We start from the raw sequence: 43,229 nt of genomic DNA, 5'->3' as shown, positions 1-43,229 counted from the left end.
TGAATTTTCCAATTGACTACTTCGTCGAAATTCGCGAACTTTGCAAAATATGACGAACAATTACAGTTAATCACATCTGACCACGTCAGAAGGTGCAGAACAAGCGATTCCATGCGTATCGCCGATTCAACTTTAGCGGACAAGGACGACTGAAATGGCAGAGACCAACTATTCAGACAGCTCTCAGATCCTGGGGCTTGGGAAAACGCCCGCGCAATGGGTCGAAGTCATGGCCGGAATGGGGATCGATATTTCAGAGCGCACTTTGCGCGAGCGGGCAAATGAGACCGGAGCTTTTTATCGTCTTGGGCGGACCATGCTCATCACGCCCGCGCAGATTGATACGATTTTTGAAGGAGGCCAATCATGCCGCTCCAAATTTACAAGAGGGGCCGTGTCTACTGGGCCAAGGGGTGGATTGAATACAACGGCAGGCCAATCGCCGGCCCATACCGGCGAAGCACTAAGGCATCTACAGAAGAGGGCGCACGGGACTGGATAAACCATGAGACCGAACGGCAAATCCGCCGTTATGTCGTGGGCGACGAACCGAGCAAGACGTTCTCTGATGCAATCATGCTCTACAACGCGTCCCCAAAAGCAGCGAAGCAGTTGATCCCTATTGTCGAGGCAATCGGCGACCTATCGCTCAGCGCGATTTCTGGTGCGTTACTGAAGAGCCTTGGGCCCAAGCTGAAGCCCAAAGCATCAACCGACACCTGGTGGCGTGAAATCGTGACGCCTGCGAGCGCGGTGATCAACAACGCGCACGAGCTGGAAGGCACGCCGCTCATCCGCGTGAAGCCTTACGACAAGTTTGAACGGATCGCCCAGGACAAGCGGCGGGGGAAGCTTAGCCGCGTAGAGCGCACGCCAGCTGACAAGGAATGGATCGAGGCATTTTGCCGTGCCGCTGATCCCTACAACGCCGCGCTGGTCCGGTTCATGTTTGAGACGGCGGCACGGATCGATCAGGCCGTGTCATTGGAGCCTGATGACCTTCGACCGCACGAAAACAAAGTTCGCGTGAAAGCGCAGAAGGGACATCCGGAAAGCTGGATCACCGTCTCGCCTCAGATGATGGACGAGCTTCTTGCGCTGCCGCCGAAGCGACCCAAGAACCGCAAGACCGGCAAGTTCATGAAAGCCCGTGTTTTCGGCTATGGCAGCTCAACCGGCTACAACACGCGCTGGAAGACGATCTGCAAGCGCGCGGGCATCCCGTACCTTTCTGCGCACCCAGCTGGACGGCACGGGTTCTTCACTGAATTAGTCGTCCGGCAGGGCGTCGATCCCGTCACGGCGGCCAAGGCTGGACGCTGGTCAGACCCCAATTTGCCCATGCGCATCTATGCCCACGCCGAGACCGATGAGGCCGACATCAGAGCCCGTTTTCGTACAAACCACGTACAGGATGACGCTGTACAAACGCCCAACATTAAGAAATCACGAAAGGAATAGCGCTATGAACGCATCCCTCCTAAGGGGCAGGATGCAGGTTCGAATCCTGCCGGGGTCACCATTCCTGCCTGAGAGCGTGGCTTATTTGCGGGGAAAGCCGAACGCGTGGGGGTAAGGGGGCGGCCTGGCTGTATTGGCCAGCAGGACGTATTCGAAACGGCGTGCAGCGATTGCGCATTTAATGATGGCAGAATGCGAGACATTCTCACGGTCCGCGCGAAACCGGACCTCGACGCCATCAGCGGCGAAGGTCCGGAGCGATACTTGTGAGCAGGCCGTGCCTTATGCAGGCTGTAACCTGTGCCTCGTGNNTNTCAGTCTGCGATTGTCACGCCGATNTTGCCCATATGCGACTTTTCCAGAAATGCCTTCTGCGCCGCNTGCAAGTCAGCCAAGGGATAGGTTTCGGCGACCACGGGCTTGATCTCGCCTGCTTCGATGTAGCTGACCAAATCAGTGANTACGCGTGGGTCTTGCCGGGTGCTCCCGATGAGGGTCAGNTCCTTGAGGTAGAGCGTCCTCAGATCAAGTTCGANGATCGGACCGGCAATCGCGCCNGACGTGACGTAGCGCCCCCGTGGCACCAAAGCATCAAGCAGTTCGGGCCAGNGCGGCCCCCCTACAAGGTCGAGCNCGACGTCGAAGGNNTCNTTNGGATAAGGCTCATTGCGGTCGATCACCGCATCCGCGCCGAGGGCTTTCAGCGCNTCCATTTTCGCCGGGCTGGTAGAGGCNGTGACATGGGCNCCGCGCCGCTTGGCCAGTTGCACCGCCGCCGATCCGACGCCGCCGGATGCGCCTGTGATGAGCACACGCTCGTCCCCCAATCCGGCGCGTTGGATCATGCCTTCGGCGGTGGAGAATGCGCAAGGGAAGGACGCGAGTTCGACATCCGAAAGCGGGCTTTCGATCCGTAATGCGTNTTCNTCGCCCACGGTGGTGTATTCCGCAAAGCCGCCATTGCGCTCNGAGCCGAAGGTCACCAGCGCATCTGGTCCGGCACCGGCCGGNCGATNCATCGGCCGCACCAGCACGCGCTGACCNATCCGCGCNGCGTCCACTCCGTCACCGACCGCAACGATCTCTCCGCAGCAGTCCGCGCCTTGGATGCGCGGAAAGCTGAGCGCACCGGACCATCCGCCGTCAGCATCAGACGCCCCCGCGTAGCCCTCGGTTGCGGCGGACCCTGTGTCGCCCCGCACCGCNTTCGAATACCAGCCGGTTCGGGTGTTGACGTCGGTATTGTTCACCGCCGATGCGCCCACACGGATCAAGACCTCGCCANCNTCNGGTTGCGGNANCGGAACGTCGTCACACCATTCAAGCTTGTCCAGCCCGCCATGGCCGGTGAGGCGTACAGCTTTCATCGTTTCAGGAAGCGTCATAGGGGAAAACTCCGATGTAGAATGATTGCTCTACTTGCGTAGGTAGAGGGATCGTTCTACATCGTCAAGNATGACCGATATGATGAGCAAGATATCCGCAGGGCTTGAACGCGCCTTTGCCAATCGGGGCTTTGCCGAGCCNAGCGTCGAAGACCTGCGGGATNCTNCGGGCGTGAGCCTTCGCACGCTTTACAAATACACGCCGTCCCGGGCGGAAATGGTGCTTGCTGCGTTGGAGAACCGGCATCAGCGCTATCTCGCCCGCGTNTTTGATGACNTGCCAGAGGANCCGAGCGAGGCGCTTGATACGATACTGACNCGCGTTGGAAACTGGATGGCGACCGAGAGCGCGCATGGCTGCCTCTTTCATGCTGCAGTGGCCGCTGAACCGGGCAGTCAGCCGCTGCGCGACTTACTGGAACGTCACAAGGCAGAGGTCGCGGAAAGGGCCGCAGCGGCGACCGCGTTGAAGGGGGCCGATACCGCGCTGTTGTTGATCATCGAAGGGCTGACGCAAGCNTGGCCCCTGCATCATGAGGCCGCNCTGGATGCGGCCAAGCGATTAGGNCTGTCGCTGCTGNCACCGGATCNTTNACGGCCCCACAGCCGGATNTCGNGGNGGTACCACGTTCCGGCCCGCTTGTGCTTTTGCGGGGGCTGNCNNTAGCTCTGGTGTAAACCTGAATGGCTGGCACCGCTGTNGTCGAGCGACTGTTTTATTCTGCACAACAGATTGGCACATGCGTCTTTTCTGCTCGCTGTTTGGGCTAAGCGTGTCGTAAGCCGCTGGCGCACGAGGGATGCCAGATTGAAGTTGCNCCGATGATCGNNGATCAAAATGCATGAATGCAGATCTGCGTATCCTGGTTGTAGAGCCAAACCCCGAGCGCGTGCGTGACATCGTGGATGCNNTGCGCGAAGCGGGTTGGTCTGACGTNAAGGCTTTGCTGCAGATGTCGGANCTGAACCAGACGGTGNGGGAATTTTCACCGGANATCGTTCTTATCGACCTGACAAANCCGGACCGCGATACNCTTGAACATATCTCTCACGCGACCGAGACGACCAAGCGGGCGGTCGCGCTGTTTGTGGACCAGACCGATGAGAACCTGACGCAGGCGGCGCTGAATGCCGGGGTCAGCGCNTATGTGGTGGATGGTCTTCAGATGGACCGGATCAAACCCGTGCTGCAAACNGCCATCGNGCGCTTCAAAATGATGCGTCAATTCCACTTCGAACTGAATGCTGCCAAGCAAGCGCTGGAGGATCGCAAGACGATCGACCGCGCAAAGGGGATCNTGATGCGNCAACGCGGCATGTCCGAGGATGACGCCTATAAGCTNCTGCGCACCACCGCGATGAGCCAGAATCGCAAGGTCATCGATGTGGCACAAGCATTGGTGACGGCAGCGGATCTNTTGTCATGAGCGAGGTTGTTCTGAACTGTGGCTATGTNCCNTTGGTTGATTGCGCCCCGCTGGTCATCGCGAAAGAGCTGGGATTTGCTGCCGANCAGGGGCTCGCGCTTAATCTTTTGCGTCAGCCTTCGTGGTCCGCGCTGCGCGATATGCTGGCACTGGGGCATCTGGATGCCGCGCATATGCTGTCGCCAATGCCGGTGGCCATGTCCATCGGGATGGGCGGATTNCCCGCGCGGGTAGATGCGCTGATGGTCTTATCCGTGAACGGCACGGTGTTCGGCGTCTCTAACGCTGTTGCTTCCGCATTGGAGGATGTGCGCTTTGGGGACACGACTGCATTGCTGTCGGGGCTCAGCGCGCGCGGTGCCAAACCGCTGCGTGTGGGTATCCCCTTCCACTATTCCATGCACCGGTTGCTGCTGTCNTATTGGGCCGCGCAAGCGCCNGACCTGCAGATCGAGGAAGTCACCGTGCCGCCGATGCGTATGGCGGATGCCGTCTCGGACGGGTTTGTCGACGCCTTCTGGGTGGGCGAGCCCTGGGGCGGTGTGGCCGTGCAGAATAATGTGGCCAAGCTGATGATGGCGGGCCGCGATGTCTGGCAGTTCGCGCCGGAAAAGGTGCTTGCCGCGCGCCATGAGTGGGCCTCGCAGAACGAAGACAGCGTGCGTCGCCTGATGCGGGCGGTATACCAAGCGTCGGCCTGGCTTGATGCGCCGGGAAACAAGCCGCTGGCGGTCGAGATTTTGGGGCGCAGTGAACACCTGAGCATGTCGCCCGATTTGATCGATCCGGCGCTGACCGGGCATATCGTCCCCCGAACGGGGGCCTCTCCGATCACGGTGGANCGNTTCTTGCAGTTCCACAGCCATGCCGCNACTTTCCCGTGGCGCAGTCAGGCGGCGTGGATCGCGCATCACCTNGGTGCNGANGCCGCGGGAATCGAGAAAGCCAAAACCTGTTTTCGNGCCGATCTTTTCCGCCAGAATCTGTCTGATATCGGCGCTGATATGCCCCAATCCTCCGAGAAAACCGAAGGGGCGATGACGTTGCCAACATCTGTAGCATCCGCGCGGGGAGAGATGATTCTTTCGCCNGACGCCTTTTTTGACGGCAGAANGTTTGATTTCACCGCAGCTGTGCGATGAATTCTTAAGCGGCTTCTGCATGGGCCTCTGAAAAGCTGCCGCAATGCAGAAAATTCGTTGCGTGAAGCTGCGTCTATGAGCCACCCTTGATGCCAAGGGACAACGTTGTCCGACCTATACCGCTGACCAATGCTGGTCGCACATCACTCAGAGCAATGCCGCTCGTACGGAGCACGGATTTCTTCCCCGTGAACCATACGTGCGGCTTTTTTCGTTTCTGCCCTNCGGGGCCATGAAAGGACATGACCCATGAAAAATACATTCGCACTCCTGCTCGCCTCGACAAGTCTGNTGGCGACNGCGGCGTCGGCCGAAATGCTGGCGCTTGAGAAAGAGGAGCTGACCTTTGGCTTTATCAAGCTGACCGATATGGCACCTTTGGCCGTGGCCTACGAGCTGGGATANTTNGAGGACGAGGGGCTTTTTGTCAGACTTGAGGCGCAGGCCAACTGGAAAGTGCTGCTGGACGGCGTGATCGACGGCCANCTGGACGGNGCGCATATGCTGGCGGGCCAACCGCTGGCGGCAACGATCGGCTATGGCACCAAAGCGCATATCATCACGCCCTTCTCGATGGACCTGAACGGCAATGCGATCACNGTTTCNAATGACATCTGGGACGAGATGAAGCCGAACGTGCCCACGATGGACGATGGNCGGCCGCAGCATCCCATNAGCGCCAGTGCTTTGGCTCCGGTGGNCGAAGGCTACAAGGACCGCGGCGAGCCGTTCAATATGGGCATGGTCTTTCCCGTTTCGACCCACAACTACGAGATCCGGTACTGGCTTGCGGCGGGCGGACTGAANCCCGGCTACTATAGCGCGCANGATATTTCCGGNCAGATTGATGCGGATGTGCTGCTGTCCGTGACGCCGCCACCGCAGATGCCTGCGACAATGGAAGCGGGGACGATATCGGGCTACGCCGTGGGTGAGCCTTGGAACCAGCAGGCGGTTTTCAAAGGGATCGGCGTGCCGGTGATCACCGACTACGACATGTGGAAAAACAACCCCGAGAAGGTCTTTGGCATTACCGCCGAATTTGCCGAGGAAAACCCCAACACCACGCTGGCCCTGACCAAGGCACTGATCCGCGCGGCAATGTGGCTTGATGCCAACGACAACGCCAACCGCGAGGAAGCGGTGGAAATGTTGTCGCGCTCTGAATATGTGGGCGCGGATGCGGATGTGATCGCCAACTCCATGACCGGCTTTTTCGAGTTCGAGAAAGGGGATGTGCGCCCCGCCCCCGACTTCAACGTCTTCTTCCGCTACAATGCGACCTATCCGTTCTATTCAGACGCGATCTGGTATNTGACCCAGATGCGTCGCTGGGGCCAGATCGANGAGACAAAGCCGGATGAATGGTATTTCGAGACNGCNGCAGACGTGTATCGCCCNGACATCTACCTNCAGGCCGCAAGGCTGCTGGTGGACGAGGGTATGGCCGACGAAGCGGCGTTNCCTTGGGATAGNGACGGCTTCAAAGCACCGACACCGGCTGCCGATATCATCGACGGGATCAGCTACGACGGACGCGCGCCGAACGCCTATATCGACAGCCTGCCCATCGGTCTGAAGTCCGGTCAAACGGTCNTCGACAGCAAGGTCGAAGGCTAAACCCCGCCCCCGCGCTTTGCCACACCGCAAAGCGGAAGGGGGNGGGAGCCACTTTCATCAAAAGCAGCAATTGGACAGCCGATATGACCGCGATTGACACAAACACACTCGATATCGAAGCCCGCCGCGCGCGGCGCTTTGCCCGGATCAACAAGGCCGACGCATGGTTCAGCGTCTTTGGCCTGTCTTGGATGACACCGATCCTGAAGGCCGCCGCGGGGGATAATCCGCGCGCGCAGGCGGGCGAGATCTGGCGGCTTCTAGGCGTGCCGCTCTTGGCGATTGCGATCTTCCTGACCCTCTGGGCAAGCCTGGCCCCCAAGGTTCAAACCTCGCTCGGGGCTGTGCCCGGCCCTGCCCAAGTCTGGGAGCAGGTGGGCGAGTTGCATCAGGACGCCATCCGCGAGGGCGAACGCGAAGCCGCCTTCTACGAGCGGCAAGAGGCGCGCAACGCCAAGCATATCGCAAGTGGCAACACAGATCGTGTGCGTGATCGCGCTTATACAGGCAAGCCAACCTACTACGACCAGATCTGGACCTCGATCAAAACCGTGCTTTTCGGTTTTCTCATTGCGTCGATCGTTGCGATCCCACTGGGCATCGCTGCGGGCCTGTCTGTAACGGCGAATGCGGCGCTGAATCCGCTGATACAGATCTTCAAACCGGTCTCGCCACTGGCATGGCTGCCCATCGTGACCATGATCGTATCAGCCGTCTATAGCACCAATGACGGTATGTTCTCCAAGTCGTTCCTCATCTCGGCGATCACCGTTACGCTCTGCTCGCTCTGGCCCACGCTGATCAACACATCCCTTGGCGTCGCCAGCATCGACAAGGATCTTGTCAGCGTCAGTCGCGTGCTGAAAATGAATACCTATACCAAGATCACCAAACTGGTGCTGCCCTCGGCGCTGCCATTGATCTTTACCGGGCTGCGGCTGTCGCTTGGTGTGGGCTGGATGGTTTTGATCGCGGCGGAAATGCTGGCGCAGAACCCCGGGCTTGGAAAATTCGTCTGGGATGAATTTCAGAACGGCAGCTCGCAAAGTCTGGCGCGGATCATGGTCGCGGTGCTGACCATCGGCATCATCGGCTTCCTTCTGGACCGTGTGATGTATGCGCTCCAGTCCATGTTCACCTTCTCGAATAACCGGTGATCGATATGGGTATCTTGAACTTCAACAATGTCACCAAAACCTATGGCACCCAACCCGTTCTCAAGGACATCTCCCTTGAGGTTGCCGAAGGTGAATTCGTCGTCATCCTCGGGTTCTCGGGCACCGGCAAGACCACGTTGATCAATCTGATGGCGGGGCTNGAGCAGCCGACCTCGGGCAGCGTGACCTACAAGGGAAAGCCCATCACCGAACCGGGCCGCGAACGCGGTGTGATCTTTCAGAACTATTCTCTGATGCCGTGGCTGACCGTGCAGGGCAACGTCAGGCTTGCTGTCGATACGATGTTCCCTGATCTCTCCAAACTCGAACGGGCGGCCAAGGTCGATCACTATGTCAACATGGTGGGCCTGTCCCATGCGGCCACGCGCCGCCCTGCTGAATTGTCCGGTGGGATGCGCCAGCGGGTCAATGTGGCACGCGCCCTGGCGATGGACCCCGAAATGCTGCTGCTGGATGAGCCGCTGTCGGCGCTCGACGCCCTGACCCGCGCCAATCTCGCGGATGAGATCGAGGCGATCTGGGACGAAGACAAGAAAACCTGCGTCCTGATCACCAATGACGTGGATGAAGCGATCATTCTGGCGGATCGGATCATCGCCCTTAATCCGGACGGCACGCTTGGGGACGCATTCAAAGTCGACATTCCGCGCCCCCGCGACCGGATTGCGATGAACAATGATGCGGCATTCAAGGCGCTGCGCGGACAGGTCACGACCTATCTGATGGACATCGGCATCGCCGCGAAAGTCGAAGAAACGCGTATGCTGCCCAATGTCACGCCGATCCATTCAGTGCCCGCGGCAGTCTCCAAGGCGCAGGAAGGTGCCATCCAGGAAAAATTCCTGAATTTCTCGCAGCTCGACAAGGTGTATCCGACGCCGAAAGGGCCGCTGACTGTGGTCGAGAACTTTGATCTCAAGATCAACAGGGGCGAATTTATCTCGCTGATCGGGCATTCGGGCTGCGGTAAATCCACTGTGCTGACGATGGCTGCGGGGCTGAACCCGATCTCGAAAGGTGCGATCCGTCTGGACGGGTGGAACGTCCAAGGTGCAGACCCCGAACGCGCCGTCGTGTTCCAGTCGCCCAATCTGTTCCCGTGGCTCTCGGCCAAGGAGAACGTCGCCATTGGTGTCGACAAGGTCTATCCCCGCGCGTCGCAGGCGGAACGTCAGGATGTGGTGGAATACTACCTTGAACGTGTCGGGCTGGCAGACAGTATGGACAAGAATGCCGCCAGCCTGTCGAACGGCATGAAACAGCGCGTCGGCATCGCCCGTGCCTTTGCCCTATCGCCCAAACTGCTGCTGCTGGATGAACCTTTCGGCATGCTCGACAGTCTGACCCGCTGGGAATTGCAGGAAGTGCTGATGGAAGTCTGGTCGCGCACCAAAGTGACGGCGATCTGCGTGACCCATGATGTGGATGAGGCGATCCTGCTGGCCGACCGTGTCGTGATGATGACCAACGGACCCCAAGCCACCATCGGCAAGATCACCGACGTNAACCTGCCGCGTCCACGCACCCGCAAGGCGCTGCTCGAACACCCNGACTATTACAGCTACCGGCAAGAAGTGCTCGATTTCCTNGAGGAATACGAACACGGCAATGCGCCGAAATCACCTGCCTCNGGCGGGACACCGAAACCCAAAGCAATCGCGGCGGAGTGAGACCATGAAACAGAAACTTGTCGTTATCGGTGCCGGTATGGCCTCCGGTCGGGTGCTGGAGCACCTTCTGGAACAGGACCGCGANGCCTATGACATCACCCTTTTCAANGCAGAGGCACGGGGCAACTACAACCGCATCATGCTGTCCCCGGTCCTNTCGGGAGAGAAGACCTATGCCGACATCGTNACCCATGATGATGGATGGTACGCCGAAAATGACATCACCTGCCGTTTTGGCGAAAAGGTGCTGGAAATAGACCGCGCAGCAAAGACGGTAACGGGCGAGAANGGCACGGTGTCCTATGACAAGCTGGTTCTGGGCACCGGATCGAACCCCTTTATGATCCCNTTGCCGGGTCACGATCTGGANGGCGTCATCGCCTACCGCGATCTGGAAGACACCGAACGGATGATGGGGCTGGGCGAAGGCAACAAATGCGTCGTGATCGGCGGCGGGCTGCTAGGGTTGGAGGCGGCGGCAGGCATGGCGGCCCGCGGCGTCGACGTGACCGTTGTGCACATCATGGGGCATTTGATGGAACGGCAATTGGACGAGGCCGCAGGCTATCTGCTACGCCGCGCCCTGACGGATAAGGGCATCACCGTCAAATGCGCCGCAAACTCCAAGCAGATCCTGGGCGAGAACGGAAAGGTCCGTGCCNTGCTGCTGGATGACGGGACGGAACTGCCCTGCGATTTGCTGGTCATGGCCGTGGGCATCCGCCCCAATGTGGCGCTCGGGCAGGGCGCAGGCTTGGCCGTTGGAAAGGGAATCCATGTGGATGACCAGATGGTGACCTCCGACCCTGACGTGCTGGCGGTCGGNGAATGCGTGGAACATAATGGCGCGCTGTTCGGTCTGGTGGCACCGCTGTACGATCAGGCAAAGGTGGCGGCGCAGACCCTGCTGGGGCAGTCATCGACCTTTGTCCCGAAAGAGCTGTCGACCAAGCTCAAGGTGACGGGCTGTGATCTGTTCAGTGCGGGCGATTTTGCCGATGGCGAGGGGCGCGAGGATATCGTCTTTCGCGATCCGGCGCGNGGTGTNTATCGCCGTCTGGTGATCAAGAACAACGTGGTGATCGGGGCGGTGATGTATGGCGACACCGCCGACAGCAACTGGTTCTTTGGCCTGATACGCGACAAGACCGACATCGCGGACATGCGCGATACGCTGATTTTTGGCCCGGCCTACCAAGGGGGGACCCCCCTGGACCCTTTAGCAGCTGTTGCAGCCTTACCGCGTGACGCGGAGATCTGTGGCTGCAACGGTATCTGCAAAGGACAAATCGAAGACGCCATCGCGGCGGGNGCCTCTGATCTGGGCGCGATCAAAGCGACGACCAAGGCCAGCGCATCCTGCGGGACGTGCACCGGGTTGGTCGAACAGGTATTGGCGGTCACGCTGGGGGATGATTTCGTCTTGCCTGCCGCAGCGTCGATCTGCGGCTGCACCGACATGACCCACGAAGACGTGCGGCGGATGATCAAGTCGCAGCGACTGACCTCGATGCCGGCGGTCTGGCAGGAATGCGGGTGGAAGACGCCCGACGGCTGCCATGTCTGCCGCCCCGCGTTGAACTTCTATCTGCTTGCNGATTGGCCGCTGGAATANCGCGACGATCCGCAATCGCGTTTCATCAACGAACGCAAACACGCCAACATCCAGAAGGACGGCACCTACAGCGTCGTGCCGCGCATGTGGGGTGGGATCACCACGCCGGACGAACTGCGTGCCATTGCCGATGCGGCGGATAAATACATGGTGCCGACGGTNAAGGTCACCGGCGGGCAGCGGATCGACCTATTGGGCGTAAAAAGCGAGGATCTGCCCGACATCTGGGCTGATCTGAACGCGGCCGGCATGGTGTCGGGACATGCCTATTCCAAAGGGCTGCGCACGGTCAAAACCTGTGTCGGCACGGATCATTGCCGCTTTGGCACCCAGGACAGCACCGGACTGGGTATCCAGCTTGAGAAAGAACTCTGGGGGGCCTGGACGCCGCATAANCTGAAACTCGGGGTGTCGGGCTGCCCGCGCAANTGCGCNGAAGCGACCTGCAAGGACATCGGGGTCATCTGTGTCGACAGCGGATACCAGATCAGCATCGGCGGGGCGGCCGGTATGGACGTGAGGGAAACCGAATTGCTGATCCAGGTGCCGACCGAGCAAGAGGCGATCAATGTGATCAAGGCGGTGACCCAGCTATATCGCGAGAATGCCAAATACCTTGATCGCATCTACAAATGGATGGCCAAGGTCGGTCTGGACTGGATCAAGGAACGGGTTGCTGCCGAAGGCGACGCTTTGGTTGATCGCTTCGAGCTGAGCCAGACGATTTACCGCAAAGACCCGTGGGCCGAACACGTGACCCAGCTGGCCGAGCGCTACNAACCCCTTGCAACCCTGTCACTGGAGGCTGCGGAATGACCAGCTGGATCGATATCGCAGCACTTGATGATGTGCCACAGCGCGGTGCGCGNATGATCAAGACCACGCTTGGCTGTGTCGCGGTGTTCCGCACNGCCGAGGATGAGGTCTTTGCGCTTGATAATGCCTGTCCGCACAAGGCGGGGCCATTGGCCGAAGGCATCGTGCATGGCAAATCCGTGACCTGCCCGCTGCACAACTGGGTATTCTCTCTCGAGACCGGAGAGGCGCAGGGCGCGGACGCGGGCCGCGTCGCGACCTATCCGGCGCGGGTGGAAGGCGGGCGCATCCTGCTGGACCGGACGTTCCTGCAAGCGCGGAGCGCCGCATGACCCTCACGCGCACCACTTGCCCTTATTGCGGTGTAGGTTGCGGTGTGCTGGCGGCCGCCGATGGTACAATCAAGGGGGATCCGGATCATCCGGCCAACTTCGGGCGGCTNTGCTCCAAAGGCGCTGCCTTGGGGGAAACCATCGATCTGGACGGGCGGCTTTTGCATCCGCAGATCAACGGGGTGCGGGCAGACTGGGATGCGGCGCTGGATATGGTGGCGCAGAGGTTCAGCGATGCCATCGCGCAGCATGGGCCGGANAGCGTCGCCTTNTACGCCTCGGGCCAGATGCTGATCGAAGACTATTATGTCGCCAACAAGCTGATGAAGGGGTTCATCGGGGCGGCCAATATCGACACGAATTCACGTTTGTGCATGGCNTCCTCTGTCGCGGGTCACAAGCGTGCCTTCGGCACCGATACCGTTCCCGGCACCTATGAAGATCTGGAGCAAGCCGATCTGGTTGTGCTTGTCGGGTCCAATCTGGCGTGGTGCCATCCGGTCCTGCACCAGCGTATTGCCGCNGCNAAANANGCGCGCCCCCATATGCGGATCGTCAATGTCGATCCGCGCCGNACGGCGACCACCGATCTGGCGGATGTGCATCTGAGGATNNCCCCCGACGGGGATGTTGCCTTGTTCAATGGGTTGCTGGCGTATCTGGCAGAGACCGGAAAACTCGACACGGCCTATACGGAAAACCATGTGAACGGGCTGGACGCGGCGCTGGCGGCGGCACAGGCCAGTGATCCGGCGGACACCGGGTTGAACGCTCGGGAATTGGCCGATTTCTATGCGCTTTGGGCAAACACGCCCAAAGTCGTCACCGCGTACTCCCAAGGCGTCAACCAATCGGTCTGNGGCACGGATAAGGTNAACGCGATCCTGAATTGCCATCTTGCCACAGGGCGCATCGGCAATCCGGGGATGGGCCCGTTCTCATTGACCGGCCAGCCCAATGCCATGGGGGGGCGCGAAGTGGGCGGTCTGGCCAATATGCTGGCAAACCACCTAGAGATCGGGGATGAAGCGCACCGCAGCGCGGTGCAGNGNTTCTGGCAAAGCCCGACGATCTGCACNAAACCGGGACTGAAGGCTGTCGATCTGTTCGAGGCCTGTGCCNACGGGCGGATCAAGGCACTGTGGGTNATCTCGACCAACCCCGCGGTGTCGTTGCCCGATGCCGATGGCGTGGCGGCGGCAATTGCAAANGTGCCCTTTGTTGTTACGTCTGACATCATGGAGAAGACGGATACCAACGCTTTGGCTGACGTCCTGCTGCCCGCCACCGGGTGGGGTGAAAAAGACGGCACCGTGACCAATTCCGAACGGCGCATTTCGCGCCAGCGCGCCTTTCTGCCCGCCCCCGGTGATGCGCGGNCCGACTGGAAGATCATCAGCGACGTGGCCACGCGTATGGGGTTTTCGGATGCCTTTTCCTATGGCTCATCCGCGGATGTCTTTGCCGAATATGTCGCGCTTGATCAGGCTGCTTNGGCCTTCCCGCGCGATCTTGATCTGAGCATTTTTGCCGATGCGGATTACGCGAAAATGGTGCCGACCCAATGGCCGCGCAATGGGGCGCGTTTCTTTGCGNACGGGNAATATTATCATCCTGACGGNAAGGCGCAGATGGTTGCCGTGACATCGCCNGTGTCGCNGAANTCACGCTTTACGCTCAATACCGGACGGAACCGCGACCAGTGGCACACGATGACGCGCACGGGCAAATCGGCGCGGCTTGGGGCACATCTGGCCGAACCNTATGTAGAGATGAACCCAGTTGATGCCGCCGCATTGGGGGCNCTCCCCGGGGCGTTGATCGCGCTGCAAAACAGCCGTGGTCGCGTTTTGATGCGGGCGTTGATCACCCCGCGCGTCGCCCAAGGCGCGTTGTTCGCGCCAATGCACTGGACACGTCAGCGCAGCACCGCGGGCACGGTCAATAGCGTCATGACGCCGCTAACCGATCCGATTTCAGGTCAACCCGCCTTGAAGGCCAGCGCTGTCACTGCCGAGGTTTTCAAGGCGAAATGGTACGGCTTTCTGGCAAGCATCGCGGAACCCGCCACGCGCACCACCTATGCCGCCGTGGCCCGCACCAATACCGGCTGGCAGGCAGAGCTGGCGGGCAGCAAAAACCCCGAGGATTGGGAGGTAGAGGCCCGCCTTCTGACGGGGCAGGCGGAGGGTGATCTTTCGCTCCAATCCGACGCGGCGACCGGTGGCGTGCGGATTGCGATAACCCAAGGTGGGCGGATCACCGGGCTGCTTTTCGTCTCCCCCAATCCGGTGGTCGTCTCGCGCAGTGCGATTATCGCGCTGATCGGGACGGACACATCGGCGTTGGCGGCGCTCGCCGGGCGCAACGCCTCTGACCGGCCGGAACCGGGTGCTACGGTCTGTGCCTGTTTTGATGTGGGGCGCAATACTTTGCTGGCCGCGATCGCCGGCGGGGCCTCTACCGTCGCGGCCTTGGGCGACGCCACCTGCGCGGGGACAAACTGCGGGTCGTGCAAACCCGAACTCGCCGCCTTGCTGGATCAGACCTTGCAACGGATGGCCGCAGAATGAGCCTGGCCCCCTATGTCCGGATCGTCGCGCGCGGCAAGGGGCGTGCCCGCGCGATGACCTTGGCCGAAGCTCAGGACGCGATGGCGCTGATCCTACGCGGTGATGCTGCCCCCGAAGCGGTCGGCGCGCTGTTGATGGTCATGCGTCTGCGCGGCGAAACCCCCGAAGAGATTGCCGGTTTCACCGCAGCATTGCGCGCACATGTGGTGGGCAAACTGCCCAAAGCGGATCTGGACTGGCCGTCCTATGCCGCAGGCCGCAGCCGGGGGGTGCCGCTGTTCCTGCTTGCTGCGCGGCTGGTGGGGCAGGCCGGTTACAGCATTTCGATGCACGGGTGGAATTCGCATCAATCGGCCAATGCATCGGTGCGCGAGGTGATCGATCTTGCCGGGCCGCAGGTGGCCTATACCCCGCTAGAAACCCTAAGCCCTGCGGCTTTCAGCATCTTGAACCTGCGCGATACGCTCGGCCTCAGATCGTGCTTCAATACGGTATTGCGGATGTGGAACCCGTCCGAGGCCCCGGCGACGGTGCAAGGCGTGTTTCACCCGTCCTACCGCAGCCTGCAGGCCCAAGCCGCGCAGCTGTTGGGCCAGCAGGATCTGAGCATCATCAAAGGGGGCGGCGGCGAATTCGAACGTCATCCCTCCAAGGACATCGCCCTGTTCGGCCTGCGCGACGGGGCGCATATCCAGCAGACCGCCGCGTCAATCCTGCATGACACCCGGCGTTTGCATGAAACAGGCGATGTCATCGACCTGCATGGCCTGTGGCAGGGGCGCGTGGACGACCCTTTCGCAATCGCCACGGTGACCGGCACTGCGGCACTTGCGCTGTGGACGCTGAAGGCGTCTCCGACGCTCTCTCAAGCCGACCAAATGGCGCGCAGCCTTTGGGACCAGCGACACCAGCCAAAGGAGCAATCCGCATGAAGACATTTCCAATGTTCCTGCAAATGGCGGGCCGCCGCGTCGTGATCATGGGGGGCGGCGAGCAGGCCGCCCAGAAGGCGCGCCTGATCCTGAAAACCGAGGCGACGGTCGAGATCTGGGCCGCTACATTCGATGCCGAACTGTCGGACCTTGCTGCATCGGGCCGTGTCACACTTCACGACGGTCCAATCACCCCGAACAGCTTTTCAGACACCGCGCTGGCCTTTATCGCCACTGGCTGCCCTGGTGCGGACATGGCGCTGCATGTTTTGGCCAAAGAGGCCGGGGCGATTGTTAACGTGGTCGACCAGCCACAGCTTTGCGACGCGATCACGCCTTCCATCGTGGACCGTGATCCGGTGGTCGTAGCCATCGGCACCGAAGGGACAGCCCCGGTGCTGGCCCGCCAGATCAAGACGAAAGTAGAGGAAATGCTGGAGCCGCGGCTGGGGGATCTAGCTGCACTTGCGGGCCGGTTGCGGGGGAAAGCGTCTGCGCGCCTTGATCCGCGCGCGCGTCGCGATCTGTGGCGTTGGGTTTTCAACGACAGCCCGCGCTGGATGTTTGCCGCCGGTGCCGAACGCGCGGCGGCCAAGCGTATCAAGTCGGCCATTGAAACGGGCGACTTCGGCACCGCTGCGGGCGGCAGCGTCAGCCTTGTTGGCGCAGGACCGGGGGCGAAGGATCTGATCACCCTGCGCGGCGTGCAGCGTCTGCAAGAAGCGGATGTGATCTATTATGACCGGTTGCTTGACCCTGAAATCCTTGAATTGGCCCGTCGTGACGCCGAGCGCATTTACGTCGGCAAGGCTCCGGGCTGTCACAGCTNGCCGCAAGAGAAAATCACNCAGACCCTNGTGATGGCTGCCAAACGCGGCCAGCGCGTNGTGCGNCTGAAATGTGGTGATCCGGGGGTGTTCGGGCGCAGCACNGANGAAGTCGATGCGCTGAAAGCCAGCGGTATCGCATTCGAGATCATTCCCGGCGTCACCGCCGCATGCGCCGCGGCCGCGAGCATCGGTGAAAGCCTGACGGATCGGGGCAAGATCGACACCGTGGTGCTGACGACCGGCCATCGCCAAGATGGATATNCGGTGCCNGAACCGATCAAGGANATCAGACCCGGCACATGNGTGGCGCTTTACATGGCCGTGGGGGCNGCGCCACAGATTGTGGATCACCTAAAGACAGCGCATCCGGGGGTTCAGTTCGACCTGCAAATCGCCGCGAAAGCGCAGCGCAAGGATCAGAAGATTTTGCGNTGCTCCCTTCAAGATCTGGAAGCGACGCTGAGCGTCAATAAGATCGCAGGCGAGGCCATGCTGTTCATCCGGTGGCCTCGGGAGGCCCATCAGGCCGATATGCCCTTGGNGCAAANCGCAGTNGGGCGCGTCGTATCGATGGTGCAAGACTNANCNTNNNTGNNGATCCCNNCGGGGATGTTGCGGAATTGANTTATCCGAGTAAATTTGTCAGAAAATGGTTTCAGAATTCTGGAGCTGTCTCAGCGCGTCGTCATGTCATCCGNCCCTCTATCAAAATCCTATGTGCCACAGGTTTTTGTCCCTCGTATGGAGGCGCAGACCCGCAACCTGCGCACGATCAAGCCCTTACGGTTTCGGCCCTTGTCGGGGGCTGTCGCAGATGTCTGGCATGTCGACGGGGACCAAGGGGGCGGCGGGNATTACACCGCGCCGGATCCGCGCCTTGTGGTCTTTCTGGATGACACCCCGCCGCTGATCGCGCTTCGAACGGGCGAGGGGNCGACGGCCCAATTCGGAACGCGNGCNTTCTTTGTACCGGCAGGCACCCCGTTGTGGAGCAAGCTGGGCAAGGCCCAAAGGCTCAGCCATATNGATTTCCATTTTGACGCNGCNGCATTGCAGACACGGCTTGGTGCGATCGGTGTATCAGAGCTGCCCCGCCGCGTGATGTTTGCGCCGGAGGATAGCGTGCTGCTGACCCTTGGCCGTCTNGCGGCCNGCGAAGTGGAGACCCCTCAACGNGGGANGATGGTCTTGGAAGGCCTGCTGCAATCGCTTTTGGGCGCAGTGATGGACCCGNCGNCGCAAAACGCCCTGCCTGCGTCCGGCGGNCTGTCGCCTCAGCATATGACGGCGGTNCGGCAGTACATGGCGCAGAATATNTTTCGCCCCGTCGGTGTGGGNGAATTGGCCGATTTGGCGGGGCTCTCCGAAAGCTGGTTCAGCCGCGCGTTCAAGCAAACCTCGGGTCTGTCGCCGCAACGCTGGATCGCCGAGTGTCGCGTCGTCGCCGCCAAGGAGATGATGGCCGACCCCGGACGCCCCCTTGCCGACATCGCCGCGGCAACCGGTTTTTCCGATCAGGCCCATCTGTCACGGGTCTTTCGCCGGTCTGTCGGGGTNCCGCCATCGCAGTGGCGACGCGATATTCAGTGATACGTTTACAGCGGATTGGGACAAATGACGGCGGATGCGTTCAAGACGCCGCCTTATAACTGAGTTAAATACTCGGAAAAATAANCAGCGGGACGTATATCCATGAANTTCACCTTTTTCTTGATGCTGGGGACCAGCGCGCTGGCCCTGTCTGCCGGTGTGGCGATGGCGCAGGACGCCGTTGATCTGGGCGAGATCATTATCCAGTCCGAAGAAGACCCGACCGGCCCGGTGGTGGGCTATGCCGCGGGCACCACGGCGTCGACCAAAAGCGGGCGGTCCTTGCTGGAAACGCCGTCCTCCGTCACGGTGGTCACCACCGACCAGATCGAGGATACGGCCGCCAANAATCTGTCAGAGGCGCTTGGCTATGCGGCGGGTGTCGTGACCGAAGCCTATGGGGCNGANCCGCGGTTTGATTCAATTTCGGTCCGCGGGGNNGACCTGCAAAACCAGATNTACCTNAACGGGTTGCANTTCAGCCGCTCTACGCGCCCGAACTATGGCGCGCCCTCGCTTGATCTTTACGGCATGGAACGGGTGGAGCTTCTGCGCGGCCCAAATTCGGTGCTATACGGGGCAGGGTCGCCCGCCGGGCTGGTGAACCTGATCCAGAAACGCGCCCAATCTGATGGCGACACGACCGAGCTGGGCCTGCATGCGGATGGCAACGGGTCCTATTATGTCTTTGGCGATGCCAACCGCGTGGTCGATGACCGCTTTGCCTATCGCATCGTCGGCAAGGCGGGCAATCGTGTTCTGGGGATCGATGAATACGACAACCCCGGGGCCTATCTGGGCTTTGCCGCGAAATACCAGGCGACCGATGCAACGACGGTGGAATTCCTGCTGTCCTATCAGGATGACGACCCGGATTCCCCCTCGGGCGTGCCCAACGGGCTGGTCGGCACCCGTTCCGACGAAGACCTGCGCGACTTCTACTTTGGCAATGAGGCATTGGAGTACGGCGACCGCAAGGTGCTTAATCTGGGCGCGCAGGTCACCCACACGTTCGATAATGGCTGGCGGCTGGTCAGCAACACGGGCGTCACGAAATTCGACTGGTCCTATTCCAACCTTTCTGTCGGCGGGGTGACCGGCACCGATGTGGCGCGCACACAGCTGTTGCAAGACGAAGATGTGACGTCTTTTGCCACGGACCTGCGGCTTGAAGGCTCGGCGCTGACCGGCGATGTGCTGCATAATCTCGCCTTTGGTATCGATGCCAGCCGGTTCGAAGAATCTGCGCTCAGCGTGTTTTACTATGGTCAGGACAGCATTGATGTTGCCGCGCCAGACTACAGCCCGATCACGCCAGTGCGCGACGGGGCAAGCTGGTATGCGAACAAGAATGTGACCGTGGAACAGGTCGGCATCTACGCCAGCGACGAAATCGAATATGGCAATTGGCGCGCTGGTCTGGCCATGCGCCATGATCGAAACAAATCCGAAGGGCAGTCCGAAACGCTCTACACCGTTCCGGGCTCTGGCGGCACGCCCGGCACCGTTGATCTGACACGCGACGACAGCGCCACCACCGGTCAGGCAAGTCTTGGCTATGTCTGGGACAATGGCGTGTCGGCCTACCTGTCCTATGGCACCTCGTTCCAAAGCTTTGCAGAACCGGGCGATACGGGCACAGCGCTTGACCCGACCACGGGCGAGCAATGGGAAGTTGGCGCGAAATACCTGCCCGCCACCCTTGATGCCTATTTGTCGGCCTCGGTCTATCAGCTCGAAGAAATGAACCGCCCCGTCTATGTACAGAATGGGGCCGGTGTGCGGGCCTATGATCAGGTCGGCAAATCCCGCATCCGCGGGCTAGAGCTGGAAGGCCGTGCCAATCTGGCCGACGGCTGGAGCGTAACAGGTGGCTACTCCTTTACCGACAGCGAGATCATCGGCGGTGACAACAATGGCAACGAACTGGGGCTGACCCCGAAACATACCTTCAAGCTGTGGGCATCGAAAGAGATTCAGGGCGGACCGCTTGCCGGGCTGACCGTGGGCGCAGGCGCGCGGTTCATCGGGGAACGCTATGCGTTCAACGCAAATGCCAATCAGCTCGACTCTGTGACGCTGCTGGATGCGGCCGTGTCCTATGACTTTGACGACGGCACGGAACTGCAGGTCAATGTGACCAACCTGACAGACGAGGCCTATGTGTCGTCGGTGGGCTATTTCTCGACCTACTATGGCGACGGGCGCACGATCTCTGCGACGCTGTCCAAGAAGTGGTAAAGCGCCTCGCCCTCACGCGTCGCGCGATCATTGCCACAGGAGCCTGCGCTCTTGTGGCATCTCGCGCGCGCGGCGCACGCGGTTGGGGGGGATCGCGCCTCGCCGCGATTGACTGGGCGATGGCGGAAACCGCTGCCGCGCTCGACCTGCCGCTGGTTGCCGTGGCAGAGAAACGTCAATTCCTGCGCGGTACGGCGGTGACGCTGCCCCCGAACTGTGCGGATGTCGGGTTGCGCGGCAGCCCCAACCTCGAAGCGCTGAGCCTTGTCGCCCCTGACCTGATCCTGTCGTCGAATTTCTACAGTTTCGTTGAACCGCAGCTGGGACGTATCGCACCGGTGTTCACGCAAAATATGTTCATCCCGACCGAACCGGCGCTGCCCAAAGCGCTGTCGGCGCTGGAGACGTTGGCAATACAGCTGGACCGCGGAGAGGTGGGCCACCTGGTGCGTCAGGACTTTGAGACCGCTTTCGATGCGCTGCGCGCACGGGCAACAGGCTTTGCCGCGCGCCCCTTTGTGTTGATGACGGTGGGGGATGCGCGTCATGTGCAGATCTATGGCAGCGACAGCCTGTATGGCGGGGCGCTTCGGCGGATCGGCCTGACGAATGCCTGGGACGGCGATACTGAATTCGGATTCAATGCCCCCGTCCCTCTGTCCAGATTGATCGATTTTCCGCAGGCGCATCTGGTCATCGCGGGCGCTTTGCCGGTCACTGCACGGCGCGCGATTGGCCAAAGCGCGCTTTGGTCCGCGCTGCCCCCCGTGCGGGCGGGTCGCGTGTCGTATCTACCCGATCAGATGCCCTTTGGCGGGGCGCCTTCCGGGCTGCGTTTTGCGTCCCATCTTGTGACGGCGCTGGAAGCCGCATGATCCGTCCGCCCTTTTTGACGCTGCCCCTTGTGGCCGCCATCGGCGCGGCGTGCCTATGGACCGTCGCAGCGCTTGCGGCCCTGCCCGCTGCGCAACGGGTTTTGCCCGTCGCAGGTCCGCAAGACCTGTCGCCCGAACAGATCCTCTTTGCCTTCGGGTTGATGCCGCGGGCGGTGATTGCCCTGCTGATCGGGGCGCTTCTGGGGCTGTCGGGTGCCTTGATGCAGGCGGTGCTGCGCAATCCGCTGGCTGATCCGACGACCCTTGGCGTGGCCTCGGGTGCACAGCTGGCGCTGGTCTGCGCCACGCTGCTATGGCCGAATATGCTCGCCCTTGGTCCCGGCCCTGTCGCATTGGTCGGAGGCGGGCTTGCAGCGCTGATTGTCATGGCGCTTGGCGCGCGGCGTAGCTTTGCGCCTGTTACGGTCACCATCGCGGGGATGCTGGTGGGCATGCTTGCCTCCGCCATCTCTACCGCTCTCACATTGGGGCAGGGGCATTACCTGCTGTCGCTGGTGATCTGGAACGGCGGATCGCTTTCACAAGACAGCTGGCACGGGGTGATCCGACTGACTGTGGTGCTGGCGCTGGGGGCGGCGGGGGCCGCCTTGCTGGTGCGGCCACTGGTGGTCCTAAGTCTTGGCGGAGCCACGGCCAAGGCGCTTGGGACGCAGGTCGGGGCGATACGGGTCGCGGCGCTGGCGTTGGCGGTGTGCGTCTCGGCCATGGTCTCTGCCGAGGTGGGGCTGGTCGGGTTTGTCGGGCTGGCGGCACCGGCCTTGGCACGGCGTTTGGGCGCGCGCAGCGTGGCGCAGGTTCTGCTGGCCGCACCACTGGCGGGCGCGCTGCTGCTGTGGCTGGTGGACAGCGCGCTGCTGGCGCTTGCCGCCTTTGGGCTGCCAGAACTGCCGACGGGCGCGCTGACCGGGCTGATCGGCGGGCCGCTTTTGATCGCTTTGCTCCCGCGGTTGCGCAACATTGCCCCGCCCGAGGCCGAGCGTAACGACAGTCTGCCACCGCGGGCGCCGCGCCCGTGGCGGCGGGTTGCTCTGCTGGCCTGCGCGACGGTCGCCTTTGCCGTGCTGAGCCTGTTTGGCACCCGCGGGCCTGATGGCTGGGGCGTGATATCGGGCGCGATTGCGGCGAGTTTCGTGCCATTGCGGGCCACGGCCATTCTGGCGGCTGCCGCTGCCGGAGCGCTGCTGGCGCTTTCGGGCGCCGCCCTGCAACGGGTGACGGCAAACCCGATGGCCGCGCCCGAGGTTCTGGGCGTGACCGGTGGTGCCGCGCTTGGCTATGCGGCAACGCTGTTCCTGCTGCCTGCCCCGTCGCCCGTGGCGCTGGCGCTCGGGTCTTCTGGCGGGGCGGCGGCGACGCTGATCATTCTGTCCGCCTATGCGGCGCGCAGTGATATGGCACCGGCGCGGCTGTTGCTGGCGGGGCTGGCGATCGGAGCCTTCGCTTCGGCCCTTCTGGCAGCGATCATGGCGTCGGGAGATCCCAGAGCATGGTCGCTGCTGGGGTGGCTTGCGGGAAGCGCGACACGGGTCACGGTCGCAGGGGCGATGGCGCTTGCCGCGATGGCGGTGGCGGCGCTTGGCGCGGCGCTTTTGCTGTCGCGCTGGTTCGACATCCTGCCGCTGGGATCGGGTGTCGCGCAGGGACTGGGGGTGCCGCTTGGCACCGTACGGCTTGCCGTTGTGCTGGCGGCAGGGCTGGCCACCGGCGCGGCAAGCGTGCTGGTCGGCCCGGTCAGTTTCGTTGGCCTGATGGCCCCGCATATCGCCCGCAGCCTTGGCCTGCTGCGCCCTGCGCCGTTTCTGGCGGCCAGCTGGTGTCTGGGTGCGTTGCTCATGAGCCTCGCGGCCTTTGGCGCGCGCACCGCCAGCTACCCCTACGACCTGCCGCTGGGGCTTTTCGCGACGCTGATCGGCACGCCCTGGCTTTTCATTGCCCTGCTCGGACGGAGACACGCATGACCCTCTTTACGCTCGAAAATGTCTGCTTTGACGTGCCCAAGCGTCGGCTGGTCGAACACCTTTCCTTGGCGATCAAGCCGGGGATCACGGCGCTTGTCGGGCGGAACGGGTCGGGCAAGTCAACGCTGCTGAAAATGCTCGCCGCGCAAACCCGGCCGAGCGCCGGAACCATCCAATATGGCGGCCAGGACCTGAGGGACTGGAAGCCGCGGGATTTTGCCCGCGATCTGGCATTTCTGCCGCAGGTGACCCCCCCGACCGAAGGGCTGTGGCTGGAGGAGCTGGTCGCGCTTGGCCGATACCCGTGGCGCGGCGCCTTGGGTCGATTGGGCCCCGAGGATCGCTTTATGATTGATACGGCAATTGCGCAATGTGGTCTGGAGCACAAGCGTGGCCAGATGGTCGACACCATGTCGGGCGGGGAAAAACAACGGTCGTGGATAGCGATGATGCTGGCGCAGGGGGCGCGTAGCTTGCTGCTGGATGAACCGATCTCGGCGCTGGATGTGGCCCATCAGATCGACGTGCTGGGGCTGCTGCGTGAAACGGTCAACGCCGGTGCGCTTTCTGCCGTGGTGGTGCTGCATGACGTGAATATGGCGGTGCGCTTTTGCGATCATGTGATCGCGCTGGATGCCGGGCGCGTGGCGCTTGAGGGCGCTGCGCACTCCTTGCTCGACCCCGACGCGCTACGGCGGATCTACGGGCTGCCGATGCAGGTCATCGACACAAAGCCCAGCCCGGTCGTTCACCCGATTTGACCCCGACCATATTCATCCGAAAGCCAGCCATATGCTCCGCCAATTTTTCGAATACTANCGNCCCCACACGCGCCTGTTCTGGGTGGACTTCGGCTCTGCCGTGCTGTCNGGCTTGCTGGAGCTTGCCTTCCCGCTCGCCATCACCGCCTTNATNGANCACCTGCTNCCGCTTGGCGANCTGAGGNTGACCATACTGGCCGCGATTGGGCTGTTGCTGGTGTATCTGGTCAATACCGCNCTGATGGGGGTGGTGATCTATTGGGGGCACCGTCTGGGGATCGAGATCGAGACCGAGATGCGCCGCNGCGCTTTTTCGCATCTGACCCGGCTGTCTTGGCGCTGGTATGACCGTGCGCGTACCGGCAAGCTTGTCGCCCGCGTGACCCGCGATCTGGAAGAGATAGGCGAGGTCGCGCACCACGGCCCCGAAGACCTGTTTATCGCGGTGGTCACTTTTGTTGGGGCNTTTGCGTTGATGATCAATCTGCATGTCACGCTCGCCCTGATTACGGTCGTGATCGTGCCGCTGATGGTCTGGGTCGTGGCCGTTTACGGGGCGCGCATGACNCGNTCNTGGCGCGATATCTATGCGCGTGTGGGGGCCTTNAACGTGCGCCTGGAGGAAGCCATCAGCGGCATCCGGGTCGTGCAGGCCTTTGCCAATGAAGGTCACGAAGAAACGTTGTTCGCGCGTGACAACGCAGCCTATCGCAGGACCAAACTGTCGGCCTATGCGATCATGGCGAAGGCCAGTGCGATTCATTACATGGGCCTGCGTTTCGTGCAGGTTGTNGTGATGGTGGCGGGTGCGGGTTTTGTGCTGGAAGGGTCGCTGACCACGGGCGGCTTTGTCGGCTTCCTGCTGCTGGTCAGCGTCTTTTTCCGCCCGCTGGAGAAAATTGCCGCTGTGATCGAAACCTANCCCCGCGGTATCGCCGGTTTCCAACGCTACACCGAATTGTTGCAGACCGACCNCGATGTCAGCGATCGGCCGGATGCCGTCGCAGTGACCGTCACGCAAGGCGAGGTCGNTTTTGAAGATGTGTCATTTGCCTATGACAGCCCGTTGCCCNTTCTGCACAACGTCACCTTGACCGCCAAAGCCGGTGAGACAGTGGCTTTCGTCGGGCCGTCGGGTGCAGGCAAGACAACGCTTCTGGCATTGCTCCCGCGGTTTTACGACCCTTCCGGCGGGCGGATCACGATTGATGGGATCGACATTGCGGATATGACCCTGAACAGTCTGCGCTCTCAGATCGGGTTGGTNTCTCAGGATGTGTTCCTATTCGGGTCCACCCTGCGCGAGAATATCCTGTACGGCAAACTCGATGCCACGGCGGCGGAACTGGNTGCCGCGGTCGAGAATGCCCAGTTGNGCGCGCTCGTCNCCGCANTGCCCGAGGGGCTGGAAACCATCGTGGGTGAGCGGGGTGTCATGCTGTCGGGCGGGCAGAAACAGCGNGTCGCCATNGCCCGCGCTTTCCTGAAAAACCCGCCGATCCTGATCCTGGACGAGGCAACATCGGCGCTGGATCGCGAGACGGAGCGTGACATCCAGCAGGCGTTGGAGCGGCTTTCAAAGGGCCGCACCACGCTCATTATCGCGCATCGGCTTGAGACAGTGAAACATGCCGACCAGATCATCGTCATGGAGGCAGGGCGCAANGTCGAAGCCGGAACACACGACAGCNTGCGNGCGCGCAATGGCCTTTACGCGCGGCTGACCTGACACGCATTTTACAACGCNTGGGNCGNTNGGGCGTGCTTCTGGATCAGTTGGGGAAAGTCACCTTNGGNCGTTCGTCGTCTCGGGCAGGCGCAAGNCGGCNGCNAAACCGCGCGGGCTCAGTTCCCGGGGTACGTAAATTTCAAGTTGGCATCCGGACTGGGCGCATAGATCTTGTATGATCGACAGTCCCAGCCCGTATCCGTCTGACAGCGCGCCACGCCGGTTGAACCGCTGCTTTATGCGGTCGAGGTCCGCNGGTGAGAGAGGGGCGCAATCGTTCACGACGGCAACTCTCCCCGATTGGCTGGCGTCTACAACCGTGGGCAAAGGGCCGCTAGCGTGCTTCAGGGCGTTGTCGAACATATTGTTCAGGATGATCCCAAGGGCATCCGGATCAACGCGCGTTGAAAAATGNGTTTCGGGAAACTTCAATTCGATCTTTTCCGGGGTGCGGCTTCGGCTGCGCATCTCGGACATCAAAAGCGTGATCACCGGGGAAACATCCGTCGCGACCGCATTGAGGCCCAGTCCTGATTGCGCCCTTGATAATTGCAATAGGCGCTCGATCAAGCGCTNAAGCCGCTTCAGACCNGTTTCGATTTCGACGATATTGTCGATCTTTGCGGGGTCGCTCAGCTTTGCCCGCAGCCGCTGCGCCTGCGCCAGACAAATGGCAACGGGGGTGCGCAATTCATGCGCGGCATTCGTGGCAAAGGCACGTTCTGCGGTGATGGCGCGGTCAAGTCGCCCCATGAGNCCGTCAAGCGTATCAATCGCCGGGGTTATTTCGGAAAAGACATTCTCGCGTTCAATCGGGGAAAGGTTGTGTTCGTTCTTTTCTGCGATGTTCCGGCTGAGCTCGGCAATCATCGCGACTGATCGTCGAACCGCCCANAAGGAGGATANCGCAAATAGCGCCCCCAACAGGCCAAAACCGATCGCCACAGCGATCACCACATCGGTTATCGCCTCATTNCGTTCCACCATCGGCTCGGCCACNACGACGCTGCCCGTCTCGGGCTGATCTGAACGGAGCATGATAAAGCGATGCCCGGCGGCGGTGCTTAGNCCNGTGGCCAATGGCGTGGGAAGCGCAAAAGCACCAACGCTTTTTGACTGCGCGTAGACCTGACCATNCGGATCCAGATACCACATCANCGCGCGTTCATCCGGCTTACGCAGTTTGCTTTCAAAATCCAGCAAGCCGCCCACGTCAAAGCCCGCGTCGCCTTGGGNCGTTTCGATGAACTCCACCAAGAGATGCGCCTTGCCAATCAGGCTGGCNTCAAGCAGCTCGTCATACTCGTCCTTGAAGATATGCTGGACGATCAANACGCCAATCACCATCACCGCCAGCCCGGGCACAAGCAGCGACCCAAGCAGCGACTGAACCAGACTTTTGTGGCGGAGTGTCATGAGGTCAAGGCGTAGCCTAAACCACGGTGCGTGGCGATAAGGTCTTTGCCTAATTTCGTGCGCAAACGGCTGATATGTGCCTCGATCGCGTTGCTTTCGACTTCTTCGCCGTAGTCATAGATGGCAGCTTCAAGGCTCTCCTTCGGCACGATCTGGGGTTTGCGGCGCAGTAGCGTTTCGAAGACGCCCCATTCCTTAGCGGTCAGACGTACGGGCTGNTCAGCGCGCATGACGGTGTGATCGGACAGATTGACCACCACATCNTGCAGCTGAACCGTTTGGGCAAACTGGTTGGCGCTGCGTCGACAGACGGTATGGATGCGCGCTTTGACCTCATCTAGGTCAAAAGGCTTGATCACATAGTCATCAGCACCTCTGTTCAACCCCTCTATCCGGTCCGACACCTTGTCGCGGGCGGTGAGAATGAGGATCGGCGTGCGTATGGCCTTTGCCCGCAGTTTGCTTANAAANTNCAACCCGTCGCCATCAGGCAACTGCAGGTCCAGAAGTACNACATCATAGGATAGCGTACGCAGCGCGGCGTCTGCCTCGTCCAGGGTGCAGAACCATTCGACAATGTGNCGATCCGCCTCCAGATGCTCTTTCAGCGGCCGCGCCAAAGCTTTTTCATCCTCGATCAAGAGTATGCGCATAATGTTACTNTCCAGTTCCGAGACGCGGCTTNGCCAATTCGGCTGNNGCTGACATGATCATAGTTTCAGGCTTGGGGCATTCTATTTTCTGCGACCGGCTCATCGGCATATCTCAGGCCATCCCGAAATAGCGCAAAGCGACCACAGCCATGAAAAAACCGTTCGCGAAAAGCAAGCACATGGTTGCGAGCGAACCAAGGTCTTTGGCGTCACGGGCGAAAACNTCCCACTGTGGAGCGAGGTGGTCGACGATGCATTCGATCGCCGTATTCAGAGCCTCGACCGCGACAAGAGCNGAAAAGAGGACCAGAAAGACCAGAAAATCAGCGACACCCGCATCCATGATGTAGAGCAGAATACTACCGATTGGCAGCGCCACAANGATATGCCTGAACGCGGTTTCCATCCAAAGACGTCGCAGCCCGCCAATCGAATAGCCCGCAGCGGCAAACAGATGGGCGACCCCCGTAACGCGTTCGGGTTTCTCAAGCGGTTTGATAATTTCCGGCTTCATATCTTGGCCACCTCAGNATTTGTTTTNCAGGAANCGAAGATATCCAGATCGGGGTTACGCTCTGCGGTGTTGATGTCGAGCATCCCAAGTAGGGAATGGAACAGGTTGTCGTGTGACAGCGGCTTGTCCTTCTGTTCCGCCACACAGCTTTCATCGATGCCAAAGCGGGTTCGGAATGCGTCTGACATCCATAGGAGCATCGGAACATGGGTCTGCGTGTCCGGGGCCATGAAATAGGGTGCCCCGTGCAAATACAGCCCGCGTTCGCCAAGCGATTCACCGTGGTCGGACACATAAAGCAGTGACGTGGCCAAAGCTTCATTCGCGGCAAGCATTTTTATCGTCTGGGCAAGNATCTGATCNGTATAGGCGATGGTGTTATCATAGGCATTGGTGATCTCCTGCGGGGTGCATTTCTTGAACTCCGCCGTACGGCATGCGGGTGTGAAGCGTTCAAATGCCGCCGGATAGCGCTGATAATAGGTCGGCCCGTGACTGCCGATCTGGTGCAGAACCAGGACCGTGTCCTGCTTGATCGATGCGATGTAGTCTTTCAACGGCTCAAGGAATATGCCGTCGATACATTCACCCGTNGCACAGAACTCCGGGTCGGTCAGATCGTTGAATCTGCGTGTCTTGAACCGTGCGGCAATCGCTTTGTCGCCGGTGTTATTGTCCCACCATTCGACCTGCAGCCCGGCATGCCCGAAGACATCTAGCACATTCTCGGTCGAGGTGCCTTTTTCAAAGCTGTAGTCATCTCGGCTGTATTTTGAGAACATACAAGGCAGTGACACCGCCGTGGCAGTGCCACAGGACTGGATATTGCTGAAGTTGATAATTGGCAGCTTGGACAGCTCTGGGTTCGTGTCGACGCCGTATCCGTTCAANCTNAAATTCTGCGCCCGCGCGGTTTCCCCCGCAACGACAACGGTCAGCATAGGCTTTTGCGGCGCGTCATAGGCAGAACCGCCCCTTGCATCCGTTCCGGTGCTGGTGAGGACCAGATTGGCCGAACGCGACATCATCTTGGCGTATCGGATCGCGCCTACCAACGGGGCACCGGGNTGGTAGCTGCTCATGAAATCCTTCCGCTCGCGCAGGATCGACGCATAGGATTTCAGGTCTGACATCAGCAATCCTGCGGCCAATGCAAGGCTGACAACAAAGGTCACTATCGGCGTTACAGCCGCCCTGATCCGCGTCTGGGGTCGAATTGGCACCCAGATCACGATGAGCGCGGGCAACACACCGAAGCCAATAATATGGGTGATGTAGCCAGGTGTTATCAGATGCCGGGATTCCGCGACGGTGGTCACCATGACATTNTGGATCATGTCGCGGTCAACGATAATGCCAAGTGTATCGACGTAATAAGACGTCATGGCNGCCAGTATNAGCATCGAGACNAGAAACGGTTTAACCGTCCACGGGTATGCGAACAGGCTGAAGGCGGCCAGCGTCAAACAGAACACAGCCCCCATAAAGCCCGCGAGCGACAATAGGTGGCCCGAGAAGACATCCCTTGAGATGTTCCAGAATGTGCTATTATCGACACTGAACACGAATGCGATGGAAAGAACGGTCAGCAGCACGGGGGAGATGCTTATCCGTTCACGCAGAACGGCTAGCCGGGATAANAGGGTCTTCACAGAGGNCATAANAGAGCTTTCGCAGATTTAGATGCGTGCTCATGACCAGCGTAAGCTTACGAAAAGCTTACGATCGGAATTTTTCATTTCTAAAAGGTAAATTGTACATGGAGAACGAAATCGGCGACGCAGCAGTTCGAGAAAGGNCCGGGCTCGTGCGCCTCCTTGCGTGGTACGCGATATTTGGCTGCATCCTGTTTTCGGGGATGATCCTGATCGCGGATTTTGTTGTTCCGGGCCACGACTGGATCGCCGACACCATCAGCGATCTTGGNGCGGGTGAATATGAATATATNGTNGATATCGGCATCTATGNGTTTTCGGCTTCACTGATATCGGTCGCTTTACTTGCCGCGCATATTCATCTGGGCAATTGGCGCTGGAGCGTCGGGATCGTGGGCTTCACCGTCTTGGGGCTGATTGTCTTCCTTGTTGGCGCGCGGAATGAATACGGCGACAACGACAGCGATGGCGTCGTGATCCATAGCTACCTGGTCTATGCTCTTGGCCTTCTTATGGCGATCTTGCCGTGGTCCATGTCAGACGGGGCGCGCTGCTGCGGTGCGATATACGGCAGACTCCTTGTCGGTCTCTNNGCGCTCTGGACCGTCTCGGCACCGGTCTTTTTCATGCTACCCACCGATGTCGACGGTCTTTACGAACGGTATCTCGGTGTGATTGCCATGGCGACGGTGATCACTCTGGCGGTATTGTTTCTGCGCCGGCAGGGGCGCGGATAGGGTCACGGCTGCTGCATTCGCTTATGCCCGCTTNAACGGNCGTGGCTGCGGCATGCTGCAGCGNCTGATGCGTCTGGCNAAAGNAAAGCAGCCCCGCCGGTCATCCGGCAGGGCTGCGCTTTATGTCTTACAGGCTCGCGTCCAGGGCGGCGAGGATCGCGTCGCCCATTTCGGAGGTCGAGATGGGTGAGCCGCCTTCGGGGCCCATCAGATCCGCGGTGCGTGCCCCATCGGCNAGCACTTTTTCNACGGCTTTTTCCAGACGCGCGGCTTCATCGCCNTGGTCGAAGGANTAGCNCAGCGCCATTGCAAAGCTGAGGATACAGGCNATGGGGTTCGCCTTGCCTTGACCCGCGATATCGGGGGCAGAGCCGTGGACGGGCTCGTACAGCGCTTTGGGGCGGCCATCGGCATTGGGCGCACCCAACGAGGCAGAGGGCAGCATCCCCAGCGANCCNGTCAGCATCGCGGCACAATCGGACAGGATATCGCCGAACAGGTTGTCGGTGACGATCACGTCGAACTGCTTGGGCGCGCGCACCAGNTGCATCGCGCCGTTGTCGGCGTACATGTGGGACAGCTCGACATCGGGGTAGTCTTCGTCATGCACCTTCTGCACGACTTCGCGCCACAGGATGCCGCTTTCCATGACGTTGGCTTTNTCCATCGANCAGACTTTNTTGCCCCGACGNCGNGCCAGTTCAAANGCNGACCGNGCNACNCGGTCNATCTCGGATTCGGTGTAGCGCTGTGTATTGATGCCGACGCGTTCGTTGCCTTCCTCGAAAATACCGCGGGGTTCGCCAAAGTAGACACCCGATGTCAGTTCGCGCACGATCATGATGTCGAGCCCGGCAACGAGGTCTTTCTTCAGCGAGGAGAAATCCGCCAGCGCGTCAAAACACTGTGCCGGACGCAGGTTCGAAAACAGGTCCATTTCCTTGCGCAGGCGCAGCAGGCCGCGNTCGGGTTTNACGNNGAAATCAAGCTCGTCGTATTTCGGCCCGCCAACGGCACCNAGCAGAACAGCATCCGCCGCCAGCGCTTTGGCCATCGTGTCGTCATGCAGGGGGGTGCCGTGTTTGTCATAGGCGGCACCGCCGACCAGATCGTGATCCACGTCAAAGGCCAGATCGCGCTTGTCGCCAAACCAGTCGATGATGCGAACAACCTGGCCCATGACCTCGGGGCCGATGCCGTCACCGGCGAGGATTAGCAATGTGGGGTTGGCCATGCGATGTCTCCTGAAAAATACGTTGATAGCGGGGTAGCGCGGGGAGGCAGAGGGGTCAAGAACGGCTAGCGGTCAAGATCGACCCAGACCACGCCATGGCGGCTGGCAGCAGGGTCGCGGGCCACGCCAGCGGCGACGACGCGCCAGTCGGTTGAGGGCAGTAGATAGTCGACACGCATATCGCCCAAACCGTCGAAGGTGACGGTGGGCTGACCCNNCAGCGGGTCNTGNAGCGCNGGGTGATCCAACAGCGTCTGGATCGCGACGCGCAGCCCTTCGCCTTTCGTCGGATCAAGATTTGCATCCCCCAGCAGGATAAAACGGTCTGTTGGCGGCGGGCCGAAGGTGCCTGCCAGATAGTGGTCCCAGAACAGGATTTCGTCATGGTTGCGTTTGCCGTTGCGGTCCTCTGGTCCGTCGAACACAGGGGGCGTNGCATANAAGGTCAGCAGGGTCAGGGGCGCTTGGTCNGGGATGTCGAGNGGCACGACCCATGCCCCGTGCGANGCGAGCCGCTGCACCTCTTGCGCCGCGGCAGAGGGGAAGGGGGCNCCGTCCGTCTGNGGCAGCAGCNCATCGGGCAGGTCACGCCACAGAAAATCGCTGTAATCCTGAACATCGGTGCGCAGCACGGGATAGCGCGACAGGATCGCCATCGCGCCCGCGCCGAAGAAGCGGCCATAGCCCTGACCATCGCGCGCGCCGCCCGTTTTACCGTCGCCGTCCATATCCANNCCCGTGGGCCGTCCCGCATTCGGGGGCAGNGCGAAACGGTAGGGGTAGCTGGGGCCAGCCTCGCCAAGCCTGTCCGCCAAAGCGCCAAGCGTTGTGCCGCCAAGATCGTAATCCACCCCCTGCAGCACGATGATATCGGCAGCAACATCCGCCAGCAGGCGCGTCACAGCGGNAATCTGCGGGTCCGACCCTTTGGCAATGTCGCGCAGCAGCAGACCCGGTCCGGCCCGCGATAATTCGGTGTTGAAGGTGGCGATGCGCAGNGGCTCTGCCANCGCGGGGGATGCGGCCAGCAGGACGCCTGCGATCAGGCTGGCTGCAAGCCGTGATCTTTCTCCGCCTCGTCGGCATAGGCGCGACGGCGTTTCTCTTCGATCATCTCGGCGATCTTGCCCATGGCAATGCCGCGCATGATGATGCTGGCAGGAAGGAAGGCCCATGCGGCGACTGTCCAGATCTGGGTATGCGGGTTCTGCAATGTAATCGGGTCTAGCAGATCGGCCGCCGCTTTGACTACTGCGGGGATCAGGAAGGGCAGAAGGAAGCCAAGCGCGATATTGATNCNTGCGTCCCGTTGCAGNCGATAGATGACATCGCCGCCCGCGGTCGGGTCGAANAGNGGCAGGTTCACCCAGACGTTAAAGGCCCCCTGACGCACNGGCCAATTCATGATGCGCACCAGCACCAGAAACGCCCCCATCGAGATCAGCGAGATCAGATAGGCCATGCCNGCGGACGTACGGACCGATGTCACCAGNGCGTCGCTNGCGCTTTCGGGCAGCATCAGGACAATCATGCGCACCGGCGAAAAGGGGAAATCCATCGCATTGCCAAGAATCGTCCCGATAGAGGTCATGGCACCGCCCAGAACCGAGGGGCTGACCTTTTGCTTCAGGATCAACGTCAGCAGGATGATGGTGACCAGCAGGCAGACATAGCGCAGCCGGTTGAAGGGGGCCGCGTCGCGGAATTCGATGATGCTGGGGAAGTTCGAGTTGTATTCGATGAACGTNAGNAANCAGGCGATCAGCGCCACCAGCATNGTGATCTGGCTGGAATCGTTCAANGCATCGGGTAACATGAGGGCGGGCGTTGCAATCAACAATGCCACCAGAATGCCACGCGCTGCCGCGCCGGATATACGTGCAATCACAAAACTACCCTTCCAAACTGGCCAGCCACGATTCTTTGCCGCGTGCTTGTTCCAACTTGATGCCCTCGGGTGTCGAAGGCCTGCCTCAGAATTGCCTCAATTGTGTCTTCTTTCGCCACATTCCTCAAGCCCGTTCCTGACGATGCGCGCGGATCTGAGACATTTTGAGCGCAGGTGTGGTGCGATATTGCATCATAGCTGCGGCGAAAATGACGCAACCCGCGGTCTGTTGTGGGCAACAANGCGGTGCCCACAACCATGTATAGAACTCAACCCGTGGTTAGGTCAAGCGCGCCAGCCCGTCGGGCCGGGCCCGTGGGGGTCAGACCCAGGGGCGTGCCTGTGCAGCGGCAGATTCGAAGCTGTCGATAGAGGCCGCTTTTTCCAGCGTCAGACCAATATCGTCGAGCCCGTTCATCAGGCAGTGCTTCTTGAACGCGTCAACCTGGAAGCTGATGACTTCGCCGTCAGAGCTGGTGATCGTCTGCGCNTCAAGATCCACTTCGATCCGCGCGTTAGAGCCTTTTTCGGCGTCTTTCATCAACAGGTCCACCTGCTCTTGCGGCAGGGCGATCGGCAGGATGCCGTTCTTGAANCAGTTGTTGTAGAAGATGTCCGCAAAGCTGGGCGCGATGACACAGGTGATGCCGAAATCGGCGATGGCCCAAGGCGCGTGTTCCCGCGAAGANCCACAACCGAAGTTATCNCCCGCCACAAGAATCTGCGCGTCACGGTATTGCGGTTTGTTGAGCACGAAATCCGGTACTTCGTTGCCGTCGCGGTCATAGCGCATCTCGTCAAACAGGTTCACGCCAAGGCCCGACCGTTTGATCGTTTTCAGGAACTGCTTGGGGATGATCATATCGGTGTCGATATTCACCATCGGCATGGGGGCCGCGATCCCGGAAAGNTTGTCGAATTTGTTCATGGTTTTGTTGTCCTTTGATCTGCTGGCCGCTTACGCGTCGAGCTTGCGGATATCGGTCAAACGTCCGGTAAGAGCGGCAGCGGCAGCCATCGCGGGGGACATCAAATGGGTGCGCCCCTTAAAGCCCTGACGGCCCTCGAAGTTGCGGTTCGATGTCGATGCGCAGCGTTCGCCCGGCGCCAGNTGGTCGGGGTTCATCGCCAAACACATGGAGCACCCCGCAAGGCGCCATTCGAAACCGGCATCCTTGAAGATNTCGGCAAGCCCTTCTTCCTCGGCCTGCGCCCGCACNAGGCCGGAGCCCGGGACGATCATGGCGCGCATNCCGTCCTTGATCTTCTTGCCTTTCAGAACCGCCGCCGCAGCGCGCAGGTCTTCGATGCGGCCGTTGGTGCANGANCCGATGAACACGGTATCGATCTCGATATCGGTCAGCGCCATGCCTTCGGTCAGGCCCATGTATTCGATCGCGCGTTTCGCCGCGTCGACCTTGCCGCCGGTGAAGTCGGATGCCGCGGGTACTTTGGCGGTGATGGGCAGAACATCCTCTGGCGAGGTGCCCCAAGTCACGGCTGGCGCGATGTCTTCGCCCTTGATCGTGATGACCTTGTCCCAATGGGCGTCGTCATCGGAATACAGAGTTTTCCACCAATCCATCGCGGCTTCCCACTGGGCACCCTTGGGCGCGTGGGGGCGGCCTTTGCAATATTCGAACGTCTTGTCGTCCGGCGCGATCANGCCAGCGCGNGCGCCGCCCTCGATGGCCATGTTGCAGACGGTCATGCGGCCTTCCATCGACAGGTCACGGATCGCCTCGCCGCAATATTCGATGACATAGCCGGTGCCGCCCGCCGTGCCGGTTTCACCGATCACGGTCATGGTGATGTCCTTGGCGGTCACACCGGGGGCAAGCTTGCCGGTGATCTCGACCTTCATGTTCTTGGATTTCTTCTGGATCAGCGTTTGCGTCGCCAGCACGTGTTCCACCTCCGAGGTGCCGATCCCGTGGGCCAGCGACCCGAAGGCCCCATGTGTCGCCGTGTGGCTGTCGCCGCAGACAACGGTCATGCCGGGCAGGGTCCAGCCCTGCTCGGGGCCGACGATATGCACGATGCCCTGACGCACGTCGGACACGGGGTAGTAGTGCAGGCCGAATTCCTTGGCGTTTGTATCAAGGGCGGCCACCTGAACGCGGCTGTCTTCGGTCATCGTCGCGGCGTTGGCGCGGTCCAGCGTGGTCGGCACGTTGTGATCGGGCACAGCGATGGTCTGGTCAGGGCGGCGCACGGTGCGGCCCGTCATCCGCAGCCCTTCAAAGGCTTGCGGGCTGGTCACTTCGTGGACGAGGTGACGGTCGATGTACAGAAGGCAGGTGCCATCGTCGGCCTCGTGCGCGACATGGGCATCCCAGATTTTATCATAGAGCGTTTTGGGGGACATGTGGTCCTCTCCCGTATGTTATGTAAGCGAAGAATAGGGGTGTACGAAAGACGAGCGCCAAGGCGCGGGCGGGCGTTTATAGTCGCGCCAGCACGGTGTGGGTTGCCCCGAAAAAGCGTTCGCGCAAGCGGGCGCGGTCGCAAATGTTGAACAGATCGTCTGAAACATGTGTCATAGCGGCTTAGCTAGACGCTTTCGGCCATGTGATCAAGGATTCTGACGGTGTGCGGTGGTGGCGCGGCTGCATCGGATCACGTGGTTGTGCGTGGGCGCGGGTATCCCTTCTTGCGCGGTGCGCGGGATTGTCCCACCATTAAAGCCCTGTACAAGTTTCTTGCCTTGAAAGTTTATGATGACCCCAGACCCCTTTGCCCATTTCCTTGAGAGTATCCAGGCGTTGATCGCAGGGGGGATCGGATTGGCAGAAAGCCTGATGCAGCCCGGCTGGCGTCAGTACCAGATGTTCATCCTGCTCGGGCTTGCGCTGATATCATGGGGGCTGCATCACGCCACGGGCAACTGGCTGCAAAACTGGGTCCGCTCGCGCGAGGGGTGGTCCAAGTGGCAGTTGCGCATGGTGGTGCAGGTCAAGCGGCGTCTGGGGCTGATGTGGTTCGCCCTGCTGGCAGGGACGGTCTATCTGGTGATGCAGAACATCACCTGGCCGTCGCGGTCCTATCTGATCGGCATATTCGCAACGCTGGTGGCGGTTTGGGTCTGTATCGCCTTTGCGGCGCGGCTGGTGCGCAACCGCCCCATGCGGCGGCTGGTGACATGGGGGCTGTGGATCTACGCCACGCTCTATGCGCTGAACGTGGTCGATGATGTCTCGGCGTTTCTGGATTCGGTGGCGCTGTCGATCGGGGATTTCCGGCTTTCGCTGCTGACGGTGATCACCGCGCTGGTGGTGATCGGTCTGTTCTTTTCTGTGGCGCGGATCATCAGCCAGACCAGCGCTGCCACGATCCGCAAGAACGAAGACATCAGCCCCTCTATGCAGGTGTTGGCGGTGAAGGGTGTACAGCTGACGCTTTATGGCATCGCTTTCTTTATGGGGGTCAAGGCCGTCGGAATTGACCTTACCGGGCTTGCGGTGCTGTCAGGGGCGATTGGTGTGGGCCTTGGTTTCGGCCTGCAAAAGGTCGTATCGAACCTTGTGTCGGGGATCATCATCCTCATCGACAAATCGATCAAGCCGGGGGATGTGATCAGCCTTGGCGATACGTTTGGCTGGATCCAGACCTTGGGCGCGCGCTATGCCTCTGTCGTGACGCGGGACGGGAAGGAATATCTGATCCCGAACGAGGACCTGATCACCGGTCAGGTGGTGAACTGGTCCCACTCCAACGATTTTGTGCGGCTCGATATCTATTTCGGCACGGCTTACGGGGATGATCCCCATGTGGTGCGCAAACTTGCGGTAGAGGCCGCAAGCGGGGTCGAGAGGGTGCTGAGCTTTAAAGCTCCGGTCTGTCATATCGTGGGCTTTGGGGATAGCAGCGTCGATTACATCCTGCGCTTCTGGATCAAGGACCCGACAGGCGGTCTGACCAATATCAGGGGCAATGTTTATCTGGCGCTTTGGGATGCGTTCAAAGAGCATGGCATTTCGATCCCCTTCCCGCAGCGCGAGGTCAAGGTTCTGGACGACAGCAAGCTCGCCCTGTCCCGCGCNGGTGNAGNTACNGGATCAACACAGGAATGAGCGGCGGGAATCAGCGGGGCCGNGANCCNGTCGTGACTGCGCCCGAACCNCCATATCCCNCTGTCGCGGGCGCATGGCAGCTTTGCGACGCTGTGGCACGACTGCCAACCCGAGCCGGACAGATGGCATATGCGCCTATCGGCCAGACCTTCATGGCGCTGCGAGGAGGGTGGTCGTNGTACCCCCTGACAACGCCAGTGTCGTCNGCAAAAATGCACAGCGGACAAGAGTTTGCCCGTCAGGGNNTGCNATTCTCTCGCCNCGTTACGGGCGGCCCGTCAAAGCGGTGGTGTCGCGGCTCNCGGAACGGCCCCGACTGGCGCGCGCCGGTAAATGCCGGTCATGGCCGCTTGTCATTGAAATTTCACTTCGGCGTGCCTATTCTAGGACATCCCCAGCGCCGGGGGACTGTCGGCGCGTCTAAAGGAGGACAATGTCCTGTCAACGCTTTCAAATGCAGTTCCGACTGCTACCCCGCAGGCAGCCCTGATGACTGCTGAACAAAACACAGCCACAAGCGACGCTCTGCTGGCTTCAATCCTTTCCCAACTTGACGACGACAAAGCCGAAGAAGTTGTGCAGATCGATCTGCGCGGCAAAACGGCGATTGGCGACTANATGGTTGTGTGCTCCGGCCGGTCTTCGCGTCAGGTTTCGGCAATCGCTGAAAAGCTGGCCCAGATGGTCAAGGACGACTATGGNCGTTCGCCCAAGGTCGAAGGCAAGGAAACNGGNGACTGGGTGCTGATCGACACAGGCGATGTGATCGTTCACGTGTTCCGTCCNGAAGTCCGCGAATTCTACCAGCTGGAGAAGATGTGGATGACCACAGAAGCCCCAGCCGTGATGCCGCATTAAGCTGCCTTTCAGGCAGGGNTCATGCGTNTTCACATCTGTGCGGTCGGGCGTTTGCGCGCCGGACCGGAAAAAGACCTCATTGATGATTATCTGAATCGGTTCGATCGAACCGGTCGCGCGCTGGGCCTTGGGCCCGCGCGCGTGATNGAGGTTGAGGATAAGAAAAATGGCGGTATGCCCGCCGAAGCCGCGCTGNTGCGCCGTGCCATTCCTGCGGGGTCGTTGATCTGTGTGATGGACGAACGAGGCANGGTCGAAACCTCNCCGGATTTCGCCAACCGCCTTGGGGGCTGGCGCGATCAGGGGCGGGGGGATCTGTGCTTTGTCATCGGCGGCGCGGATGGCATCGACAAAGAGCTACGCCGCGAGGCGGATCATGCGCTGTCATTCGGCAAGATGGTCTGGCCGCACATGCTGGTGCGCGTCATGCTGGCAGAACAGCTGTATCGCGCCGCCTCGATCCTGTCGGGCGGCCCATACCACCGCGTATAAATCCGNCAGNTCTGNNGTCCGGCAGGGCCCAAACCTTACTTGATCTGGACCTTCTTGATCTCTTTCCCCCAACCGGCCTGCGTATCGCGGGCCTGAATGCCGACCTCTGTCGTGCCTGCGGGCAGCTCAACGCCGGACAGGGAACGNGTCAGCGGTTGTTCGTCCACGTGGGGGTGGATCAATTCGCGGATCGCCAGCTGGTTGCCATCGGCATCCAGAATGCGCCACGCGTCCGAAAAGTGGTCCCAGCCGGTATCATTATGGCTGATCGTCACGTCGAACTTATAAAGGCCGCCCTCTTTCGACACGCGCACCGAGTTGATGGAGGTCGGGTCTGCCGCAGCGACCTGTGCTGCAACCAGCAGCGGAATGGAAAGGATCAATTTGTACATGAATACACCAATGTCTGAAAACAGACATATAGACTAGCCTTGCTCATTTTCCAATAGAATGCGCCGTGACAGTGACGTGAACTCGCGCCGCCAGATGATGATNACNGTGACCATNGCNGCGANGGTGAGGGGGATCGGGCCGACGATCCAGCCCAGACTGGCCAGCGCAAAATAAAGCGATCGCAACCCCCGATTGAAACTGCGNGCGGCGGTGATGTTGATCTCTGCCGCCTTGGANGCCAGCGGGGGTGCGCGGCGGTCCTCGGGGTCATTTGGGACGGCGGCCATGAGCACCGAACAATAGCCAAACAGCCGGTTTGACCAGACGAATTTCAGAAAGCCGTTGGTCAGAAAGAACAGTGGCAGCAGCATTTTGAATTCCCACACCACGGTGGGCAGCTCGGTCAGGGCAAGGTCTTCGACCACCGTCGACAGACGCTCGCTGTTGCCCAAAAGCGCCANTGTCCCNCCCAAAGCGATCATGCTGGTAGAGGCGAAGAAAGCNGTGCTTTGCCGCAGGGTGCTGATCATCTGCGAATCAAAGATACGCGGCTGACGGGTGATCATCTGGGTCATCCATTCGCGCCGGTATTGCGCCATGATCAGCGACACAGAGGGCTTCGCGGGNTTNGGGTGTTCGATGCGCCAGCCAATGGCCAGCCAGGCGCAAAAGATTATCGCCAAAGCGGCATAATCCAGCGGTTGAAACAGGGCGATGCGATCCATCCAAGTCATGCTAAGCTGCATACGCCGACTGGTTCTATGTTGCCAATGTCTTTAATTGGTCATATTATTTTACCAANCTGGAGGTTCGCCATGGAAATGCCCATNCCCAGCCAAGCCGTGATCGCGCGCAAGACNCGTGTGGTTGATCGGCTGCGTCAGGTTTTGCCGGCTGATGCTGTCATCTCGGATGANCGNGAGACGCGGGCCTATGAATGTGACGCGCTGACCGCCTATAAATGTGCGCCGATGGTGGCGGTGTTGCCCTATACCACACAGCAGGTATCGGACGTGTTGCGCATCTGCCACGAAGAGGGCGTGCCCGTCGTGCCGCGTGGGTCCGGTACGTCGCTGGCGGGGGGCGCGCTGCCCACGGCGGACTGCGTGATCCTTGGCGTGGCGCGTATGAACGAGGTGATCGAAACCGATTACCCCAACCGCATCATCAAGGTGCAAACCGGGCGTACCAACCTGAGCGTCACAGGCGCGGTCGAGGAAGACGGTTTCTTTTACGCGCCCGACCCTTCAAGCCAGCTGGCCTGTGCCATCGCAGGCAATATCGCGATGAATTCGGGCGGGGCGCATTGTCTGAAATACGGGGTGACGACCAACAACCTCATGGGCGTTACGATGGTCTTGATGGATGGCGAGGTGATCGAGGTTGGCGGCGCGCATCTGGATGCGGGCGGGCTGGACCTGCTTGGGCTGATCTGCGGCTCTGAAGGGCAGCTGGGGGTCGTCACCGAAGCCACGCTGCGCATCCTGCACAAACCCGAAGGCGCGCGGCCCGTGTTGATCGGGTTCGACGATAACGAGGTCGCGGGGGAATGTGTCTCTGACATCATCAAGGCGGGTGTCTTGCCCGTCGCAATCGAATTCATGGACCGCCCCTGTATCGAAGCGACGGAGGCCTTCGCCAAGGCTGGTTATCCCATGTGCGAGGCACTGCTGATCATCGAGGTCGAAGGCTCTGACGCGGAGATTGACCACCAGTTGGGTCTGATTTCCGACATCGCGCAGCGGCACAATCCGGTGGAACTGCGGCAATCCAAATCCGCAGAGGAAAGCGCCAAGATCTGGCTGGGTCGGAAATCGGCCTTTGGCGCGATGGGGCAGATCAACGACTACATGTGTCTGGATGGCACCATCCCTGTGTCCTCGCTGCCCTTCGTGCTCAAACGCATCAAGGAACTCAGCGATCAGTTCGGGCTGAAGGTCGGCAATGTGTTTCACGCAGGCGACGGCAATATGCACCCGTTGATCCTGTTTGATGCCAACAAACCGGGCGATCTGGAGCTGTGCGAGGAATTCGGGGCCGAGATCCTCAAGCTCTGCGTCGAAGTGGGCGGCTGTCTGACCGGCGAACATGGCGTCGGGATCGAGAAACGCGATCTGATGCATGTGCAATACGCCCCCGACGATCTGGAGGCGCAGATGGCGGTGAAGGATGTGTTCGACCCCGAATGGCTGCTGAACCCCGCCAAGGTCTTTCCACTGGACGCGTCAGAGACACGCCGCGCCGTGGCGCTCGCGGCGGAATAACCCGCGCCTGATTAACTGCTGATCTTCAAAAGATTACACGCACGACGAAGGAGCCGAGACATGGCCATCACATCCGAAGAGACGCTGGTCGAAGCGGTCAAAGGTGCCGCTGGCCCGATCTCGGTTCAGGGGGGCGGCACGCGCGGCCTGCCCGCGACAGGTCAGATCATGCGCGTCGCGGGGCTGCAGGGGGTCACGCTGTATGAACCCGGTGCGCTGACGCTGGTCGCGAAACCCGGCACTCCCGTGGCCGAGATCGAAGAGGCGCTGGCCGCCGAAAACCAGCGTCTCGCGTTCGAACCGATGGACCATCGCGGATTGTTGGGCACCAGCGGCACGCCGACGATCGGTGGGGTAATGGCAGGCAATATCAGCGGACCGCGGCGGATCTCGGTCGGGGCGGCGCGGGACTTTCTGCTGGGGGTGCGCTTTGTCGACGGGCGCGGTGCCGTGGTCAAGAACGGCGGGCGCGTGATGAAGAATGTCACCGGCTATGATCTGGTCAAGCTGATGGCGGGGTCTTACGGCACTTTGGGTGTGCTGAGCGAGGTATCGATGAAGGTGCTGCCACGCCCTGAAACGCAGGCGACCTTGGTGTTGCACGGGCTGGACGATGGGGCCGCTGTGGCCGCGATGGCCCGCGCCCTTGGCAGCCCGTTCGAGGTGACAGGTGCCGCCCATGACCCTGCCACCCGCGAAACCGCACTGCGCATCGAAGGGTTCGAGGCATCGGTCAGCTACCGTCTGAGCCAGCTTCAATCGTTACTCGCCGGCGCGGGAGGCGAGGTCGAGCAACGCGATGCAGCAGCCACGCAGGCGCTTTGGTCCGGCATCCGTGATGTGGCGGCGTTTCACGACGGGCAGGGTGATGTGTGGCGCGTGTCGTGCAAACCCTC

Annotated in this window: 33 protein-coding genes and 1 pseudogene; 23 read left to right on the top strand and 11 right to left on the bottom strand. The window is 60.7% G+C overall.

Features of this window, described 5'->3' with window-relative positions:
• The first annotated feature begins 366 nt into the window (after positions 1 to 366).
• A complete protein-coding gene (locus CBB63_RS16025; RefSeq protein ID WP_286699861.1) occupies positions 367 to 1,461 on the top strand; it encodes a tyrosine-type recombinase/integrase in 1,095 nt (364 codons plus the stop codon).
• Positions 1,462 to 1,775: 314 nt separating this feature from the next.
• Here the strand turns inward: CBB63_RS16025 and CBB63_RS16020 are convergent, their stop codons facing one another.
• Positions 1,776 to 2,846, bottom strand: coding sequence for an alcohol dehydrogenase family protein (locus CBB63_RS16020; RefSeq protein WP_286699860.1), 1,071 nt, complete (start codon positions 2,844 to 2,846; stop codon positions 1,776 to 1,778).
• Between the two features lie 842 nt (positions 2,847 to 3,688).
• Between CBB63_RS16020 and CBB63_RS16015 the strand changes: the two genes are divergently transcribed.
• The 16 genes and pseudogenes from CBB63_RS16015 (at position 3,689) to CBB63_RS15940 (ending at position 26,156) form a co-directional block, all read left to right on the top strand.
• The gene (locus tag CBB63_RS16015) at positions 3,689 to 4,273 is read left to right on the top strand and encodes an ANTAR domain-containing response regulator (protein WP_286699859.1); all 585 of its coding nucleotides are present in this window, start codon (positions 3,689 to 3,691) and stop codon (positions 4,271 to 4,273) included.
• A complete protein-coding gene (locus CBB63_RS16010) occupies positions 4,270 to 5,415 on the top strand; it encodes an ABC transporter substrate-binding protein (RefSeq protein WP_286699858.1) in 1,146 nt (381 codons plus the stop codon). Before CBB63_RS16015 ends, CBB63_RS16010 begins: the two co-directional genes overlap by 4 nt.
• A gap of 249 nt (positions 5,416 to 5,664) precedes the next feature.
• On the top strand, positions 5,665 to 7,035 hold the full coding sequence (locus tag CBB63_RS16005; protein ID WP_286699857.1) for a CmpA/NrtA family ABC transporter substrate-binding protein: 1,371 nt from the start codon (positions 5,665 to 5,667) through the stop codon (positions 7,033 to 7,035).
• 83 nt (positions 7,036 to 7,118) lie between these two features.
• Positions 7,119 to 8,192, top strand: coding sequence for an ABC transporter permease (locus tag CBB63_RS16000; RefSeq protein ID WP_009825830.1), 1,074 nt, complete (start codon positions 7,119 to 7,121; stop codon positions 8,190 to 8,192).
• Positions 8,193 to 8,197: 5 nt separating this feature from the next.
• On the top strand, positions 8,198 to 9,883 hold the full coding sequence (locus CBB63_RS15995; protein WP_206338402.1) for an ABC transporter ATP-binding protein: 1,686 nt from the start codon (positions 8,198 to 8,200) through the stop codon (positions 9,881 to 9,883).
• Between the two features lie 4 nt (positions 9,884 to 9,887).
• Complete coding sequence (gene nirB, locus CBB63_RS15990; RefSeq protein WP_286699856.1) at positions 9,888 to 12,314, top strand: nitrite reductase large subunit NirB; 2,427 nt, start codon at positions 9,888 to 9,890, stop codon at positions 12,312 to 12,314.
• Positions 12,311 to 12,646 carry a nitrite reductase small subunit NirD gene (gene nirD / locus CBB63_RS15985; protein ID WP_009825833.1) on the top strand — a complete coding sequence of 112 codons (336 nt, stop codon included), beginning with the start codon at positions 12,311 to 12,313 and terminating at the stop codon, positions 12,644 to 12,646. Before nirB ends, nirD begins: the two co-directional genes overlap by 4 nt.
• Positions 12,643 to 15,219 carry a nitrate reductase gene (locus CBB63_RS15980; protein WP_286699855.1) on the top strand — a complete coding sequence of 859 codons (2,577 nt, stop codon included), beginning with the start codon at positions 12,643 to 12,645 and terminating at the stop codon, positions 15,217 to 15,219. Before nirD ends, CBB63_RS15980 begins: the two co-directional genes overlap by 4 nt.
• On the top strand, positions 15,216 to 16,151 hold the full coding sequence (locus CBB63_RS15975; RefSeq protein ID WP_286699854.1) for a glycosyl transferase family protein: 936 nt from the start codon (positions 15,216 to 15,218) through the stop codon (positions 16,149 to 16,151). Before CBB63_RS15980 ends, CBB63_RS15975 begins: the two co-directional genes overlap by 4 nt.
• A pseudogene (gene cysG / locus CBB63_RS15970) lies at positions 16,148 to 17,605 on the top strand (siroheme synthase CysG). Before CBB63_RS15975 ends, cysG begins: the two are co-directional and overlap by 4 nt.
• A 63-nt stretch (positions 17,606 to 17,668) precedes the next feature.
• Positions 17,669 to 18,571 carry a helix-turn-helix domain-containing protein gene (locus CBB63_RS16440; protein ID WP_502695961.1) on the top strand — a complete coding sequence of 301 codons (903 nt, stop codon included), beginning with the start codon at positions 17,669 to 17,671 and terminating at the stop codon, positions 18,569 to 18,571.
• Positions 18,572 to 18,673: 102 nt separating this feature from the next.
• Positions 18,674 to 20,812 carry a TonB-dependent siderophore receptor gene (locus tag CBB63_RS15960; protein WP_286699852.1) on the top strand — a complete coding sequence of 713 codons (2,139 nt, stop codon included), beginning with the start codon at positions 18,674 to 18,676 and terminating at the stop codon, positions 20,810 to 20,812.
• A 53-nt stretch (positions 20,813 to 20,865) separates the two neighbouring features.
• Complete coding sequence (locus tag CBB63_RS15955) at positions 20,866 to 21,687, top strand: ABC transporter substrate-binding protein (protein ID WP_286699851.1); 822 nt, start codon at positions 20,866 to 20,868, stop codon at positions 21,685 to 21,687.
• Complete coding sequence (fhuB, locus tag CBB63_RS15950) at positions 21,684 to 23,666, top strand: Fe(3+)-hydroxamate ABC transporter permease FhuB (protein ID WP_286699850.1); 1,983 nt, start codon at positions 21,684 to 21,686, stop codon at positions 23,664 to 23,666. Before CBB63_RS15955 ends, fhuB begins: the two co-directional genes overlap by 4 nt.
• A complete protein-coding gene (locus tag CBB63_RS15945; protein ID WP_286699849.1) occupies positions 23,663 to 24,427 on the top strand; it encodes an ABC transporter ATP-binding protein in 765 nt (254 codons plus the stop codon). Before fhuB ends, CBB63_RS15945 begins: the two co-directional genes overlap by 4 nt.
• Positions 24,428 to 24,458: 31 nt before the next feature.
• Complete coding sequence (locus CBB63_RS15940; protein WP_286699848.1) at positions 24,459 to 26,156, top strand: ABC transporter ATP-binding protein; 1,698 nt, start codon at positions 24,459 to 24,461, stop codon at positions 26,154 to 26,156.
• Positions 26,157 to 26,213: 57 nt separating this feature from the next.
• On the opposite strand, the gene CBB63_RS16435 is transcribed toward CBB63_RS15940, so the two are convergent.
• The 4 genes from CBB63_RS16435 to CBB63_RS15920 form a co-directional block, all read right to left on the bottom strand.
• The gene (locus tag CBB63_RS16435) at positions 26,214 to 26,909 is read right to left on the bottom strand and encodes a sensor histidine kinase (protein ID WP_502695964.1); all 696 of its coding nucleotides are present in this window, start codon (positions 26,907 to 26,909) and stop codon (positions 26,214 to 26,216) included.
• Between the two features lie 659 nt (positions 26,910 to 27,568).
• Entirely contained in the window at positions 27,569 to 28,225 is a 657-nt protein-coding gene (locus CBB63_RS15930; RefSeq protein ID WP_286699846.1) for a response regulator transcription factor, read from the bottom strand.
• Positions 28,226 to 28,337: 112 nt separating this feature from the next.
• Entirely contained in the window at positions 28,338 to 28,739 is a 402-nt protein-coding gene (locus CBB63_RS15925) for a diacylglycerol kinase (protein ID WP_286699845.1), read from the bottom strand.
• The gene (locus CBB63_RS15920; protein ID WP_502695960.1) at positions 28,736 to 30,400 is read right to left on the bottom strand and encodes a phosphoethanolamine transferase; all 1,665 of its coding nucleotides are present in this window, start codon (positions 30,398 to 30,400) and stop codon (positions 28,736 to 28,738) included. Before CBB63_RS15920 ends, CBB63_RS15925 begins: the two co-directional genes overlap by 4 nt.
• Positions 30,401 to 30,432: 32 nt before the next feature.
• Between CBB63_RS15920 and CBB63_RS15915 the strand changes: the two genes are divergently transcribed.
• Entirely contained in the window at positions 30,433 to 31,131 is a 699-nt protein-coding gene (locus tag CBB63_RS15915) for a DUF998 domain-containing protein (protein ID WP_502695959.1), read from the top strand.
• A gap of 127 nt (positions 31,132 to 31,258) precedes the next feature.
• Here CBB63_RS15915 and leuB read toward each other — a convergent pair whose 3' ends face one another.
• From leuB to leuC, 5 genes are all read right to left on the bottom strand, one after another.
• Positions 31,259 to 32,365, bottom strand: coding sequence for a 3-isopropylmalate dehydrogenase (gene leuB / locus CBB63_RS15910; protein ID WP_286699842.1), 1,107 nt, complete (start codon positions 32,363 to 32,365; stop codon positions 31,259 to 31,261).
• Positions 32,366 to 32,430: 65 nt separating this feature from the next.
• Complete coding sequence (locus CBB63_RS15905) at positions 32,431 to 33,375, bottom strand: endonuclease/exonuclease/phosphatase family protein (RefSeq protein WP_502695963.1); 945 nt, start codon at positions 33,373 to 33,375, stop codon at positions 32,431 to 32,433.
• A 32-nt stretch (positions 33,376 to 33,407) separates the two neighbouring features.
• The gene (locus tag CBB63_RS15900) at positions 33,408 to 34,253 is read right to left on the bottom strand and encodes a hypothetical protein (RefSeq protein WP_286699841.1); all 846 of its coding nucleotides are present in this window, start codon (positions 34,251 to 34,253) and stop codon (positions 33,408 to 33,410) included.
• A 322-nt stretch (positions 34,254 to 34,575) separates the two neighbouring features.
• Entirely contained in the window at positions 34,576 to 35,181 is a 606-nt protein-coding gene (leuD, locus tag CBB63_RS15895; RefSeq protein WP_286699840.1) for a 3-isopropylmalate dehydratase small subunit, read from the bottom strand.
• A gap of 30 nt (positions 35,182 to 35,211) precedes the next feature.
• Positions 35,212 to 36,621 (bottom strand): 3-isopropylmalate dehydratase large subunit, encoded by a 1,410-nt coding sequence (leuC, locus tag CBB63_RS15890; RefSeq protein WP_286699839.1) that lies wholly within the window; start codon positions 36,619 to 36,621, stop codon positions 35,212 to 35,214.
• A 349-nt stretch (positions 36,622 to 36,970) separates the two neighbouring features.
• On the opposite strand from leuC, the gene CBB63_RS15885 reads away from it, so the two are divergent.
• From CBB63_RS15885 to rlmH, 3 genes are all read left to right on the top strand, one after another.
• On the top strand, positions 36,971 to 38,326 hold the full coding sequence (locus CBB63_RS15885; RefSeq protein ID WP_286699838.1) for a mechanosensitive ion channel family protein: 1,356 nt from the start codon (positions 36,971 to 36,973) through the stop codon (positions 38,324 to 38,326).
• Between the two features lie 489 nt (positions 38,327 to 38,815).
• Positions 38,816 to 39,184, top strand: a complete 369-nt coding sequence (gene rsfS / locus CBB63_RS15880) for a ribosome silencing factor (protein WP_286699837.1) — start codon at positions 38,816 to 38,818, stop codon at positions 39,182 to 39,184.
• 21 nt (positions 39,185 to 39,205) lie between these two features.
• Positions 39,206 to 39,676 carry a 23S rRNA (pseudouridine(1915)-N(3))-methyltransferase RlmH gene (gene rlmH / locus CBB63_RS15875; RefSeq protein WP_286699836.1) on the top strand — a complete coding sequence of 157 codons (471 nt, stop codon included), beginning with the start codon at positions 39,206 to 39,208 and terminating at the stop codon, positions 39,674 to 39,676.
• 425 nt (positions 39,677 to 40,101) lie between these two features.
• Here the strand turns inward: rlmH and CBB63_RS15865 are convergent, their stop codons facing one another.
• Complete coding sequence (locus tag CBB63_RS15865) at positions 40,102 to 40,803, bottom strand: DUF599 domain-containing protein (RefSeq protein ID WP_286699835.1); 702 nt, start codon at positions 40,801 to 40,803, stop codon at positions 40,102 to 40,104.
• Between the two features lie 81 nt (positions 40,804 to 40,884).
• Here CBB63_RS15865 and CBB63_RS15860 point away from each other — a divergent pair, with 81 nt between their 5' ends.
• Both CBB63_RS15860 and CBB63_RS15855 read left to right on the top strand, forming a co-directional pair.
• Complete coding sequence (locus CBB63_RS15860) at positions 40,885 to 42,333, top strand: FAD-linked oxidase C-terminal domain-containing protein (RefSeq protein WP_286699834.1); 1,449 nt, start codon at positions 40,885 to 40,887, stop codon at positions 42,331 to 42,333.
• Between the two features lie 60 nt (positions 42,334 to 42,393).
• Positions 42,394 to 43,229 (top strand): FAD-binding protein (locus tag CBB63_RS15855; protein ID WP_286699833.1); only part of this gene is annotated, 836 nt, incomplete at its 3' end.

This window comes from Sulfitobacter sp. TMED3, from assembly GCF_002167505.1.
Lineage (GTDB): Bacteria > Pseudomonadota > Alphaproteobacteria > Rhodobacterales > Rhodobacteraceae > Sulfitobacter > Sulfitobacter pontiacus.
This window is presented reverse-complemented; position numbering and strand designations above follow the sequence as displayed.

What these genes read in the sequence shown, in the direction of transcription:
- CBB63_RS16025 (WP_286699861.1), top strand. Translation starts at nt 367, where the DNA reads ATGCCGCTCCAAATTTACAAGAGGGGCCGTGTCTACTGGGCCAAGGGG.
- CBB63_RS16000 (WP_009825830.1), top strand. Translation starts at nt 7,119, where the DNA reads ATGACCGCGATTGACACAAACACACTCGATATCGAAGCCCGCCGCGCG.
- CBB63_RS15975 (WP_286699854.1), top strand. Translation starts at nt 15,216, where the DNA reads ATGAGCCTGGCCCCCTATGTCCGGATCGTCGCGCGCGGCAAGGGGCGT.
- fhuB (WP_286699850.1), top strand. Translation starts at nt 21,684, where the DNA reads ATGATCCGTCCGCCCTTTTTGACGCTGCCCCTTGTGGCCGCCATCGGC.
- CBB63_RS15945 (WP_286699849.1), top strand. Translation starts at nt 23,663, where the DNA reads ATGACCCTCTTTACGCTCGAAAATGTCTGCTTTGACGTGCCCAAGCGT.